The organism is Streptomyces sp. NPDC020983 (assembly GCF_044333485.1).
Classification (GTDB): Bacteria; Actinomycetota; Actinomycetes; order Streptomycetales; family Streptomycetaceae; genus Actinacidiphila.
In genome coordinates this window covers 552803-609475 of sequence record NZ_JBIRRA010000005.1, presented here as the reverse complement: position 1 = coordinate 609475, position 56673 = coordinate 552803, and the positions used below count along the sequence as shown (strand labels likewise).

General features: G+C 75.0%; 50 protein-coding genes and 1 riboswitch (2 of these 51 only partly in view). Of the genes, 26 read left to right on the top strand and 24 right to left on the bottom strand.

The annotated features are described in order from the left end of the window. The 6 genes from ACH4SE_RS14310 to ACH4SE_RS14285 form a co-directional block, all read left to right on the top strand. A protein-coding gene (locus ACH4SE_RS14310; protein ID WP_398543658.1) for an NAD(P)-dependent oxidoreductase crosses the window boundary here: on the top strand, positions 1-40 show its end. It extends 599 nt beyond the left edge of the window; 40 of the gene's 639 nt are visible here — the last part of the coding sequence; its start codon lies beyond the left edge, outside the window; its stop codon occupies positions 38-40. 105 nt (positions 41-145) lie between these two features. Continuing rightward, the gene (locus ACH4SE_RS14305) at positions 146-811 is read left to right on the top strand and encodes an epimerase (RefSeq protein ID WP_398543657.1); all 666 of its coding nucleotides are present in this window, start codon (positions 146-148) and stop codon (positions 809-811) included. A gap of 100 nt (positions 812-911) precedes the next feature. After that, entirely contained in the window at positions 912-1655 is a 744-nt protein-coding gene (locus tag ACH4SE_RS14300; protein WP_398543656.1) for an HAD family hydrolase, read from the top strand. Further along, positions 1652-4015, top strand: a complete 2364-nt coding sequence (locus tag ACH4SE_RS14295; protein ID WP_398543655.1) for a glycoside hydrolase family 65 protein — start codon at positions 1652-1654, stop codon at positions 4013-4015. Before ACH4SE_RS14300 ends, ACH4SE_RS14295 begins: the two co-directional genes overlap by 4 nt. A gap of 58 nt (positions 4016-4073) precedes the next feature. Then, on the top strand, positions 4074-5477 hold the full coding sequence (gene sthA, locus ACH4SE_RS14290; protein WP_398543654.1) for a Si-specific NAD(P)(+) transhydrogenase: 1404 nt from the start codon (positions 4074-4076) through the stop codon (positions 5475-5477). Between the two features lie 148 nt (positions 5478-5625). Beyond that, on the top strand, positions 5626-7716 hold the full coding sequence (locus ACH4SE_RS14285; protein WP_398543653.1) for a cellulose binding domain-containing protein: 2091 nt from the start codon (positions 5626-5628) through the stop codon (positions 7714-7716). A gap of 90 nt (positions 7717-7806) precedes the next feature. Here the strand turns inward: ACH4SE_RS14285 and ACH4SE_RS14280 are convergent, their stop codons facing one another. The 4 genes from ACH4SE_RS14280 to ACH4SE_RS14265 all read right to left on the bottom strand — a co-directional run bounded on the left by ACH4SE_RS14280 (position 7807) and on the right by ACH4SE_RS14265 (position 11355). Continuing rightward, positions 7807-8856, bottom strand: coding sequence for a PHP domain-containing protein (locus ACH4SE_RS14280; RefSeq protein ID WP_398543652.1), 1050 nt, complete (start codon positions 8854-8856; stop codon positions 7807-7809). Between the two features lie 89 nt (positions 8857-8945). Beyond that, positions 8946-9779, bottom strand: coding sequence for a GH25 family lysozyme (locus ACH4SE_RS14275; protein ID WP_398543651.1), 834 nt, complete (start codon positions 9777-9779; stop codon positions 8946-8948). 107 nt (positions 9780-9886) lie between these two features. Then, positions 9887-10591: a DUF4232 domain-containing protein gene (locus tag ACH4SE_RS14270; RefSeq protein ID WP_398543650.1), complete on the bottom strand. Its 705-nt coding sequence runs from the start codon at positions 10589-10591 to the stop codon at positions 9887-9889. Positions 10592-10746: 155 nt separating this feature from the next. Beyond that, complete coding sequence (locus ACH4SE_RS14265; protein WP_398543649.1) at positions 10747-11355, bottom strand: DedA family protein; 609 nt, start codon at positions 11353-11355, stop codon at positions 10747-10749. Positions 11356-11621: 266 nt separating this feature from the next. On the opposite strand from ACH4SE_RS14265, the gene ACH4SE_RS14260 reads away from it, so the two are divergent. After that, positions 11622-12719: a hypothetical protein gene (locus tag ACH4SE_RS14260; RefSeq protein WP_398543648.1), complete on the top strand. Its 1098-nt coding sequence runs from the start codon at positions 11622-11624 to the stop codon at positions 12717-12719. Positions 12720-12758: 39 nt separating this feature from the next. Here the strand turns inward: ACH4SE_RS14260 and ACH4SE_RS14255 are convergent, their stop codons facing one another. The 3 genes from ACH4SE_RS14255 to ACH4SE_RS14245 form a co-directional block, all read right to left on the bottom strand. Then, positions 12759-13847, bottom strand: coding sequence for a P1 family peptidase (locus tag ACH4SE_RS14255; protein ID WP_398543647.1), 1089 nt, complete (start codon positions 13845-13847; stop codon positions 12759-12761). 29 nt (positions 13848-13876) lie between these two features. Next, positions 13877-14239 carry a hypothetical protein gene (locus tag ACH4SE_RS14250; protein ID WP_398543646.1) on the bottom strand — a complete coding sequence of 121 codons (363 nt, stop codon included), beginning with the start codon at positions 14237-14239 and terminating at the stop codon, positions 13877-13879. A 70-nt stretch (positions 14240-14309) separates the two neighbouring features. Continuing rightward, positions 14310-14630 (bottom strand): DMT family transporter, encoded by a 321-nt coding sequence (locus ACH4SE_RS14245; protein ID WP_398543645.1) that lies wholly within the window; start codon positions 14628-14630, stop codon positions 14310-14312. Positions 14631-14660: 30 nt separating this feature from the next. After that, positions 14661-14726, bottom strand: a riboswitch (guanidine-III (ykkC-III) riboswitch). Between the two features lie 162 nt (positions 14727-14888). Here ACH4SE_RS14245 and ACH4SE_RS14240 point away from each other — a divergent pair. The 4 genes from ACH4SE_RS14240 to ACH4SE_RS14225 all read left to right on the top strand — a co-directional run bounded on the left by ACH4SE_RS14240 (position 14889) and on the right by ACH4SE_RS14225 (position 21410). Further along, positions 14889-16334, top strand: coding sequence for an MFS transporter (locus tag ACH4SE_RS14240; protein WP_398543644.1), 1446 nt, complete (start codon positions 14889-14891; stop codon positions 16332-16334). A gap of 134 nt (positions 16335-16468) precedes the next feature. Next, the gene (locus ACH4SE_RS14235) at positions 16469-18514 is read left to right on the top strand and encodes a DNRLRE domain-containing protein (RefSeq protein WP_398543643.1); all 2046 of its coding nucleotides are present in this window, start codon (positions 16469-16471) and stop codon (positions 18512-18514) included. Positions 18515-18666: 152 nt separating this feature from the next. Beyond that, positions 18667-19689 carry a LacI family DNA-binding transcriptional regulator gene (locus ACH4SE_RS14230; RefSeq protein ID WP_398543642.1) on the top strand — a complete coding sequence of 341 codons (1023 nt, stop codon included), beginning with the start codon at positions 18667-18669 and terminating at the stop codon, positions 19687-19689. 167 nt (positions 19690-19856) lie between these two features. Further along, positions 19857-21410: a DHA2 family efflux MFS transporter permease subunit gene (locus tag ACH4SE_RS14225; RefSeq protein WP_398543641.1), complete on the top strand. Its 1554-nt coding sequence runs from the start codon at positions 19857-19859 to the stop codon at positions 21408-21410. Positions 21411-21483: 73 nt separating this feature from the next. Here ACH4SE_RS14225 and ACH4SE_RS14220 read toward each other — a convergent pair whose 3' ends face one another. The 8 genes from ACH4SE_RS14220 to ACH4SE_RS14185 form a co-directional block, all read right to left on the bottom strand. After that, a complete protein-coding gene (locus ACH4SE_RS14220) occupies positions 21484-22104 on the bottom strand; it encodes a TIGR03086 family metal-binding protein (RefSeq protein ID WP_398543640.1) in 621 nt (206 codons plus the stop codon). Further along, positions 22092-23123 carry an RNA polymerase subunit sigma-70 gene (locus ACH4SE_RS14215; protein WP_398543639.1) on the bottom strand — a complete coding sequence of 344 codons (1032 nt, stop codon included), beginning with the start codon at positions 23121-23123 and terminating at the stop codon, positions 22092-22094. Before ACH4SE_RS14215 ends, ACH4SE_RS14220 begins: the two co-directional genes overlap by 13 nt. A 112-nt stretch (positions 23124-23235) precedes the next feature. Next, on the bottom strand, positions 23236-23991 hold the full coding sequence (locus ACH4SE_RS14210; RefSeq protein WP_398543638.1) for an SDR family oxidoreductase: 756 nt from the start codon (positions 23989-23991) through the stop codon (positions 23236-23238). 105 nt (positions 23992-24096) lie between these two features. After that, complete coding sequence (locus ACH4SE_RS14205; protein WP_398543637.1) at positions 24097-24495, bottom strand: DUF427 domain-containing protein; 399 nt, start codon at positions 24493-24495, stop codon at positions 24097-24099. A 31-nt stretch (positions 24496-24526) separates the two neighbouring features. After that, complete coding sequence (locus tag ACH4SE_RS14200; protein WP_398543636.1) at positions 24527-26569, bottom strand: GTP-binding protein; 2043 nt, start codon at positions 26567-26569, stop codon at positions 24527-24529. A gap of 193 nt (positions 26570-26762) precedes the next feature. After that, positions 26763-27512: a succinate dehydrogenase/fumarate reductase iron-sulfur subunit gene (locus tag ACH4SE_RS14195; RefSeq protein ID WP_398543635.1), complete on the bottom strand. Its 750-nt coding sequence runs from the start codon at positions 27510-27512 to the stop codon at positions 26763-26765. After that, positions 27509-29467 (bottom strand): fumarate reductase/succinate dehydrogenase flavoprotein subunit, encoded by a 1959-nt coding sequence (locus ACH4SE_RS14190; RefSeq protein WP_398543634.1) that lies wholly within the window; start codon positions 29465-29467, stop codon positions 27509-27511. The genes ACH4SE_RS14195 and ACH4SE_RS14190 overlap by 4 nt, the downstream gene beginning before the upstream one ends. Positions 29468-29477: 10 nt before the next feature. After that, on the bottom strand, positions 29478-30182 hold the full coding sequence (locus ACH4SE_RS14185; RefSeq protein ID WP_398543633.1) for a succinate dehydrogenase cytochrome b subunit: 705 nt from the start codon (positions 30180-30182) through the stop codon (positions 29478-29480). A gap of 93 nt (positions 30183-30275) precedes the next feature. Here ACH4SE_RS14185 and ACH4SE_RS14180 point away from each other — a divergent pair, with 93 nt between their 5' ends. Beyond that, positions 30276-31223: a LysR family transcriptional regulator gene (locus ACH4SE_RS14180; protein WP_398543681.1), complete on the top strand. Its 948-nt coding sequence runs from the start codon at positions 30276-30278 to the stop codon at positions 31221-31223. Here ACH4SE_RS14180 and ACH4SE_RS14175 read toward each other — a convergent pair. Beyond that, positions 31220-32671, bottom strand: a complete 1452-nt coding sequence (locus ACH4SE_RS14175; protein ID WP_398543632.1) for an MFS transporter — start codon at positions 32669-32671, stop codon at positions 31220-31222. The two genes, ACH4SE_RS14180 and ACH4SE_RS14175, sit on opposite strands and share 4 nt — an antisense overlap. Before the next feature lie 121 nt (positions 32672-32792). Between ACH4SE_RS14175 and ACH4SE_RS14170 the strand changes: the two genes are divergently transcribed. Then, complete coding sequence (locus tag ACH4SE_RS14170) at positions 32793-33203, top strand: winged helix-turn-helix transcriptional regulator (protein WP_398543680.1); 411 nt, start codon at positions 32793-32795, stop codon at positions 33201-33203. Positions 33204-33233: 30 nt separating this feature from the next. Here the strand turns inward: ACH4SE_RS14170 and ACH4SE_RS14165 are convergent, their stop codons facing one another. Both ACH4SE_RS14165 and ACH4SE_RS14160 read right to left on the bottom strand, forming a co-directional pair. Next, the gene (locus tag ACH4SE_RS14165) at positions 33234-33857 is read right to left on the bottom strand and encodes an RraA family protein (protein ID WP_398543631.1); all 624 of its coding nucleotides are present in this window, start codon (positions 33855-33857) and stop codon (positions 33234-33236) included. 62 nt (positions 33858-33919) lie between these two features. Then, on the bottom strand, positions 33920-35980 hold the full coding sequence (locus ACH4SE_RS14160; RefSeq protein WP_398543630.1) for a phosphocholine-specific phospholipase C: 2061 nt from the start codon (positions 35978-35980) through the stop codon (positions 33920-33922). Positions 35981-36309: 329 nt separating this feature from the next. On the opposite strand from ACH4SE_RS14160, the gene ACH4SE_RS14155 reads away from it, so the two are divergent. From ACH4SE_RS14155 to ACH4SE_RS14145, 3 genes are all read left to right on the top strand, one after another. Continuing rightward, positions 36310-37917: a purple acid phosphatase family protein gene (locus ACH4SE_RS14155; RefSeq protein ID WP_398543629.1), complete on the top strand. Its 1608-nt coding sequence runs from the start codon at positions 36310-36312 to the stop codon at positions 37915-37917. A 171-nt stretch (positions 37918-38088) separates the two neighbouring features. After that, the gene (locus ACH4SE_RS14150; protein ID WP_398543628.1) at positions 38089-38757 is read left to right on the top strand and encodes a pyridoxamine 5'-phosphate oxidase family protein; all 669 of its coding nucleotides are present in this window, start codon (positions 38089-38091) and stop codon (positions 38755-38757) included. 95 nt (positions 38758-38852) lie between these two features. Continuing rightward, a complete protein-coding gene (locus ACH4SE_RS14145) occupies positions 38853-41237 on the top strand; it encodes a glycoside hydrolase family 65 protein (RefSeq protein WP_398543627.1) in 2385 nt (794 codons plus the stop codon). A gap of 12 nt (positions 41238-41249) precedes the next feature. Here ACH4SE_RS14145 and ACH4SE_RS14140 read toward each other — a convergent pair whose 3' ends face one another. From ACH4SE_RS14140 to uppS, 3 genes are all read right to left on the bottom strand, one after another. Next, positions 41250-42314 carry an alcohol dehydrogenase catalytic domain-containing protein gene (locus ACH4SE_RS14140; protein WP_398543679.1) on the bottom strand — a complete coding sequence of 355 codons (1065 nt, stop codon included), beginning with the start codon at positions 42312-42314 and terminating at the stop codon, positions 41250-41252. A gap of 138 nt (positions 42315-42452) precedes the next feature. After that, on the bottom strand, positions 42453-43178 hold the full coding sequence (locus ACH4SE_RS14135) for a class I SAM-dependent methyltransferase (protein WP_398543626.1): 726 nt from the start codon (positions 43176-43178) through the stop codon (positions 42453-42455). A gap of 52 nt (positions 43179-43230) precedes the next feature. Beyond that, positions 43231-44004, bottom strand: a complete 774-nt coding sequence (uppS, locus tag ACH4SE_RS14130; protein ID WP_398543625.1) for a polyprenyl diphosphate synthase — start codon at positions 44002-44004, stop codon at positions 43231-43233. A gap of 253 nt (positions 44005-44257) precedes the next feature. Between uppS and ACH4SE_RS14125 the strand changes: the two genes are divergently transcribed. From ACH4SE_RS14125 to ACH4SE_RS14110, 4 genes are all read left to right on the top strand, one after another. Continuing rightward, positions 44258-44386, top strand: coding sequence for a hypothetical protein (locus ACH4SE_RS14125; protein WP_398543624.1), 129 nt, complete (start codon positions 44258-44260; stop codon positions 44384-44386). 135 nt (positions 44387-44521) lie between these two features. Continuing rightward, positions 44522-44899, top strand: a complete 378-nt coding sequence (locus ACH4SE_RS14120; protein ID WP_398543678.1) for an STAS domain-containing protein — start codon at positions 44522-44524, stop codon at positions 44897-44899. A gap of 100 nt (positions 44900-44999) precedes the next feature. Beyond that, entirely contained in the window at positions 45000-45815 is an 816-nt protein-coding gene (locus tag ACH4SE_RS14115; RefSeq protein WP_398543623.1) for an MEDS domain-containing protein, read from the top strand. Continuing rightward, positions 45812-46774 (top strand): anti-sigma factor RsbA family regulatory protein, encoded by a 963-nt coding sequence (locus tag ACH4SE_RS14110; protein WP_398543622.1) that lies wholly within the window; start codon positions 45812-45814, stop codon positions 46772-46774. The genes ACH4SE_RS14115 and ACH4SE_RS14110 overlap by 4 nt, the downstream gene beginning before the upstream one ends. Before the next feature lie 12 nt (positions 46775-46786). On the opposite strand, the gene ACH4SE_RS14105 is transcribed toward ACH4SE_RS14110, so the two are convergent. Both ACH4SE_RS14105 and ACH4SE_RS14100 read right to left on the bottom strand, forming a co-directional pair. Next, positions 46787-47122 (bottom strand): STAS domain-containing protein, encoded by a 336-nt coding sequence (locus tag ACH4SE_RS14105; RefSeq protein WP_398543621.1) that lies wholly within the window; start codon positions 47120-47122, stop codon positions 46787-46789. Continuing rightward, positions 47119-51120 carry a SpoIIE family protein phosphatase gene (locus tag ACH4SE_RS14100; protein WP_398543677.1) on the bottom strand — a complete coding sequence of 1334 codons (4002 nt, stop codon included), beginning with the start codon at positions 51118-51120 and terminating at the stop codon, positions 47119-47121. The genes ACH4SE_RS14105 and ACH4SE_RS14100 overlap by 4 nt, the downstream gene beginning before the upstream one ends. Before the next feature lie 309 nt (positions 51121-51429). Between ACH4SE_RS14100 and ACH4SE_RS14095 the strand changes: the two genes are divergently transcribed. Next, positions 51430-51789 (top strand): STAS domain-containing protein, encoded by a 360-nt coding sequence (locus ACH4SE_RS14095; protein ID WP_398543620.1) that lies wholly within the window; start codon positions 51430-51432, stop codon positions 51787-51789. A gap of 34 nt (positions 51790-51823) precedes the next feature. Here the strand turns inward: ACH4SE_RS14095 and ACH4SE_RS14090 are convergent, their stop codons facing one another. Continuing rightward, complete coding sequence (locus ACH4SE_RS14090; RefSeq protein ID WP_398543619.1) at positions 51824-52231, bottom strand: ATP-binding protein; 408 nt, start codon at positions 52229-52231, stop codon at positions 51824-51826. Between the two features lie 200 nt (positions 52232-52431). On the opposite strand from ACH4SE_RS14090, the gene ACH4SE_RS14085 reads away from it, so the two are divergent. The 5 genes in view from ACH4SE_RS14085 to ACH4SE_RS14065 are tightly spaced (at most 47 nt apart) and all read left to right on the top strand, a layout consistent with a single transcriptional unit that may run on beyond the window. Then, positions 52432-53277, top strand: coding sequence for an STAS domain-containing protein (locus tag ACH4SE_RS14085; protein ID WP_398543618.1), 846 nt, complete (start codon positions 52432-52434; stop codon positions 53275-53277). Further along, positions 53274-53651, top strand: coding sequence for an STAS domain-containing protein (locus ACH4SE_RS14080; protein ID WP_398543617.1), 378 nt, complete (start codon positions 53274-53276; stop codon positions 53649-53651). The genes ACH4SE_RS14085 and ACH4SE_RS14080 overlap by 4 nt, the downstream gene beginning before the upstream one ends. Positions 53652-53698: 47 nt before the next feature. Next, positions 53699-54076 carry an anti-sigma regulatory factor gene (locus tag ACH4SE_RS14075; protein ID WP_398543676.1) on the top strand — a complete coding sequence of 126 codons (378 nt, stop codon included), beginning with the start codon at positions 53699-53701 and terminating at the stop codon, positions 54074-54076. Beyond that, a complete protein-coding gene (locus tag ACH4SE_RS14070) occupies positions 54064-55116 on the top strand; it encodes an ATP-binding protein (RefSeq protein ID WP_398543616.1) in 1053 nt (350 codons plus the stop codon). Before ACH4SE_RS14075 ends, ACH4SE_RS14070 begins: the two co-directional genes overlap by 13 nt. Next, on the top strand, positions 55113-56673 hold the 5' portion of the coding sequence (locus tag ACH4SE_RS14065; protein WP_398543615.1) for a hybrid sensor histidine kinase/response regulator. It continues 239 nt past the right edge of the window; 1561 of the gene's 1800 nt are visible here — the first part of the coding sequence; it begins with the start codon at positions 55113-55115; its stop codon lies beyond the right edge, outside the window. Before ACH4SE_RS14070 ends, ACH4SE_RS14065 begins: the two co-directional genes overlap by 4 nt.

Below are 56673 nucleotides of genomic sequence, written 5' to 3'. Positions count from 1 at the left end.
CGGCGACTACCTCCACAAGATCGCGGTCGTCGCCGACTGAGCCGTGAACCGGCCCGCCCGCCGGGGGGGTTACCATCGTCCCCCCGCGGGTGCCGCCGGCGCCCGGACAGCGGCGGCGGATCCGGGAAGGCGGCGGCGGCCCGCGATGAAGGTGGTTGTCTTCGGTGCCTCGGGCACGGCCGGGCACGGGGCGCTGCGCGCCGCGCTGCAGGACGGCGGGGTGACCGAGGTGGTCTCGGTGGGGCGCGGCCCGCTGGGCACCGGTCACCCCAAGCTGCGCGAGGTCGCGCACTCCGACTTCACCGACCTGGCCCCGGTCGCCGCCGAGCTGGACGGCGCCGACGCCTGCTTCTACTGCCTGGGGGTCTCCACCACCGGGCACAGCGCCGAGGTCTACCGCCGGGTCAGCTTCGACTTCCCGCTCGCCGCCGCCCGGCTGCTGTCCGCCGGCAACCCGGCCCTGACGTTCACCTACGTCTCGGGCGCCGGCGCGGACAGGACCGAGCAGGGCCGGGTGGCGTGGGCTCGCGTCAAGGGCCGCACCGAGAACGCGCTGCTGGCGATGGACATGCGGGCGTACATGTTCCGCCCCGGCCGGATCCGCCCGGGGGACGGCACCGTCTCCGGCACCCCGCTCCACCGCGCGGTCCACCGGCTGACCTCCCGGCTGCACCCGCCGGCGCACCGGCTGGTGCCGGACCGGGTGACCACCGCCGGGCTGCTGGGCCGTTCGATGCTGGCCGTCGTGCGGCTGGAGGGCGCGGGCCCCCACATCCTCTCCACCCGGGACATCAACCGGCTCGGCGCCTGAGCACCGCGCCCGCACCGGCGGCGGGCGGCCGTTCGGCGAGTCGGGCGGTCTTCGCAGGCGGCGGACATACCCCGCCCGGTCAGCGGGCACAAGCAGCGTCATGACCGAGATCGGCCTTCCCGACGGCATCCGTGCCTGCCTCTTCGACCTCGACGGTGTCCTCACCCCGACGGCGCTGGTGCACGCCGCCGCCTGGAAGGACACCTTCGACGCGGTGCTGCGCACCATCGAGGGCCCGGACTTCCAGCCCTTCGACGCCACCGCCGACTACGACACCTACGTCGACGGCCGGCCGCGCGCGGACGGCGTGCGCAGCTTCCTGTCCTCGCGCGGCATCGAACTGCCCGAGGGCGAGGAGGACGACCCGCCCGAGCTGAACACCGTGCACGGCGTCGGCAACCGCAAGAACGTCCTGGTGCTGGAGAAGATCCGGGAGGAGGGCGTCGCGCCCTACCCCGGTTCGGTGCGCTACCTGGAGGCGGTGCGCGCCGCCGGCCTGCGCACCGCGGTGGTCTCCTCCTCCGCCAACTGCCGGGACGTGCTGGTGGCCGCCGGGATCGAGCAGCTGCTCGACGTGCGGATCGACGGCAACGTCGCCCGCGAGCGGGGCCTGCGCGGCAAGCCCAAGCCCGACACGTACCTGGAGGCGGCGAGCGACCTGGGCTTCGGCCCCGGCGAGTCGGCGGTGTTCGAGGACGCGCTGGTCGGCATGGACGCCGGGCGCGCCGGGCGGTTCGGCCGCGTGGTGGGCGTGGACCGCACCGGGCAGGCCGAGGAGCTGCGCCGGCACGGCGCCGACACGGTCGTCACCGATCTCGCCGAGCTGCTGGGGCACGGCAGGTGATCACCGACCCGGCCTACGAGGTCTCGCCGTGGAGCCTGCGCGAGCTGGAGCTCAACCTCGACCTGCTGCCGCAGAGCGAGTCGGTGTTCGCGCTGTCCAACGGGCACATCGGATGGCGCGGCAACCTCGACGAGGGCGAGCCCAACGGCCTGCCCGGCTCGTACCTCAACGGGCTGCACGAGCTGCACCCGCTGCCGTACGCGGAGGCCGGCTACGGCTACCCCGAGTCGGGGCAGACGGTCATCAACGTCACCAACGGCAAGCTGATCCGGCTGCTGGTCGACGACGAGCCGTTCGACCTGCGCTACGGCACGGTCCGCTCGCACGTGCGGGAACTGGACCTGCGGGCCGGGGTGCTGCGCCGCGAGTGCGAGTGGGTCTCGCCCGCCGGGCGCGCGGTGCGGGTGCGCTCGACGCGGATGGTGTCCTTCCAGCAGCGCGCGGTCGCCGCCATCGCCTACGAGGTCGAGCCGCTGGACGGCGAGGTGCGGCTGGTGGTGCAGTCGGAGCTGGCGGCCAACGAGGAGGTGCCGCACTCCTCCGGCGACCCGCGGGTGTCGGCCGCGCTGTCCTCGCCGCTGCGCAGCGAGGAGCACGGCGCGTCGGGCACCCGGCTGCGGCTGGTGCACTCCACCACCCGCAGCGGCCTGCGGCTCGCGGTGGCCGCCGACCACCGGGTGGAGGGCCCGGCGGGCACCACGCAGGTGTCGGCGGACTCCGCCGAGGACGTGAGCCGGCTGACCGTCACCTCGGTGGTGGGCACGGGCCAGACCCTGCGGCTGGAGAAGTTCGTCGCCTACGGGTGGTCGGCCACGCGCTCGCTGCCGGCGCTGCGCGACCAGGCGGACGCGGCGCTGGTGGGCGCCCGGGACACCGGCTGGAAGGGCCTGCTCGACCAGCAGCGGGCGTATCTGGACGACTTCTGGGAGCGCGCCGACGTCGAGGTGGACGGCGACACCGAGATCCAGCAGGCGGTGCGGTTCGCGCTCTTCCACGTCCTCCAGGTCGGCGCGCGGGCCGAGGAGCGGGCGCTGCCGGCCAAGGGCCTGACCGGCTCGGGCTACGACGGCCACACCTTCTGGGACGCCGAGACGTTCGTGCTGCACCTGCTGTGCCTCACCTCGCCGCGGGCCGCGGCCGAGGTGCTGCGCTGGCGGTACAACACGCTGCCGGCCGCGAAGGAACGGGCCCGGCAGCTCGGCTTCGAGGGGGCCGCTTTCCCATGGCGGACCATCAACGGCGAGGAGGCGTCGGGCTACTGGCCGGCCGGAACGGCGGCCTTCCACGTCAACGCCGACATCGCCGACGCCGTCGTCCGCTACGTCGCCGCCACCGGCGACGAGGCGTTCGAGCGGGACACCGGCCTGGAACTCCTCGTGGAGACGGCCCGGTTGTGGCGCTCGCTCGGCCACCACGACCACGCCGGGGCCTTCCACATCGACGGCGTGACGGGGCCGGACGAGTACAGCGCGATCAGCGACGACAACGTCTACACCAACCTCATGGCGCAGGCGAACCTGGACGCCGCCGCCGACGCCGCCGAACGCCACCCGCGGCACGCCGCGGCGCTGGGCGTGACCGACGAGGAGACGGCGGCCTGGCGGGACGCCGCGGCGGCGATGGCGCTGCCCTACAACGACGACCTCGGCGTGCACGAGCAGTCGATGGGCTACACCCGGCACCAGGTGTGGGACTTCGGCGCCACCGACCCCGAGAACTACCCGCTGATGCTGCACTACCCGTACTTCGACCTGTACCGCAAGCAGGTCGTCAAGCAGGCGGATCTGGTCCTGGGGATGTACCTGCGCGGTGACGCCTTCACCCCGGAGCAGAAGGCGCGCAACTTCGCCTACTACGAGCCGCTGACCGTACGCGACTCGTCGCTGTCGGCCTTCGGGCAGGCGGTGATCGCCGCCGAGGTGGGGCACCTGCAGCTGGCGTACGACTACATCGGCGAGTCGGCGCTGATCGACCTGGAGGACCTGGAGAACAACGCCCGCGACGGCCTGCACATCGCCGCGCTGGCCGGGACCTGGACGGCGCTGGTGGCCGGGTTCGGCGGGATGCGCATGGTGGACGGCGGGCGGTGCATCGGCTTCGCGCCCAAACTCCCCGAGGCGCTCAGCCGGATGGCCTTCCGGCTGCTCTACCGCGGCCGGCGGCTGCGCGTGGAGGTGGGCAGGACGAAGGCGACGTACACGATGTCGTGCGGGGAGCCGCTGGAGGTCCGGCACTACGACACGCGCTTCACGCTCACCGCGGGCGAGCCCGTCGAGCACGGGCTGCCGGAGGTCAACCACCGCCCGCCGCCCCAGCAGCCCCCCGGCCGGGCGCCGTTGCGGCGCCACCACGCGACGTAGGACGCCGGCCCGGGGCGATGCCCTGACGCGCGCGCGGCCCGGCTGACAGACTGGCCGGGTGCGCGACTACGACATACTGGTGATCGGTTCGGGCCCTGGCGGGCAGAAGGCGGCCATCGCGGCCGCGAAACTCGGCAGGCGGGCGGCCCTGGTGGACCGCTCCGACCGGCTGGGCGGGGTGTCCCTGCACACCGGCACGATCCCGTCCAAGACGCTGCGCGAGGCGGTGCTCTACCTCACCGGCCTCAACCAGCGGGATCTGTACGGGCAGAGCTACCGGCTCAAGGAGGACATCACCGTCGCCGACCTGACGGCCAGGACGCAGCACGTCGTCGGCCGGGAGGTGGACGTGGTGCGCAGCCAGCTGTCCCGCAACCGCGTCACGGTGCTGGACGGCACCGGGCACTTCCTGGACGAGCACACCGTGGCCGTGACCGGCCGGGGCGGCCAGGAGCAGGTGGTGACCGCCGACCGGATCGTCATCGCCACGGGGACCCGGCCCGCCCGCCCGGCGAGCGTGGAGTTCGACGACCGCACGGTGATGGACTCCGACAGCGTGCTGCGCATGGAGCGGGTGCCGAGCTCGATGGTGATCGTCGGCGCCGGTGTGATCGGCATGGAGTACGCGTCGATGTTCGCCGCGCTCGGCAGCCGGATCACGGTGGTCGAGCAGCGCGAGGGCATGCTGGAGTTCTGCGACGCGGAGATCGTCGAGGCGCTCCGCTACCACCTGCGCGACCTCGGGGTGACCTTCCGCTTCGGGGAGACCGTCGCGGCCGTGGAGCGGCACGAGAACGGCACGCTCACGGTGCTGGAGAGCGGCAAGAAGATCGCGGCCGACGCCGTCATGTACTCCGCGGGCCGGCAGGGCCTCACCGACGGGCTCGGGCTGGAGCGGGCGGGCCTGGCGGCGGACGGGCGGGGCCGGCTCGCCGTGGACGAGCACTACCGCACGGCGGTGCCGCACATCTACGCCGTCGGCGACGTCATAGGCTTCCCGGCGCTCGCCGCCACCTCGATGGAGCAGGGCCGCTGCGCCGCCTACCACGCCTTCGGCGAGCCGGCGCACGCGCTCGCGGACCTCCAGCCGATCGGCATCTACACGATCCCGGAGATCAGCTTCGTCGGGCGCACCGAGGACGAGCTCACCGACGCCTCGGTGCCCTTCGAGGTCGGCGTCTCGCGCTACCGCGAGCTGGCCCGAGGCCAGATCATCGGCGACGCCCACGGCATGCTGAAGCTGCTGGTGTCACCGCAGGACCGGCGGCTGCTGGGCGTGCACTGCTTCGGCACCGGCGCGACGGAGCTGATCCACATCGGGCACGCCGTGATGGGCTGCGGCGGCACGGTGGACTACCTGGTCGACGCGGTGTTCAACTACCCGACCCTCGCGGAGTCGTACAAGGTCGCGGCGCTCGACGTCACCAACCGCATGCGGCAGGTCGACCGGCTCGGCGACTGACGCCGGGGGCCGCCCCCACGGGCGCCCACCGGGACAACTCCCGGTGGGCGCCCGGGCATTGACAACGACGGTCGCCGTGTCAACTATGGGAGCGCTCCCACGCACTGCGCACACCCCCCACGTCACACCTCGCGAAGGTGAGAGACCGTTGCGTCCAGGCATTGCGAAAAGCTCGGCACATCCCCGCAGACGGCTCGCCGCCTGCGCCTCCGCGCTGGCGCTCGGCGCCGCGCTGCTGGCCGGCGGCGGTACGGCGCTGGCCGACGACCCGGGCGCCCCGGCCCCCCAGCCCGTCGGCGTCACCGTGAACGCGGCCGAGGGCCAGGGGACCATCCCCGACACCGCCTACGGGCTCAACAGCGCGGTGTGGGACGCCCAGATGAACGTCCCCCAGGTGCAGAACCTGCTGTCGGCCGCGAACATCGGCATGATGCGCTACCCCGGCGGCTCCTACGGCGACATCTACCACTGGGTCGACAACACCGCCCCCGGCGGCTACGTCGCGCCCGGCACCGACTTCGACGCCTTCATGGGCACCGTCAAGAAGATCGGCGCCCAGCCCATCCTCATCGCCAACTACGGCTCCGGCACCCCGCAGGAGGCCGCGGACTGGGTGCGCTACGCCAACGTCACCAAGGGCTACGGCGCGAAGTTCTGGGAGGTCGGCAACGAGCTGTACGGCAACGGCCACTACGGCAGCGGCTGGGAGACCGACAACCACGCCGACACCTCGCCGGCGGCCTACGCGCACAACGTGGTGGACTACGTCACCGCGATGAAGGCCGTCGACCCGACGGTCAAGGTCGGCGCGGTGCTGACGCTGCCCGGCAACTGGCCGGACGGCGTGATGGCGTCCGGCGAGACATCGGACTGGAACCACACGGTGATCCCGCTCGTCGCCGGCAAGGCCGATTTCGTCATCGTGCACTGGTACCCGGGCGGTTCGGACGCGGCGGGGATGCTGAACACCCCCTCCCAGCTGTCGGGGGAGCTGGCCCAGCTGCACGACCAGCTCGCCGAGGCCGGCGCGCCCGACATGCCGGTCGCGCTGACCGAGCTGAACTCCAACGTCTTCGAGGACACCCAGCCCAACGCGCTGTTCGGCGCCGACGCGTACCTGACGGCGCTGCAGAACGGCGTCTTCACCGTCGACTGGTGGGACACCCACAACGGGCCCGGCGCGATCAGCACCGCCCCGGACGGCGCGACGGACTTCAACGACTACGGCATCCTGTCCAGCGGCACCTGCGTCGGCGACGTGTGCGAGCCGCCGCTCAACACGCCCTTCGCGCCCTACCACGCCATCTCGATGCTCAGCCACCTCGGCAGGCCCGGCGACCAGCTGATCGGCGCGGCCAGCGGCAGCCCGCTGGTGGCGGCGCACGCCGTGCACCGCAAGAACGGCGACCTGAGCGTCATGCTCATCAACAAGGACCCGGCCAAGGCGCAGACGGTCGCGCTGAACTACGCGAACTTCCTCCCGGACGGCTCGGCGGCCACCGTCGACACCTTCCGCGACCAGGCCTCGTCCATCGACAGCGCCACCGCGCCGAACACCGGCACCTGGACGCTGCCGCCGTACTCGATCACCACCGTGACCGTGCACCCCAGGGCCGGCAGCGGCTCGGCCCTCAGCGCGCCGGGCGCGCCGAAGGTCACCGCCGCGGGCGCCACCACCGCCACCGTCAGCTGGACGCCCTCGACCGGCGGCAAGGTCGACCGCTACGAGGTCTACCGGCAGATCGGCGCCAACAGCGAGCTCGTGGCGACCTCCACCGGCACCTCCGCGACCGTCCACAACCTGGTGCCCGGCAGCACCGGCACCTGGAACATCCTGGCCAGGGACTCCAACGGCCACCTGTCGCGGCCCTCGGACCCGCTCACCGTCCGCACCGGCACCCCGCAGGACTCCACCTGCAAGGTGTCGTACGACCTGACGGCGGGCTGGGGCAACGGCTTCAACGCCAACGTGACGGTCACCAACACCGGGCCGGCGACCATCACCGGCTGGACGCTCGCCTTCACCTTCCCCAGCAGCGGCGAGTCGGTCAGCGGCTTCTGGAACGCCAACCTGAAGTCCGACGGCGGCACCGTGACGGCGACCCCGGTGGACTGGAACGCCACGCTCGCCCCGAACGGCGGCAACTCGGCGACCTTCGGCTTCACCGGTGCCAACAACGGCGCCTACCAGCCGCCGACGGTCTTCACCCTCAACGGGACGGTCTGCACCACCGTGTGACGTCCTCCCCCTCCGGACCGCCCTGCCGCGTCCGGCGCCCGCCGAGGGCGCCGGACGCGGCAGGCGCTCCTCCCGGCGCCCGCCGCGCTCCTACGGCTGCCCGCCCGCCGGCGGGCGCCGGGTCGCGGTCCAGGCCAGCAGGTCGTCCGCCGTCCAGGTCGTCACCACGCGGCGGGCGGGAACGCCGGCCTCGGCCGCGCGGGCGCAGCCGTGCACCTGCCAGCCGAGCTGGCCGGGCGCGTGGGCGTCGCTGTCGATCGCGAAGAGCACCCCGGCGTCCCTGGCCAGGGCCAGCAGCCGGCGCGGCGGGTCGAGCCGCTGCGGGCTGCTGTTGATCTCCACCGCCGTGCCGGCCGCGGCGCACGCGGCGAACACCGCTTCGGCGTCGAAGGAGGACTCCGGGCGGGTGCGGCGCCCGCCGACGAGCCGTCCGGTGCAGTGGCCGAGCACGTCCACCAGCGGGTTGCCGACCGCGGCGAGCAGCCGGCGGGTGAAGGCGGGCGCGGCCATCCGCAGCTCGGAGTGCACCGAGGCGACCACGACGTCCAGCCGGGCGAGCAGCTCGTCCTCCTGGTCGAGCGAGCCGTCCGGGAGGATGTCGCACTCGATACCGGTCAGCAGCCGGAAGGGCACGGGGTCCCGTGCGAACTGCTCGTTCAGCTCGGCGACGGTGTCGAGCTGGCGGCGCAGCCGGTCCGCGGTCAGCCCGCGGGCGATGCGCAGCCGCGGCGAGTGGTCGGTGAGCACCGCCCACTCGTGCCCGGCGGTGCGGGCGGCGCGCGCCATCACGGAGATCGGGCTGTTGCCGTCGGACCAGTCGGAGTGCAGGTGGCAGTCGCCGCGCAGCGCGGCGAGCAGGGCCGCGCCGCCGGAGACGGGCGCACCGCCGTGCTCGCGTTCGAGGTCGGCGAGGTAGGCGGGGGTGCGCCCGGCGGCGGCCTCGGCGAGCACCGTGCCGGTGGTGCTGCCGATGCCCTTGAGATCGGTGAAGCGGCGGGCCGCCGTGCGCCGCTCCAGCTCGCCGGGCGGCAGTCCGGCGAGCACGGCGGCGGCGTTGCGGAACGCGCGGATGCGGTAGACGGGCGCGTCGGCGCGTTCCAGCAGGAAGGCGATCCGCTCCAGTGCCTCGATCGGCTCCATGGACACCCGCCTTCCCGGCCCGGCCCCGCGGCTAACGGCGGGGCGCACCAGGTCACACGTTCGCGGCCCGCGGCCGGTGTGCCGGGTGGTCAGACGAGGGGCACGCCGAGGGCGTCCCAGCTCTCGCGGCCGGGCGGCCATTTCAGCGCGTCGCCGGTCCAGCCCTTGTGGTGCTCGGCGCTGTACTTGCGCTGCCACGCCTCGTAGGAGGCGATGTCGCCGGAGCCGATGACGTCCTTGTTCGCGGTGCTGCGGTAGTGGTCGCAGCCGACGGCGACCAGCCGGTCGTGCATGGCCGCCACGACCGGCGAGCGGCGGCCGGTGGTGAACCACTCGGCGCCCGGGAAGGGCTCCTGGCGCGGCGCGGCGGCACTCCTGCCCGCCCAGGCGTGCAGGGCGGCGCGGTCCTTGAAGTTGCCGACGTTGCGGTCGAGGCCGCCGGCCTCGCTGTACTGGTGGAAGAGCCAGGGGTGCTCGACCCGCGGGTGGCCCCTGGGCGCCGAGGGGTCGGCGATCCACAGGCCGTCCGCGCAGTAGGAGGTGTGGTCGCGGTGCAGCCAGAAGTCGCGGTTGCAGTACAGGACCACGCGGTGCTCGGGCGCCTTGGCCCTGACGTGCCGCAGCCAGGCGTCCTTGTGGGCGCCGGACACGCCGGAGTCCTCCCAGTCGAAGGCCAGGAAGTCCCCGGCCTTCGCCCCGGCGTGCGCCAGGAAGTAGTCCGCCTGGCCGCTCGCGGATCCGGGCCGGGCGAAGTGGTAGTGGCCGACCACCAGTCCGTGCGCGCGGGCGTGCGCGACCTGCCCGGCGTGCCGGGGATTGGTGTAGCTCGACCCCTCGGTGGCCTTGACGACGACGAAGTCCAGGCCGCTGGTGCTGTAGTCGCTGCTCTGGTACGAGGCGACATCGATGCCGTTGACCGTCACGGCGGTCCCTTTCGGTGCTCGTGCGCCGGTGGCGCGGTGGTGCGGTGGTGCGGTGGTGCTGGGCTCGAAGAGGTTGCCGGGCTGGGGGGTTCGCGGTGCGGGCGCGGTCAGTGCACGGGGCCGACGTCGAAGGTGTCGCCGCAGACCACCGGGTTCGCCGTGGCCAGCGTCATGGACTGGGTCGATCCGGGCGGGTAGACCATGATCAGCGTCGGCGTGCGCCAGCAGCCGCCGTCCCTGACGCCCTGGTTGAGGGTGTGCAGGTCCGCCTCGACCGTCTGCCCCGGCGCGATCCGCACCGCGGCCGCCTTGACCGCCTGGCGGGTGGCGGGCTTGCCGATGACGCTGCCGTCGCCGCGCAGCAGGGACACACCCGGGAAGCCGTCGAGGGTGCAGCTGTGCCGGGTGGTGTTGGTGAAGACCAGCGGGTAGTAGACGTTGCCCGCTCCCGGGTCGCCGCGCCCCAGGGTCATCGTGAGGTCGGTGACGGTGCAGCGGGCGGTGGCCTGCTGCGACGTACCGCCCGAGGAGCCGGACGATCCGGAGGACGCCGGGGGCGCGGTGGTGCCGGACGGCGGCGCCGGGGTGCCGGTGGCCGGGCCGGTGGGCGCCGCGGTGCCGGACGTGGTGGCCGGGGCGGAGGCCGGGGTGTCGTTGCCGTCGGTGGCCGGCGACGCGGACGAGCCGTCGCCGCTGTTGCACCCGGCGGCCGCGGCGGACAGCAGCGCCACCGCCGCGGCGGTGAGAACGGCCGGACGGCGCCGCGACCGCGACCGGTCCGCCGCCCCGGGGTGAGAGGACGAAGTAGCCATACTGGTCGGTTTCTCACGCCGGGCCCGCTTCGAACCCCGCCGGGGCCGATTGTTGCCGTTTCCGCACATTGTCACCGCCCGGAACACCGGAAACGGCACACGCGTACGACGCGGGCGCGTACGTACGAACCGTCGCCCCGCCGGCCCCGCCGGCGTCAGTCGCGCTCGCGGCGGCGCTTGCGGATCTGCCACACCACCAGCGCCACCACCACGACCACCGCGACCACGACCGCCACGGCGGTGCCCGCCGTCTTCTCCACGCGCTTGTAGGCGCTGCCGGCGAAGTAGCCCAGCAGGGTGAAGCCGACGCCCCACACCAGCCCGCCCAGCGCGTTGAAGAGCAGGAACGTCGGGTACCGCATCCGCGAGATACCGGCGAGGGCGGGCATCATGGCGCGGAAGAAGGCGATGAAGCGCCCGAGGAAGACCGCGGCGGGGCCGCGCCTGCGGATGAAGTCCCGCGCCTGGTCGATCCGCTCGCGGTGCCCCCGCAGCGTCCTGACCTCCAGGATGCGCGGCCCGTAGCGGCGGCCGACCTCGTAGCCGACCGAGTCCCCGGCCACCGCCGCCAGGACGACCACGGCGGCCAGCCAGTACACCGAGACCCGCCCCTCGTTGGCGATCACCCCGCCCAGCACCACGGCGGTCTCGCCGGGCAGCACGAAGCCGAAGAAGAGCGCGTCCTCGCAGAAGACGAGGGCCCCCACGACGGCGTAGACGGCGGGGCCTGACAAGCGCGAGAGCCAGTCGGTGATGGAGTGCATGGAGGAAGCCTTCCCCCGCACGGCCGCATCCCCGCACGCGCCGCGCGTCCGACCGGGATACCGGGCCGCCGCGCGGCGGGCGGCGTGTTCCGGCCCCGCGCGGGCAGGCGGTCCACGGGCGGGTGTTCGGGGGTGACATTCGGGGGGTGAAAGAGGCGTTGGGCGCGCATTCACACACTCCTCACCGGAAATTACCTTCCTCGGCCGCAACGGGACGGGCCGCCGGCTCGTCCCATGAGTACGGGCACACGGCAGGAGGCGGGACCATGGCGGGGGTGGGGACGGCGGCGGTACGGCGGACCGGGGCGGCGGTGGCGGCGGGGGCGGCCCTGCTGGTGTGGCTGCCGGGGACGGCGCAGGCGGCGCCGGGCGACCCGGGCGGCGGCTGGACGCTGTCCGGCTTCACCGCGCAGCCCGCCACGACGGACTACGCCGACCGCACGGTGACGCTGGAGGGGCGGCTGGAGCGGAGCGGCCGGGAGGACGCCGGCCCGCGGGAGCCCGCGGCGGGCGCGACGGTGGACCTCGTCGCCGGCGACCCGTCCGGCGCCGGGCAGCTGCTCGGCACCGTCCTGACCGGTCCGGGCGGCGCCTTCCGGCTGCCCGGCGCGCGGATCGGGCTGCGCCCGGCGGGCGCGGGCGCCGGGCCCTGGACCGTGCCGGTGCACGCGCTGCACCGCGCGCCCGGCCCCGGAGGCGGCACGTACGGCGACTGGGACGCCGACGCCGAGGCCGACGTCACGGCGGTGCCCAGCGCCGTACGGCTGACGGCCGCCTACGCGCTGGGCGCCCCGGGCCCCGCGGGCCGCCCCGTCACCGCCGCGGGCCTCGTCGAGCGGGCGGCGGACGGCGGCTGGCTGCCGGTCGCCGGCGTGCCGGTGCGGATCGGCTACCGGCCCGGCGACGGTTCCGCGCCGGTGACCCGTACGGTGCGGACCGGGGCCGACGGACGCTTCCGCGCGGACGTCACCGCGGCAGTGGACGGGACGGCGACCACCGCGCTGGACGCCGCGGACGACCCTTACCTCGACACGAGCGGCGCCGCGCCGCACACCCTCCGGGTCGTCGTCGCGCCCCCGGCCCCGGCGCCCGCCACGACCGCGGCCACCACCGCGCCGCAGCGCGCCGCCCCGGCGGTCCGGCACCGCAGCGCCGCGCCCGCCACGACGGCCGCCCGCAGGCCCGGCGCCACGCCGTCCCCCACGCCGACCGCCGCGGGCGCCGTCCCGCAGTCCGGCAGCCTCGCGCTGACCGGCTCCGGCGGCTTCACCCGCGCGGCCTTCCTGACCGGCGGCAGCACCCTGATCGCGGCGGGCCTGCTGCTCGCGGTGGCCCGCCGCCGCATGACCCGGGCGGCGGGCTGAGGCGTACAGGACCCGGCGGACAGCGGGCGGCCCGCGGGCTCAGCCGCCGTAGAGCTGCCGGTAGGAGGGGAAGTCGCCGCCCGGGCCCGTGACGGGCTCGGCCGCCAGCACGGCGTTGCGCACCGCGCGGGCCAGGGTGTCGGCACCCGCGGCGAGGACGGCGTTGAGGGCGCCCGCCGCGAGGTGGACGCCGAACGCGGGGTCTGCGGGGGCGCCGTCCGCGGCCGGGACCAGCGGGCGGCGGCCGGTGGCCATGGCGAAGACGGTGTCGCCGTCGGAGAGCAGGTGCACGGGCCGGACGGCGCGGGCCAGCCCGTCGTGGGCGGTGCCCGCGAGCTTGTGGGCCTGGGAACGGGAGAGGTCCGCGTCGGTGGCGACGACCGCGAGGGTGGTGTTCAGCGGCCGCGCCGCCTGCTCTGCGCCCCGCGCGGCCGCGGCGGCCAGGCGCTCGCGGGCCCGCTCCCGTACGTCCTGCGGTACGGGCGTGCAGCCGGGGGGCGCGGCCCAGAGCAGGCCGGTGGCGGGGTCGACGGGCGAGCCCGCCGCGTTGACGACCGCGAGGGCGGCCACGGTGACGCCCGAGGGCAGTACGGTGCTCGCGGTGCCGGTGCCGCCCTTGAGGCCGCCGGCGACCGCGCCCGTCCCGGCCCCGGTACCGCCCTGCGGCACGGGCGCGCCCTCCGGGGAGGCGGCCGCCGCCTCGGCCGCCGCACGGCCCATCGCGGCGTCCGGGCGGGCGTGCCAGTCACCGCCGCGCCCGAGGTCGAAGAGGGCGGCGGCGGGCACCACCGGCACGACGCGCCCGGGGCCGCCGACCGGGAAGCCGCGGCCCTGCTCCTCCAGCCAGGCCGCGACGCCCGAGGCCGCGTCCAGGCCGAAGGCACTGCCGCCGGCCAGCACGACGGCCTCGATCCGGGGGACGAGGTTGCGCGGGTCGAGCGCGTCGGTCTCCCGGGTGCCGGGGCCGCCCCCGCGGACGTCGACGGCGGTCACCGCGCCGCCGGGCGGGGCGAGGACGACGGTGACGCCGGTGAGCCAGCCGTCACCGGTGCGCTGGGCGTGCCCGACCCGCAGTCCGGCCACGTCGGTCAGCGCGTCGGCCGCGCCGGGAACCGTACCGTGCTCCATGAGGCCTCCTCCTGGCGTCCGGGCGGGTGTCAGGCCGCGCCGTGCCGGCCTGTGCCGCCGGCGGGGCGGGCGCCGGGGACGCCGTGCGCGTCCAGGACCGCGAGGAAGGCGGCGACGTCCGCGGGCGTGACGAGCGCGCGCACCCGCCGGCCGACGTCCAGCAGCACGCCCTCGCTCTTGCGCATCCGGCCCGGGTCGAGGCTCGCCCACACCGTCCAGTTGGCGGTGCCCCACACCCGGAACTGCCCGGTCATCGGGCCGAGCCGGACGCGCTTGGCGGCCGCGAGCGAACCGTAGGGGATCTTCCTGGTGCCCCAGGGGAAGTAGTAGCCGCGGATGCGTACCGCGTCGTCGGTGCAGCGGATCCAGGTGTCCCGGTAGGTCGCGGTCATGCGTCCAGTGTCCTCCGGCGCGCGGGCCCGCAGGGGCCCGGCTCACGGAAGGCCCCTCCCCCGGCGCCGGTCAGTGGCCCGCGGTGGCCTTGAGGCCGACGACGGCGACGATCAGCAGGGCCACGAAGAAGATCCGCGCGGCGGTCGCGGGCTCGCCCAGGAGCACCATTCCGGCGACGGCCGCACCGGCCGCGCCGATCCCGACCCACACGCCGTACGCCGTGCCGATGGGCAGCGTGCGGGCGGCCCGGGAAAGCAGCACCATGCTGGCGGCGATGCCCGCGCCGGTGGCCACGCTGGGCCACAGCCGGGTGAAGCCGTCGGTGTACTTCATACCGACCGACCAGACGACCTCGAGCAGACCTGCGACGACAAGAAGGACCCATGCCATGACGGCACCTCCGTGATCGGGATGTACGGGGGTGCGCCGTCTTTGCAGGGTCCCGGTACGACGCGCTCGTCGGGTCCGCCCCAGGCTAGCAAATACCCCCATTGCGGTCATACGCGCGGGGCCGCGCCCGCGCTCCGCGACCGGCGGCGGCGCCCGGGCCTCGCCCCCGACCGTTTTCCGCCGCCCGCCGTGTCTGCACGGGCAGGACAGCTCCGCACGCCGCGGCGGGCGGAGGGAGCGGGAAGCAGAGGGAGAACGGTGGCTACCGAGAAAGTACGGATGACGTCGGCGCAGGTCTGGATCCTGGGCCTGGCCTCGGCGGCGTCGTTCATGATGTCGCTGGACAGCGTGGTCGTCACGACGATCCTGGGCACGATCCGGGAGGACCTGACGGCGTCGACCGCCGCGCTGGAGTGGGTCGTCAACGCCTACAACCTGACCTTCGCGGCGCTGCTGCTGACCGGATCGGCGCTCGGCGACCGGTTCGGGCGGCGGCGCGTCTTCACCGCCGGGCTCGCGCTCTTCACCGTCGCGTCGGTGGCGTGCGCGCTGTCGCCGGACGTGGGCGCGCTGATCGCCTTCCGGGCGCTGCAGGGCGCGGGCGCCGCCATGGTGCTGCCGCTGTCGCTCACCATGGTCGGCGCGGCCTTCCCGCCGCAGCAGCGCGGCAAGGCGATGGGCCTGTACCTGGGGGTCACGGGCCTGGCGACCTTCAGCGGGCCCTTCGTCGGCGGGGTCATCGCCGAGGGGCTGGCCTGGCAGTGGGTGTTCTGGCTGAACCTGCCGGTGGGCCTGGTGACCATGGCGCTCACCGCGCGCCGCATCGCCGAGAGCTCGGGCCCCGGTGCCCGGTTCGACCTGCCGGGCGTGCTGCTGGTCACGGGCGGCGCCTTCGGCCTGGTCTGGGGCCTGGTGCGGGGCAACACCGCGGGCTGGGGCAGCGCGGAGGTGCTGGCCGCCTGGGCGGCCGGGGCGGTGCTGCTGGTGGCGTTCGTCCGCTGGGAGCAGCGCACGCCCGCACCGATGCTGCCGATGCGCTTCTTCCGGCTGCGCGCCTTCGCAACCGCCAACCCGGCGAACTTCCTGGTCTTCGCCTCGCTGTACGGCACGCTCTTCTTCCTGGCGCAGTACTTCCAGACGGTGCGCGGCCAGGGGCCGCTGGGCGCGGGCCTGCGGCTCATGCCGTGGACGGCGACGCTGATGGTGTGCGCGCCGATCGCGGGGCGGCTCACCGACCGCTTCGGGGAGCGGGCGTTCGTCGCGGGCGGGCTGCTGCTCCAGGCCGCGGGCATGACGTGGATCGCGGCGGTCGCGGACACCGGCACCGCGTACCCGCGGCTGCTGCCGGGACTGATCGTCAGCGGCGTCGGGCTGACGATGGCGATGCCGGCGGCCCAGCGCGCCGTGGTCGGCGCGGTGCGGCCGCAGGAGATCGGCCAGGCGTCGGGCGCGTTCATGATGCTGCGGATCTTCGGCGGGGTCTTCGGCACCGCGGTGACCGTGGCCGTCTTCGCCGGGCGCGGCGGCTACGCCTCCGGCGCCGACTTCGGCCGCGGCTTCACCGCGGCGATGGCGGCGGTCGCGGGCTACGCGTTCCTGGGCATGCTCGTCGCCCTGGGCATTCCGGCCCGCCGCCCCGCCCCCGCACCGGCCGCCCCCGCGCAGCCGCGCGACGCGGACCCCGCGCCGGCCGCCCGGCCCTGAGCAGCCGCCCGCGCGGGGGGCCGCTCCCCCGCGCGGGCGGGTAGCGCGGAAGCGGGCACCTGCGGGCGCCGGGAAGGCTAGCCTGTCCCCGAACGCCTGATCTGCGACGGCCGGTGACGGGTGGGGAGCGGTTCATGAGGAGATACGGCGCGGTCCTGGCGGCGCTGGGACTGGCGGCGGCGTCCCTGACCGGCCTCGCCGCGGGGGGCCCGGCGAGCGCGCTGACACCGCCCGTGGCGATGACCGCGGACGACCTGCCGACCTGGCAGACCAACGGCGTGGTCTGGGCGCTGGCCCAGGCGAACGGCGTGGTCTTCGCCGGGGGCACCTTCTCCTCGGTGCGTCCGCCCGGCGCGGCGGCCGGCACCGGCGAGCAGCAGGCGCTCAACTTCCAGGCGTTCGACGCCGCGACCGGCGCCCCGACCTCCTGCCGGCTCTCCTTCACCGTCGGCAGCGGCACCGCCACCGTGCGGGCGCTCGCGGTGTCGCCGGACGGGAGGACGCTGTACGTCGGCGGCACCTTCGGCACCGCGGGCGGCGTCGCGGCCAGCAACCTGGCGGCGGTCGACATCGCGAGCTGCACCGTGCGCACCGACTTCAAGGTCGCGGTCTCCTCGCAGGTGCGCACCCTCCTGGCGACGGACGACACCGTCTACCTCGGCGGCGGCTTCACCTCGGTCGGCGGCCAGGCGCGGCAGCACTTCGCGGCGGTGAGCACCGCCGGCGCGCTGCGCCCCTTCGCGCCCGCGGCCGACAAGACGGGCAAGGCGCTGCTGCTCACCCCGGACGGCTCCCGGGTGGTCCTCGGCGGCGACTTCGACACCGTCAACGGGGCCGCCTCGCACGCGCTGGCGGTGGTGGACGCCACCACCGGTGCGAACGTCCGGACGTACCCGGGCTTCATCGGCGCGACCTCGACCGTGCAGGACCTCGCGTCCGACGCCACCGGCTTCTACACCGCCAACGAGGGCACGGGCGGCTTCGACGGCCGTATCGCCGTCAACTGGGCGACGCTGAACGAGCGGTGGCGCGACACGTGCCTCGGCGCGACCCAGGCGGTGCAGGTCTACCACGGCGTGCTCTACAGCGCCTCGCACGCCCACGACTGCTCCAGCATGGGCCAGTTCCCGCAGATGGACGACCGGCAGCACCTGCTGGCCGAGTCGGTCGGCAACCCCCGCCCGCTGCTGGGCTGGTTCCCGGACACCGACGACGGCCCGGCCGGCACCGAGCAGATCGGCCCGCGGGCCATGACGACCGCGAGCGCGAACGGCACCGACTACCTGTGGGTGGGCGGGGAGTTCACCCGCATCGCCAGCAACGGCAACCGGCTCCAGCAGGGCCTGGTCCGCTTCCCCAGCACCCCCGACACCCGCACCCCCAGCGTGCCGCAGCAGCCGACCGCCGTCACCGCCCCCAACGGGGTGCGCCTGACCTGGCAGGCCTCGCTCGACCTCGACGACACCGCGCTGACCTACACCGTCTACCGCAACGGGACCCGGATCGCCGTCCTCGGCGCCTCCTCCACCTTCTGGAACCCGGGGCGGGCGGCCTTCGCCGACACCACCGCGCAGCCGGGCACCACGTACAGCTACCAGGTCACGGCGGCGGACGCGGCGGGCAACACCAGCGCGAAGTCGCCGGCGGCGACCGTGACCACCTCCGGCACCCCGGCCACCACCACCGTGACCGTCCCGGCGGACGCCGACAGCTACACCAACGCCGCCGCGGCGAGCGCGAACTACGGCGGCGACCAGCAACTGGCGGTGCGCGGCAGCTCCGCCTACCGCACGTACCTGCACTTCACGCTGCCCGCGGCGCCCGCCGGCATGACGCTCAAGAGCGCGTCGCTCTCGGTGCGCACCAGCTCCGACGCCCTCGCCGCCTCCGCCGACACGCTCAGCGTGCAGCATGTCGCGGGCAGCTGGACGGAGACGGGCGTGACCTGGGCGAACCAGCCCGCCCCGGACGCCGGCGCGCTCGGCACCCTGCCCGCGCCGACCGCGCTGCAGACCGACTACACCGCCCCCCTCACCGCCTCGGCGCTGAGTCCCGCGCTCGGCGGCGGCTACGGCCTGGCGCTGACGTCCACGGGTACGGACTCGGCGTGGTTCTGGTCCCGCGAGGCGGCCGGGACGGCGGGCCACCCGCAGCTGACGCTGACCTTCGCCGCGTCCTGAGCCGCCCGCGGGGCGGTGCGGCCGTGGAACACGATGTAACGCGGACGCGCCCCCGCCGGGCCGCCCTTCCGTACACCGTCGTGCTCGCACCCCTGTCAGCGGGCCCACGGGCGCCGCTAGTCTGCTGCGCATGGAACAGTGCGGTGTAACGCGTGGCTAGGCAGCCGGGCCCCCGGGCGACGGTCCGGGCCATCGCGGCCGAGGCGGGCGTGTCGATCGCGACCGTCTCGCGGGTGATGAACGGCCACGCCTCCGTCACGCCCGGGACCCGCGAGGCGGTGCGCCGCGCGGCGGCCCGGCTGGGCGCCCGGTCCCCCGCCCGGCACGGCGCCGCGGACGGCGCGATCTACGTACGCTGCCCGTACGTCCTCAGCGACTACTTCGGGGTGATCGTCTCCTCGATCGCCGAGACGCTGGACCTGCACGGGCGGCGCCTGGTGCTCAGCGCGGGCGACGCGGCCCGCGACCGCGAGGTGCTGGGCGGCCTGCCCGGGGACCCGGCCCTCGCCGGCGCCGTGCTCGTCGTGCCGCCCGAGCCGGAACGGGACCTCGCGGCGCTGCGCGCGGCCGACTTCCCCTTCGTCGTCGTCGACCCGCGCACCCCGCTGCCGCAGGACATCGCCTCCGTCTCGGCCGCCAACCTCACCGCGGCGCGCGACGTCACCGCCCACCTGGTGCAGCTGGGCCACCGGCGGATCGGGGTGATCGGCGGCCCCGGCGACTGGCTCGCGAGCCGCTCCCGGCTCGCCGGGCACACCTCCGCGCTCGCCGACGCGGGAGTGCTGCCCTCCCCCGAACTGCTGCGCAGCATCGAGCCGACGGCGGACCGGGGGTACACCGCGGCCTGCGAGCTGCTCGACCTGCCCGAGCGGCCCACCGCCCTGGTCGCCTTCAACGACAAGGCCGCGGTCGGCGCGCTGCGCGCCGCGTACGAGCGGAGCCTGCGGGTGCCCGGGGACCTGTCGATCACCGGCTTCGACGACATCGACCTGAGCCGCAGCACCGTGCCGCGGCTGACGACCGTCCGCCAGCCGCTGGAGGAGATGGGCCGGATGGCCGTCTCCCTGCTCGTGCGGCTGCTGGACCGGCACACCGTGGACGCGCTGCACGTCGAACTGGCCACCCAGCTGGTCCTGCGCGGCTCCACCGGCCCGGCGCCGGCCGGCCCGCGATGACTTTCCCGCACGGGCCGGGTCTGTATTCCTGAGGGCCGCGTCCGCCCCCCTTCCCCTTCCCACCGTGCCGCTCGCGACGGCACGCGTTCCGGGACGGCGGGGGCCGGCGCCGCCCGCGGGTGCCCGCGGCGCTCTGCCCGGGCCGGACTGGAGGTCTTCCCCTTCCCATGACGACGACACCGTCGACACCGTCGACACCCTCGACTCCCCCTACGCCCCCGGCTCCTTCGGCACTCCCGGCTGCGGGCGGACGGGCATCCGGCCATCCGGACCCGCCGGGCCGTCCGGCGGCAGCGGCGGGCGGCGGGAGCGCGGCGCCCGGCCGGACGGCCTGGACACTGATCCTCGCCTCGCTGGGCGCCTTCCTGACCTCGCTCGACGTGGTGGTGGTCGCCACCGCGCTGCCCACGCTGCGCGACAGCCTGCACGCGAGCCTGGCCGACCTGGAGTGGACGCTCAACGGCTACAACCTCGCCTTCGCCTGCCTGATGCTCACCGGCGCGGCGCTCGGCGACCGCTTCGGACGGCGCCGGACGTACGCCCTCGGCGTCGCCCTCTTCACCCTGGCGTCGATCGCCTGCGCCAGCGCGGGCTCGGCGTCGGCGCTCATCGCCGCCCGGGTGGTGCAGGGCGCGGGTGCCGCGGTGGTGCTGCCGCTGACGCTCACCCTGATCAGCCACGCCTTCCCGGCGGAGAAGCGGGGCGCGGCGATCGGCGTGTGGGGCGCCGTCACCGGGCTCGGGGTCGCCCTGGGACCGGTGCTCGGCGGTGTGATCATCCAGGACATCGCCTGGCAGTGGATCTTCTGGATCAACGTGCCGGTCGGCGTCACCGTCGCCGTGCTGGCGTTCCTGGTGCTGGAGGAGAGCCGCGGCAGCCGCCCGCAGCTGGACCTGCCGGGCGTGGCCCTGGTCAGCGCCGGGCTGCTGGCCCTGGTGTGGGCGCCGGTGCGGGCGCCCTCGGTGGGCTGGGGTTCGGCGGAGGTCGCGCTCGCGCTCGCGGCGGGCGTGGTGCTCCTGGCCGGTTTCGTCGCCCGGCAGCGCAGGGCGCGCTTCCCGATGCTGCCGCTCGGCTACTTCCGGGTGCGCGGCTTCTCGGTGGCGAACGGGACCGTCTTCTTCATGATGTTCTCGCTCATCGGGTCGCTGTTCATGATCAGCCAGATGTTCCAGCTGGCCCTGGGCTACGACCCCTTGCAGACGGGCCTGCGCATCCTGGTGTGGACGGCGATGCCGATGCTCGTGGCACCGGTCGCCGGCACGCTGTCCGAACGGTTCGGCAACCGGCCCTTCATGGTGGTCGGCATGATCCTCCAGGCAGCCGGCCTGCTGTGGCTCGCCCTGGCCACGGACGCGGGCACCGGGTACGGCACCGTGGTCGGCCCGCTGATCGTGGCCGGCGTCGGGATCTCGCTGGTCTTCCCCACGGTGGCCAACGCGGTGGTCGGCGCGGTGCCGATCGAGGACGCGGCCGTCGCCGCGGGCACCAACAACACCGTGCGCGAGGCGGGCGGCGTCTTCGGCGTCGCCGTCGTGGTGGCCGTCTTCGCCGCCAACGGGGGCTACGGGTCGGCGAGTTCGTTCATGTCCGGCTTCCGGGCCGCCGAGGTCGTCGCCGCCGGGGCGGCCGTCGCCGGAGCGGCCGTCGCGCTGCTGGCACCGGGCAAGCGGCAGGAGGACGCCGCGCGCACGCCGCGCCCGGAAGCCGCCGTCGGCGCCTGACGTCACGGCCGCGGGCGAAGGAGACCGCCGCGGCACCCCGGGAGGGTGCCGCGGCGGTCTCCTTCGCCGCGTGTCAGGCGCGGGCGTTTGGCGGGACGCGGTCCGGGGGGCGGCCGAGGTAGGCGACGAGGCGGTCGCCCGGGCACGCCTGCGGCGCCGCGGGCACGGGCGCCGCGAAGAGCGCGGGGCGGGTGCCGGCGTCCGCCACCTGCGGGGCGCGGCGCAGGATGGCCACCGCGAGCGGCGCCGGGATGGGCCGGGCGCACCCGCACGCCTGGGCGACGTCCCAGCCGTGCACGGCCACCTCGAGCGCCCCGACCAGCGCCACCGTCTCCCCGGGTACGGGCATCCCGCCGACGGCCACGGGCGCGCCCGCAGGGCCCGGCCGGGACGCCCAGCACCGCCAGCTGTCCAGCAGCTCGCGCGCGCCCTCGCGGACGGCGGCGACCAGGTCGCCGGGCGGCGGGTCACCGGAACCTGCGGGCAGCAGCGCGACTCCCCCGCGGTCGGGGGCCTCCCGCAGCGCCGCCATCGACTCGTGCAGGTGCCGCAGCAGCCGCTCCAGGTCCCAGCCCGCGCAGGGGGTCGGCCGCCGCAGCCGGGCGGGCGTGACGGAGTCGACGCAGCCCAGCCCGTAGGCGACGGCCTCCTCCAGCAGCAGCGCCGCCCGGCCGCGTCCGGTCAGCGCAGCCATGACACCTCCGGTGAGCTGCCGGGGGCGAGGGCTCCGGGCAGGCCGAGGAGGGGGAAGAGCGCGGGGTCGCGGAAGACGGTCGCCCGCGCGACCTGCCGCCGGCGCAGCGTCAGGACGCTGACGGCGTGCGGGTGGAAGAACCCGTCCGCGCCGCGCCAGTAGAGCGCGAGGGCGGGCTGGCCGTCGTTGACGGTCAGCCCGCGCATCCGCTGGTCGGGGAGGACGGGGAAGACCTGCTGCCGGAGGAATTCGAGGGCGACCGAACGGTCGGCGAACCACACGGGCTCGGGCGGCATCTCCAGCCGCACGTCCTCGCGCAGCAGCCGGGCGAGGGCGGCGACGTCGGCCTCCCGGAAGGCCCGGGCGAAGCTCTCGACGAGTGCGCGGCCCTCCGCGTCGAGCGCGTCGTGGACGTCGTCCTCGCGGGGCGCCGCCCGCTCCAGCCGCTCCCGGGCGCGCTGGAGGGCGCTGTTGACGGCCGCGGTGCTGGTGCCGAGCAGCTCGGCGACCTCGGCGGCGCGCCAGGACAGCACGTCCCGCAGGATGAGCACCGCACGCTGCCGGGGCGGCAGTTCCTGCAGCGCGACGATCAGCGCGAGCCGTACGCTGCCGCGCAGGGAGACGACTGCGGCGGGGTCCGGCGGCGGGTCGGCCATCGGCTGCACCCACTCCACGCCGTCGGGAGCCGGCTCCGTGGGCGCGTGGGGGTCGTCGCTCGGCGCGCCGAGCCCGGCCGGCACGACCCGGCGGCTGCGGTGCTGCAGCGCGGTCAGGCAGGCGCTGGTGGCGATGCGGTAGAGCCAGAAGCGCAGCGAGGAGCGGCCCTCGAAGCCGCGGTGGCCGCGCCAGGCGCGCAGCAGCGTCTCCTGGACCAGGTCCTCCGCGTCGTGCACCGAGCCCAGCATCCGGTAGCAGTGCGCGAGCAGTTCGGGGCGGTAGGCGGCGGCCCGCTGCAGGAAGTCGTCGCCGTCGTCGGGTTCTGCGTGCGCGGTGGTGGTCTGACCGCTCAGGGTGTTCACGTGACCTCTCGGGTGCTCGGGGACCGGCGTCCACCAGTACAGACACCGCCCGGCCCGCAAAGTCATCGCGGCGCGGGCGCCCCGCGTGCCTCGGGGCGCCCGCGCGCGGCCGTCAGCCGGCGAGAGGGGAAAGGCCCTCCGCGGACAGCGCGTAGGCGACCGCGTCCGTCCGCTGCCCGGTGGCCAGTTCGAGCACCGCGGCGCCCACCGAGGCGGGTGTCAGCAGCGGGCCCATACGGTGGACGAAGGCGTCGGTGGTGATGCCCTCGTACGCCGCGTAGGCGGCCGCCGCCTCGGCACCGTGGCCGGTGGTCGGCGTCAGGGACGGCAGGACGGCGGCGAAGCGGATCCCCAGCTCGTGGCGGCACGACTCGCCGTCCGCGTAGCCGGTGACGAAGCGGACGGCGGCCTTGGCGCCCGCGTAGCCGCCGCTGAGCGGCGACCCGCGCAGGGCGGCGCCGCTGGAGAAGGCCACCACGGTGCTGCCGGGCGCAAGCGGCCGGCGCAGCGCGGCGCGCGCCCAGCCGAAGGCCTGCCGCACGTCGGTGTCCCAGGCGGTGGAGAAGGTCTCCCAGGTGTGGTCCTGGAGCGGCAGCATGACGGGAACGGCGCCCGCGGCGAGCACCACCGTCCGCGGGGCGTACCGTTCGAGCAGTTCGGCGGCCAGGTCGGGGTCGGTGGCGTCGCCGGGGACGGGCACGAAGGAGTCGCCGAGGTCGGCGCCTGCCTTCTCCAGCGCCTCCGGGTCGCGGGCCACGCCCAGGACCCGGGCGCCGGCCCCGATGAGTGCTGCGGCGACGCCGCGGCCGAAGTCACCGCTCGCGCCGGTGACGACGGCGGTACTTCCGTTGAGTGCGCTGACGGGCATGAGTCTCCCTGGGTGCGTTGTCCTGACCCGTGCGTGGCGTGCGCACGGTCTTCACGGATAAGGACAACGGCCCCGGGGAAAACTCGTCGGCCCCGCGCGCCGGGCTCAGCCCTCCGTCAGCTCGACGTGCTGCGGGTAGAAGGCGACGTGCCCGGCGATCGGGCCGACGGCCGGGTACGGCTCGGTGTACGTCCACACCGCGTCGGGCACCGTGCCGTCCGCGGTGACGAGCGCGTAGTACGAGGCGTCGCCCTTGTACGGGCAGTACGTGCTCTTGTCCGTGGGCACCAGCGCGCCGGGCTCGACGTCCTCCAGCGGGATGTACTGGACCGGCGGGTACGTCCCCTCCCGCAGGGTCAGCGCCCGCGTGGTGTCGGCGACGACCTTCCCGGCGGCCCGGACAACGATCCGGGCCGGGTGGGGCTCGACGGTGATGGGGTGGTCGGGGCCCGGGGTCTTCACGGTGCGCTCCACGAGGTCCTCCCTGAGGTAGGAGAGCGGCACCTGCGACCGTAGGCAGATCGTCCGGGCAGGGTCAAGCACCTCCCGCGCGGGTGCGGTGCGGCACGGTGCCGGGCCGCCGCCGCACCGCGAGCAGGTACGCCCGGCGGTCCCGCGGGTCGGGGCCGGTGCGGCGGCGCACCGGGATCTCGCCGGTGACGGGGGCGTAGTGGCCGAAGGCCGTCTCCAGCACCCCCTCGCCGCGGCTCAGGGTGGGCAGCTGCCGCTCCAGGACGTGCACGGCGGCGGCCAGGATGTCGCCCTCCAGCACGTGGCGGCCGGGGCCGGCCGCCACCGGGCCGCGGGGCAGCGCCCGCAGCCTGCCGAGCACGGGCAGCACCGCGCCCAGCGCGTCGGCGGGCAGGTCGAGCCGGAAGCGGTGCACGGGCTCAAGCGCCTGCGTGCCGGCCTGCCGCAGTGCCGCCATGAGCACCAGCGGGGTGAGGCTGCGGAAGTCGCCGGAGGTGCTGGACATGCTCTTGTCGAAGACCGCGTGGGCGTGGCTCTGCCGGGCGCTGTATCCCGAGTGGGTCATCGTCACCGTGCAGTCGGCGACCTGCCACCCGTACAGCCCCTGGGTGAGCGTGGCGTGCACGGTCTCCTCCACCGCGGCGAAGAACGCGTAGGGCAGCGAGCCGAGTTCGACCTCGCGGCGGAAGGCGGTCCCGCTGCCGGGCGGCGCCGGGTCGACGCGCAGCCCGACCGTGGCGAGGAAGGGGTTGCCGTCCTTCCTGTCGAACTCCACGGCCGCCCCGCTGCCGGTGACCCGCTCGACGTGCAGCGTGGTCGTCGGCCGGAAGACCACGTCGACGCCGTAGTCGCCGGCCAGGGTGGCCTGGAGCACCTCCTTCTGCACCTCGCCGTAGAGGGACACCGCGATCTCCCCGCGGTCCTCGTCGCGCCGCAGGCCGATGAGCGGGTCCTGCTCGGCGAGCTGCACGAGCGCGGTGTGCAGGGCCGCGCGGTCGGTGTCGCGGCGGGCCGCGACGACCGTCTCCAGGGTGGGCGGCGCGAAGTGCCGGGCGGGCGCGGCCGCCGGGCCGGGGGTTCCCACGGTGTCGCCGATGCGCACCTCGCCCAGGCCCCACACCTTGGCGATGCGGCCGGCCGGCACGCACGCCGCCGCCGTGTCGGTGCCGTCGGCGAACACCCGGACGGCGGTGACCCGCCCCTCCCCCGCCACCGCTCCGTCGCGGTGCAGCGGCGGGCGGTCGCGCACGCTCAGCGTGCCCGCGCCCATCCGCACGTACGCCACACGCTCGCCCGCGGCACCGCGCTGCACGGCGAAGACCGTGCCGGACAGCGGCGCCCGCGGGTCGCCGCCCGCCCCCGGCAGCAGCCGCGCGATGCCGTCGGCCAGCGCGGCCACCCCGGCGCCCGTCACGGCGGAGCCGGCGTACACCGGGTGCACGGCGGCCCGCGCGGTCTGCTCCGCGAGCGCGGCGCGCAGCCGGCCGTACGGCAGGGCGGCGCCGCCGCCCTCGGCCCAGGCGGCGAGCAGCTCGTCGTCGTGGCCCGCGAGCAGCTCGGTGAGCCGCCCGGTGAAGGCGGCGTCGTCCGGGGTGTACGGGACCGCGGCGGCCCGCGCCGTGCCCTGCCGCCTGGCGGCGGTCATCGGCACGGTGTCCGGGGTGAGGCGGTCGCTGACGGCGGCCAGTGTGCGGTCGAGGTCGGCGCCGGAGCGGTCGAGCTTGTTGACGAAGACCAGCGTCGGGATGCGCAGCCGGCGCAGGGTGCGCATCAGCACCGTGGTCTGCGGCTGGACGCCCTCCACGGCGGAGACCACGAGGACGGCGCCGTCCAGGACGCCGAGCACCCGCTCGACCTCGGCGACGAAGTCGGGATGGCCGGGGGTGTCGATGAGGTTGACGGTGGTGCCGCCGAGCGTGAAGGAGACGACGGCGGACCTGATGGTGATGCCGCGCTGCCGTTCCAGCGCGAGGGTGTCGGTACGGGTGGTGCCGCGGTCGACGCTGCCGACGGTGTCGATGACGCCGGCCTCGTACAGCAGCCGTTCGGTGAGGCTGGTCTTACCTGCGTCGACGTGCGCGAGAATGCCGAGGTTGAGTGATGCCACGGGCTGTCATGTCCTCAGGAGGTGAAGGGATTCCTGTCGGGGCGGGCATGACGGGACCGCGCACGGGTCACTGCTCCTTCGTCGGCGTCGGGACCCGCCGACTACACCAGGGCGCCCCCGCGGGCGGCAACCGGTTATCCGGCGGCCGCGGCACGGGGGCGCGGGGGGAAGGGGCCCTCGGTTCCGGGAGACCTCAGCTGCGGGAGACCCTGCGGTTGGCGCGCAGCCACTCGCGGTTCATCGACGTGATGGAGGTCAGCGGGATGCCCTTGGGGCAGGCGGTCGCGCACTCGCCGGCCAGGGTGCAGCCGCCGAAGCCCTCGGCGTCCATCCGGGCGACCATGTCCAGCACCCGGGTCTCGCGTTCCGGGGCGCCCTGCGGCAGGACGTTGAGGTGGTTGACCTTCGCCGAGGTGAAGAGCATCGCCGAGCCGTTGGGGCAGGCGGCGACGCACGCGCCGCAGCCGATGCACTCGGCGTGCTCGAAGGCGGTGTCCGCGGCGGCCTTGGGCACCGGCGTGGCGTGCGCCTCGGGGGCGGAGCCGGTGGGGGCGGTCACGTAGCCGCCGGACTGGATGATCCGGTCGAAGGACGAGCGGTCCACGACCAGGTCGCGCACCACCGGGAAGGCGGCCGCGCGCCACGGCTCGACGTCGATGGTGTCGCCGTCCCGGAAGGCGCGCATGTGCAGCTGGCAGGTGGTGGTGCGCTCGGGGCCGTGCGCGTCGCCGTTGATGACCAGGCTGCACGCGCCGCAGATGCCCTCGCGGCAGTCGTGGTCGAAGGCGACCGGCTCCTCGCCCTCGACGGTGAGCCGCTCGTTGAGGGTGTCGAGCATCTCCAGGAAGGACATGTCGGGCGAGATGCCGTCCACCTCGTAGGTGGTCATGCCGCCGGGCGCGGCGGCGTCGTGCTGGCGCCAGATGCGCAGGGTGAGCTTCATGCGTAGCTCCGCTGGGTGGGGTGGACGTACTCGAAGACGAGGTCTTCGCGGTGCAGGACGGGGGCCTCGCCGGTGCCGGTGAACTCCCACGCGGCGGCGTAGGAGAACTCGTCGTCGCGGCGGGCGGCCTCGCCGTCCGGGGTCTGCGACTCCTCGCGGAAGTGGCCGCCGCAGGACTCGGCGCGGTGCAGCGCGTCCAGGCACATCAGCTCGGCCAGCTCCAGGTAGTCCACGACGCGGTTGGCGCGCTCCAGGGACTGGTTGAACTCGGCCTCGGTGCCGGGGACCTTGATGCGGCGCCAGAACTCCTCGCGGATCTGCGGGATGCGGTCGAGCGCCTTGCGCAGCCCCGACTCGGTGCGGGCCATGCCGCAGAACTCCCACATCAGCTCGCCGAGTTCGCGGTGGAAGGAGTCGGCGGTGCGGTCCCCGTCCGCGCTCACCAGGCGGTGCAGCCGGCCGGTGGTCTCGGCGAGCACCGCGGCGACCTCGGGGTGGTCGGCACCGGGCGTGTCGTGGCCGGGGTGCCGGGCGAGGTAGTCGTTGAGGGTGGCGGGCAGCACGAAGTAGCCGTCGGCCAGGCCCTGCATGAGCGCGGAGGCGCCGAGCCGGTTGGCGCCGTGGTCGGAGAAGTTGGCCTCCCCGATCGCGAACAGGCCGGGGACGGTGGTCTGCAGGTCGTAGTCGACCCACAGCCCGCCCATCGTGTAGTGGACGGCCGGGTAGATCCGCATGGGGACCTCGTACGGGTTCTCCGCGGTGATCCGCTCGTACATCTCGAAGAGGTTGCCGTACCTGGCCTCGACGGACTTGCGGCCCAGCCGGGCGATGGCGTCGGCGAAGTCGAGGTAGACGCCCTGGCCGCCGGGGCCGACACCGCGGCCCTCGTCGCAGACGTTCTTGGCGGCGCGCGAGGCGATGTCGCGCGGCACCAGGTTGCCGAAGGACGGGTAGATGCGCTCCAGGTAGTAGTCGCGCTCGTCCTCGGGGATCTCGGCGGGCGGGCGGGTGTCGCCCTTGGCCCTGGGCACCCAGATGCGGCCGTCGTTGCGCAGCGACTCGCTCATCAGGGTGAGCTTGGACTGGTGGTCGCCGGTGCGCGGGATGCAGGTGGGGTGGATCTGGGTGAAGCAGGGGTTGGCGAAGTACGCACCGCGGCGGTGGGCCCGCCAGATCGCGGTGGCGTTGGAGTTCATGGCGTTGGTCGACAGGTAGAAGACGTTGCCGTAGCCGCCGGAGGCGAGCACGACGGCGTCCGCGAAGTAGGGCGTGATCTCGCCGGTGACCAGGTCGCGGGCGACGATGCCGCGGGCCCGGCCGTCGACGACGAGCAGGTCCAGCATCTCGGTGCGCGGGTGCAGTTCGACGTTGCCGGCCGCGATCTGCCGGGAGAGCGCCTGGTAGGCGCCGAGCAGCAGCTGCTGGCCCGTCTGGCCGCGGGCGTAGAAGGTGCGGGAGACCTGGACGCCGCCGAAGGAACGGGTGTCGAGCAGGCCGCCGTACTCGCGGGCGAAGGGGACGCCCTGGGCGACGCACTGGTCGATGATCTCCACCGAGATCTGCGCCAGCCGGCGGACGTTGGACTCGCGGGAGCGGAAGTCGCCGCCCTTGACGGTGTCGTAGAAGAGCCGGTGGATGGAGTCGCCGTCGTTGCGGTAGTTCTTGGCCGCGTTGATACCGCCCTGCGCGGCGATGGAGTGGGCGCGGCGCGGTGAGTCCTGGTAGCAGAACTGCACGACGTGGTAGCCCTGCTCGGCGAGCGTGGCGCCGGCCGAGCCGCCGGCCAGGCCGGTGCCGACGACGATGACGGTGTGCTTGCGGCGGTTGGCCGGGTTGACCAGCTTGGCGGTGAAGCGGCGGGTGTCCCAGCGGTCCTCGATCGGGCCGTCCGGCGCCTTGGTGTCGGCGATCGGCTCGCCGACGCGGTAGTCGGCGTATGCGGTGGGGTGGGTCATGTCGGTTCCCTCAGCTCACGAGGCCGGTCATGACGCCGACCGGCACGGCGATGAAGCCTGCCGTCAGCAGCAGGGCGAGGACGTTCGCGGTGCCCTTGAGCACCCGGTCGCGGGTGGCGCTGCCCGCGCCGAGGGTCTGCGCGGCGCTCCAGAAGCCGTGCTGGATGTGCAGGCCGAGCGCGAGCATCGCCACGATGTAGATGACGTTGTTCCACCAGTCGTGGAAGGCGGCCACGACGTTGTGGTACGGGTGGCCGGGCACGAAACCGCGCTGCACGGTGCCGGTGGTGAGGTCCAGGATGTGCCAGACGATGAAGAGGGCGAGGATCACCCCGCCCCAGCGCATCGTGCGGGTCGCGTAGCTGGAGCGCGCCCTGCGGTGGACGTAGCCGACCGGGCGCGAGCGGATGTCGCGCCGGCTGAGCTGGTAGGCGCACACGCCGTGCGCGACCACGGCGGCGACGAGGCCGGCCCGGACGATCCACAGCATCCACTCGTAGTGGAGGAAGGGCTCGCCCAGGGTGCGCAGCCAGTGCGCGTAGCCGTCGAAGGTTCCGGTACCGAAGAAGATCTTGAGATTGCCGTACATGTGGACGACCAGGTAGAGCAGCATCACCAGGCCGCTCACCGCCATGACCGCCTTCTTGCCGACGGAGGAGTCCCAGACCGTGCGGACCGCCGAGGGGCGCCGGTCCGGCCGCGTTGCCAGTGCCATGCACACGACGCTACGGCCGCCGGGGACCAGTGGTCCAAGACATGATCGGGCTGGAGTCGATAGGCACCGGCTATGGAGAGCTACGCTGGCGGGGTGCAGTTCCAGCAGCTGGCGTATTTCGTGGCCGTCGCGGACACCCGGCACTTCACCCGGGCCGCGCAGGTGATGCACGTCTCCCAGCCGTCGCTGTCGCAGCAGATCAGGGCGCTGGAGAAGGAGCTGGGCGCGGCGCTCTTCAGCCGGGCCCGCGGCAACATCGCGCTCACGGACGCCGGCGAGACGCTGCTGCCGCTGGCCCGCAGGATCCTCGCCGACGCCGACACCGCGCGGCACGAGGTGCTGGAGCTCGCGCAGCTGCGCCGCGGCCGGGTGCGGCTCGGCGCGACCCCGAGCCTGGCCACCGGGCTGCTGCCCGACGTGCTGCGGGCCTTCCACGACCGGCACCCCGGTATCCGGCTGCTGGTCGAGGAGGGCGGTTCGCACGACCTGGTGCGGCACCTGGCCCGGGGGGCGCTGGACCTGGCGCTCGTGGTGCTGCCGCTGCCGAGCCCCTCGCCCGCGCTGACCACCGTCGAGCTGTTCCATGAGGACCTGGTGGTCGTCTCCTCCGCCGCGGACGCCCCGCCCGCCGCTCCGCCCGGCGCGGCGCTGCGCATCGCCGACCTGGAGGGCCGCCCGCTGGTGATGTTCCGGCACGGCTACGACCTGCGGGACCTCACCCTCGCGGCCTGCCGGGCGGCGGGCTTCGAGCCGTACCTCACCGTCGAGGGCGGCGAGATGGACGCGGTGCTGGGCTTCGTGCGGGCGGGGCTCGGCATCGGCGTCGTCCCCGCGACCGTCGCGGCCCGGGCCGGGCTGGACCTGCGCGTCACCCCGCTGGCCCCGCCGGGCCTGCGCCGGACCGTCGCCCTGGCCCACCGCAGCGACGTCGCCCCGCCGCGTGCGGCCCGGGTGCTGCAGGACGTGCTGCTGACGGCCGCCCGCCGGGCGGTGGCGTCACCGGGCCTGCACCGGGCCGCGGCCGGGCGGGCTGCGCCCTAGCCTTCGGTCCGCATCCGCGGCAGCAGGAGCAGCGCCACCAGCAGCGCGGCGAGGGCGAAGCCCGCGCCGGCGAGGAAGGCCTCGTGGAAGCCGCTCGCCCGCGCCGCCCGCAGGGCGCTCGCGGACCGGCCGGACGCCGCGTGGCCGGCACGGGTGAAGGCCAGCGAGGACACGACCGCCACGCCGACGGCGCCGCCCGCCTCCTGGCTGGTGTTGATCAGCCCGGCGGCGACGCCCGACTCGCGCTCGGCCACCCCGAAGGCCGCCGCGATCTGCAGCGGCACGAACGACATCCCCAGCCCGGCGCCGACCAGCAGGAAGGGCGGCAGCACCCGCCCGGCGTAACCGGCGTCGACGGGCAGCCGGGCGAGCAGCAGCAGGCCCGCCGTGGCGAGGGTGAGGCCGGTGGCGAGCACCGCCCTGGCCGGGATCCTGGCGGACGCCCCGGAGGCGGCGCCCGCGCCCGCCACCACGGCGACGGCCAGCGGGACGTAGGCCAGGCCAGTCCTGAGCGCGTCGTAGCCCAGCACCTGCTGCATGAACAGGCTCGCGAAGAAGAACAGCGTGCCCATCGCGCCGAGCATCAGCACGGCGCCGAGGTTGGCGGCGCGCAGGGCGCGCAGCCGCAGGATCCGCACCGGCAGCAGCGGCGCGGCCGCCCGCAGTTCGACGGCGGCGAAGCCCGCGAGCAGCAGCGCGGCGGCGGCCAGGCCGCCGACCGTGCGCGCGGCCGTCCAGCCCGCCGTGACCGCCTGGTCGAGGCTGAAGATGAGCAGCAGCAGCCCGGCCGTCAGGGTCGCGGCGCCCGCGGCGTCGAAGCGGCGCGGCCCGTCGTGCACCGCCCGGCTCTCGGGCAGCACCCGCGGCGCGAGGACGAGGGCGGCGAGGGCGACGGGCACGTTGACGAAGAAGATCCAGCGCCAGCCCGGGCCCTGGGTGAGCAGTCCGCCGAGCAGCACCCCGAGGACGGAGGCGACGCCGGCGAGCGCGCCCCAGATGCCGAGCGCCTTGTTGCGCCCGGCGCCCTCGGGGAAGGTCGTGGTGAGCGCGGACAGCGCGGCGGGCGCCGTGAGCGCGGCGCCGAGGCCCTGCACGGCACGGGCCGCGACCAGCACGCCGGGGCCGTGCGCGAGCCCGGCGGCGAGCGAGGCGGCGCCGAAGAGGGCCATGCCCGTCCGCAGCAGGCGGCGCCGCCCGAACATGTCGGCGAGCCGCCCGCCGAGCAGCAGGAAGCCGCCGAGGACGGTGCCGTAGGCGGTCACGACGAGCTGCAGGTCGCCGTCGGCCATGCCGAGGCCGCGCTGGAGGGAGGGCAGGGCGACGTTCACGATCGTGACGTCGAGGTAGACCATCGACTGCACCACGCAGAGGAAGGCCAGGACCAGGCCGGGCCGTACGGCGGCCGGGGCGTGCGGCGCGGAGCCGCGCCGGGCGGTGGTGAGAGACATGGCCGGGACGCTAGCAACGCGGATATAGTAGGTACCTAGAGGATAGTGACCACCTCCCACCGGACCGGCCGAGGCCCGGCGGGTCCACCGAGTCCCCGGAAGGTGCAGCAGCGTGCCCGAGATGATGTCCCCGCCCGCCGGAACGCGCCCCGCACGGGGGGCCGCAGCGGCGGTGCAGGCGGAGCCGTGCCCCATCGCCCCGGTCGTGGACCTGGTGTTCAGCCGCTGGACGACGCCCATCCTGTGGGCGCTCAACGAGTTCGGGCGGCAGCGCTTCGTGGAACTGGAGCGCCGGATCGGCACGATCACCCCGAAGGTGCTCACCCAGCGGCTGCGCCAGATGGAGCGGGACGGCCTGGTGGTGCGCACCTACCACCCGGAGGTGCCGCCCCGGGTGGAGTACGAGATCAGCGAGCTGGGCCTGAGCCTCGCGCCGCTCTTCCACCACCTCACCGAATGGTGGCGGGAGCACGCCGGCGACGTGGCGGCGTCCCGCACCGGCTACGACGACCGCGGCGGGCCGATGCCCTGACCTGCCCCGGCCCGTGCCCCCTCCGGCCGGTCAGTCCCGGTGGCCGCCCTCGGCGAGAGCCGCGTCGACCCGGGCGCGGTGCTGGGCCTCCCAGCCGTCGAGGTCCTGGGCGGCCTCCCCGGCGAGCTTCCTGCGGGCCGCCGCGAGCACCTCGTCCGCCCGGCCGGCCGGGACGACGGCGACACCCTCCTCGTCGGCCACCACGATGTCGCCCGCGTGCACCCGCACTCCCCCGCAGTCGACCGGCTCCCCCAGCGGCAGCACCGCGGACTTCCCTCCCGGACAGGGCACGACACCGCGGGCGAGCACCGGGAAGCCCATCTCCCGGATCTCGGCCAGGTCCCGGATGACCCCGTCGATGACGAAGCCGGCGATGCCGCGGCGCTGCGCGACGGCGCAGACGTTCCCGCCCGCGACCGCGTAGTCCGTGTCCCCGGCGGCCATCACGACCACCGAGCCGGCCGGGGCCCGGTGGATCGCGGCGTGCAGCATGAGGTTGTCGCCGGGCGGGCAGCGCACGGTGAAGGCCGGGCCCGCGATGCGCGGCGCCGGTCCCCACAGCGGGCGCAGCCCGTGGTCCATGACCTGGCCCCGCCCGAGGACGTCGGCGAGGGTCGTCGGGGAGATCTCCCGGAAGTCGTGCGTGTCGCCCATGTCCGGCCTTTCCGTGCGGGGGCGCTCCCGGCCGGGAGCGCCCCCGGCACGTTACCCGGCGGTCACGCGGTCGCGAGGGCGGGGTCGCTGACGCCCGGCCGGCCGTTCTCGACGTGGCCGGCGAGCCGGCGCAGGAAGGCCGGGTCGTGGTCGGCGGTCACCGTCAGGTCGTACCAGCGCCTGCTGCGGGCCAGGTCGACCGCGTGCGTCTCGCGGTGGCCGGGGCGCAGGGTGTACACGGCGTGCTGCCCGTCGTAGGAGTTGCGGACGGTCAGCCGGACGTCGCTGCGCCCGTTGTTGACGAGGGTCAGCTCGACCCGCCCCGTCGCGGCCTGGTGGCGGGCGGTCACCTCGGGCCCGGCCTGGGCGGCCGAGCCGCGGAAGGCGCGCAGGAAGCCCGCCGGGCCGTAGGCCGCGAGGTCGTAGGAGCCGTCCCCTTCCGCGGTGTCCCAGGTGCCGGAGACGGTCCGGCCCGCCGACGCGGTGTACGTCCGCGGGGCGTCACCGGTGCCGGCGTCGGTGACGTGGAAGCACGCGCCCGCGCCCGCACCCGCGAAGAAGGTGAGGCTCACGGTGCCCTTGCCGGGCGACACGGCGGCGTCCACCAGCGGCGCGTACGGCAGCGGGCGGGTGGGACGGCTGCCGCGCTCCTGCACGGGCAGCCGCTGGTCGGCGGGCGGCACGGGCACGTAGCCGTCGTGCCGGTCGCCGTCCTTCGGGCGGTAGCCGTCGGTGGCGGGCAGCGGTACGGGCCGCTCGCGGGCCAGGGAGAAGTCGAAGGCCGAGGTCAGGTCGCCGCACACGGCGCGCCGCCAGGGCGAGATCTGCGGCTCGTGGACCCCGAAGCGGCGCTCCATGAAGCGGATCAGCGAGGTGTGGTCGAAGACCTCGGAGCACACGTAGCCGCCGGTGCTCCACGGGGAGACGACCGTCATCGGCACCCGCTGCCCGAGCCCGTAGGGGCCCGCGGCGTAGGTGCCGTTGCCCGGGAAGAGTTCCAGCTCCGTGCTCACGGTGGAGGCGCCGCGGCCGGGCCCGGGCGGGGCGAACGGCGGCACCACGTGGTCGAAGTAGCCGTCGTTCTCGTCGTAGGTGAGGAAGAGCGCGGTCCTGCTCCACACGTCGGGGTCGGAGGTGAGCGCGTCCAGGACCTGGGAGACGTACCAGGCACCGTAGTTGGCGGGCCAGTTGGGGTGCTCCGAGAACGCCTCGGGGGCGGCGATCCAGGAGACCTGCGGCAGCCGGCCGGCGGTGACGTCGGCGCGCAGGACGTCGAAGAGGCCGTCGCCCGCGGCGGCGTTCGTGCCCGTGCGGGCCTTCTCGTAGAGCGGGTCGCCGGGCCGGGCGTTGCGGTAGTTGTCGAAGTACAGCAACGAGTTGTCGCCGTAGTTGCCGCGGTAGGCGTCCTGGATCCAGCCCCAGGAGTGCGCCGCGTCCAGGCCGTCGCCGACGTCCTGGTAGACCTTCCAGGAGATCCCGGCCCGCTCCAGCCGCTCCGGGTAGGTCGTCCACGAGTAGCCGAGCTCGGAGTTGTCGACGACCGGGCCGGCGCCCCTGCCGTCGTTGCCGGTCCAGCCGGACCACATGTAGTAGCGGTTGGGGTCGGTGCCGCCGATGAATGAGCAGTGGTAGGCGTCGCAGACGGTGAAGGCGTCGGCGAGCGCGTAGTGGAAGGGGATGTCCTCGCGCGTCAGGTAGGCCATCGTGGCCGGGGACTTGGCCGGGACCCAGCGGTCGTAGCGGCCGTCGTGGACGGCGGCGTGGCTGCCCGTCCACTCGTGGTTGAGGCCCTCGATGAACTGCATCCCCAGGTCTCCGGCGTCCGGGTGGTAGGGCAGCACCTCGCCGCCGGCGCCGTCCGGCTGATGGAAGACGGACGCGCCGCCCGGCAGCAGCACCGGACGCGGGTCGCCGAAGCCGCGCACCCCGCGCATCGTGCCGAAGTAGTGGTCGAAGGAGCGGTTCTCCTGCATCAGGACCACGATGTGCTCGACGTCCTTGATGGTGCCGGTGCGGCGGCGGGCCGGGATCGCGGCGGCGCGGGCGATGCTGCCGGACAGGGCGCTGAAGCCGGCGGTGGCGCCGGCGATCTGGAGGAAGCGCCGCCGGGTGGGTTCGGCCATGGGTGGGAACACCTCTTCGTGTCGGGAGGGTGCGGGCGTTCGGGCACGCGGGGAAGGCGGTCCCCACAGCAGCGACCCCGCGCGAACCGCCCGTGACGCCCGTGTGACGTGCCGCGGTACGCGTCGCGAACAGCCGCCGTGCGCACGGGGGGGCAGCGCGGGGCAGGCAGCGGCGCGCGGTCACGGGGCCGCCGCGCGGCCGGGGTCCGCGACCGGGCGCGGCACGACGGGCAGGCCCGCGATGCGGGGCGGACAGCCGGAGTTCACCCGGGCGTCGCCCGGGGGCGCGAGTCTGCACGCGTTCCCAGCCCATGCACCAAGGAGCAACGATGGTCGCACAGATGGACACCCCCGAGCCGTCCGCGTCCGGTGACCGCCTCAGCCGGCGGACCGCGGTCGGCCTGCTGGGCGGCGCGGGGGCGGGCGCGGTCGCCGTACCGCTGCTGAGCGCGGGCACCGCGGCGGCCGCCCCGGCCGGCGCGCCCGCCTTCCACCCCACCCCCGACGCGGGCGGCGCCTGCCCGGTGCAGGGCCTGCACCTGACGTTCGGCAGGGACCCGTCCACCCAGATGGTGGTGTCCTGGATCACCGACGGGCCGGTCGGGCGCCCGCGGGTGCTCTACGGCACGCTGGAGCACGGCCTCGGCTCCGGCGCCGCGGCGCAGACGCGTACGTACACCGACGGCAAGTCCGGGCGCACGGTGTACGTCCACCACGTGCTGCTCGGCGGGCTGCGCCCCGGCACCGACTACTACTACCTGGCCTCGCACGACGGCGGCACCCCGGACAGCGGCACCTTCCGCACCGCGCCGCGCGGCCGCCGGCCGCTCACCTTCACCAGCTTCGGCGACCAGTCCGCCCCGCAGGTGACCTGGTCGGCGGACGGCGCGGTGGCGCTGGACGCCAACTCCACGCCCGCCACGATGGACATCGTCACCGGTGTCGAGCAGGTCGCGCCGCTCTTCCACCTGCTCAACGGCGACCTGTGCTACGCGAACCTGGACGTCGACCGGGTGCGCACGTGGAACAACTTCTTCGCCAACAACTCGCGTTCGGCCCGCTTCCGGCCGTGGATGCCCGCCGCGGGCAACCACGAGATCGAGTCCGGCAACGGCCCGCTGGGCCTGGGCGCCTACCAGGCGTACTTCCAGCTGCCCTCGACCGAGACGGACGACGAGCTCGCGGGCCTGTGGTACGCCTTCACGGCCGGCTCGGTGCGGGTGATCGTGCTGCAGAACGACGACGTGGCCCTCCAGGACGGCGGCGACACCTATGTGCACGGCTACTCCGGCGGGCGCCAGCTGGCCTTCCTGGAGCGGGAGCTGAAGGCGGCCCGGCAGGACAGGGACATCGACTGGGTCGTCGTGGCCATGCACCAGGTGATGATCAGCTCCTCCGACGCCAACGGCGCGGACCTCGGGCTGCGGGCGGCGTACGGGCCGCTGTTCGACCGCTACCAGGTCGATCTGGTCGTGTGCGGCCACGAGCACAACTACGAGCGCTCCCTCGCGGTGCGCGGCGTGGTGAGCGGCAGCGAAACGCTGACCCCGAACCCCGCCTCGGCCCGCACGGACGACATCGACACGAGCCTCGGCACGGTCCACATGGTGCTGGGCGGCGGCGGTGTCTCGGGCACCACCAACCAGGCCTTCTTCAAGGACGGCACGGCCAAGGTGATCACCGCCGTGGCCTCCTCCCGCCCCTCGGGCGGCGGCAAGCGCGCCGCGACGTACGTGCGGGAGCAGGCCGTCTGGACGGGCGTGCGCGACACGGAGCACCCCTACGGCTTCGCGGCCTTCACCGTCGACCCGGGCCGCTTCCCGGGCGACACGACCCGGATGCACGTCACGTACTACAACGTGAACAAGCCGCACGGCGAGCTGTCGGTCTTCGAGCGGTTCACCCTCCACCGCAAGCGCTCGGACGGCCGCGGCTGACACCCGGCGGGCGCCCGCCGTGGGGCGGCGCGCGGGGCCGGTTCCCGCGCGCCGCCCCCGCGCCGCCCCGCGCGCCGCGCGCTCCCGCGTGGCGCAACAGGCGAAGGTGCGCGACGCTGGATGTACGGGTGTGGCGCCTTGCCCGAGGTTCGGGCGGAGGGAGGGTCCGACATGGCCGGCCAAACGCGCACCGGCGGGAACCGGACCGTACGGGATCCGATCGTGCGGCGCATCGCGGAGCGCCGTGCGCAGCTGGGGCTGAGCGAGAGCGCGCTGTCGACCCGGGCGGCGATGTCGCCCCGGTACCTGCAGCACCTGCTGGACGCAGGCCCGGACTTCGACCCGGGGGGCATGGTCCGGGTGGCCGCGGCCCTGGACCTCACCTACCGGGAGCTCACCGAGGGCCGCCGCGACCCGCCCCCCGGGCAGCCGGACGCGGCCGCGCGGCCCGTGCTCGCCCATCTCACCACCGAGGAGTGCTGGGACCGGCTGGGCACGCACGGCGTCGGCCGCATCGCGGTGCCGGTGCAGCCGGGACCCGCCGTGCTCCCGGTGAACTACCTCGTGGACGGGGGCACTGTGGTCTACCGCACGGAGCCCGGCGGACCCGCGGCGCCCGCGCCCGGCGAGGGCGTGTCCTTCCAGGTCGACCAGATCGACGACCACCTCAGCCGCGGCTGGAGCGTGCTGCTCACCGGCACCGCCGAGCACGTCGACGACGCCGCGCAGACGGAGGTGCTGGCCTCCCGGGCGCAGGATCCCTGGGCGGGCGGCGACCGCCCGCTGTGGATACGGGTGAGGCCCAAGTCGGTCACCGGCCGCCGTATCGACACGAAGTGAGCCCGCCCCGCGCCGGCCCCCGCGGCCCGCGTGGAAGACCGGGCCCCCCGAGAGCCGGCGGTTCCTGCGCCGGGTGAGCCGAAAGGACCCGCGGCATGGAGGACGGCTGGGCCTGGCGCTACGCGGGCTACGACCCGGCCCGCGAGCAGCTGCGCGAAGCGCTGTGCACGCTGGGCAACGGCTACTTCGCCACCCGCGGCGCGGCCGCCGAGTCCCCCGCGGGCGGTCCGCACTACCCGGGCACCTACGCGGCCGGCTGCTACAACCGGCTGACCTCGCAGGTGGCGGGACGCGAGGTGGACAACGAGGACATGGTCAACCTGCCGAACTGGCTGCCGCTGCGGGTGCGCCCGGCGGGCGGCTCCTGGTTCGGCCCGGACGACTGCGACGTGCTGGACTACGAGGTCGTCCTCGACCTGCGGCGCGGCACCATGGAGCGGCGCATGCGGCTGCGGGACGGCGCCGGCCGGATCGTCGCCACGACCGAGACCCGGCTGGTGCACATGGGCGACCCGCACCTGGCCGCGCAGCGGCTGGTGGTCACGGCGGAGGGCTGGAGCGGCGACCTGGAGATCGAGGCGGGCCTCGACGGGGACGTCTCCAACAGCGGCGTCGCCCGCTACCGCGAACTGGACGGCCACCACCTGACCGGGCACCGCGCCGGCACGCGGGACCAGGAGACCGGCTGGCTGCGCTGCCGCACCTCCAGCTCCGGCGTCGAGGTGGCGCTCGCGGCCCGGATCCGGGCGGCCGGCACGGACCTGCGCGCCCAGCCGCCCGTCCCGGGTGCGCGCGGGGTGCTGCGGCGGCTGACCGCGGCGGCGGACGGCGGACGGCCGGTCACGGTGGAGAAGGTCGTCGCGCTGCACACCTCCCGGGACCCGGCGATCCACGACCCGCTGAACGCGGCGCTGGAACGGGTGGCGCGCGCCGGGGACGTCGCGGAGCTGCTCGGCGAGCACGCCACCGCGTGGGACCGGCTGTGGGAGCGGTCCGGGATCCGGGTCCCGCACTCGGTCGGCGCCGTGCTCCGGCTGCACCTCTTCCACGTCCTCCAGACGCTGTCCCCGCACACCGCCGGACTCGACGTGGGGGTGCCGGCCCGCGGACTGCACGGCGAGGCCTACCGCGGCCACGTGTTCTGGGACGAGCTGTTCGTGCTGCCCTTCCTGAACCTGCACCTGCCCGAGGTGTCCCGGGCGCTGCTGATGTACCGGCACCGGCGGCTGGACGCGGCCTGCCGGGCGGCGCGGGCCGAGGGCCGGCAGGGCGCGATGTACCCGTGGCAGAGCGGCAGCGACGGCCACGAGGAGACCCAGCGGCTGCACCTCAACCCCCGCTCGGGCCGGTGGCTGCCGGACCACACGCACCTGCAGCACCACGTCGGCTCGGCGGTCGCGTACAACGTCTGGCAGTACTGCATGGCCAGCGGCGACACCGCCTTCCTGCACGGCGAGGGCGCCGAGATGCTGCTCCAGGTCGCCCGCTTCTGGGCGGGCAGCGCGGTGTGGGACCCGGGCCACGAACGCTACCGCATCCGCGGGGTGATGGGCCCCGACGAGTACCACACCGCCTATCCCGGGGCGGAGCGGCCGGGGCTGGACGACAACGCGTACACCAACGTCACGGCCGCCTGGGTGCTGGCCCGCGCGCTGGAGCTGACGGAGTCGATGCCCGCGCCGCGCCGGGCGGAGCTGTTCGGGCGGCTGGGGATCGGCCCGGACGAGCCGGAGCGCTGGCAGGAGGTCTCCCGCCGGCTGCGGGTGCCCTTCCACGCGGGCGTGGTCAGCCAGTTCGACGGCTACGGCGAGCTGGACGAGCTGGACTGGGACGGCTACCGCGGGCGCTACGGCGACATCCGCCGGCTCGACCGGATCCTGGAGGCGGAGGGCGACAGCGTCAACCGCTACCAGGCGTCCAAGCAGGCGGACGTGCTGATGCTCGGCTACCTCTTCCCGCCCGCGGAGCTGTCCGCGCTCTTCGCCCGCCTCGGGCACGCCCTGGACGACGAGCTGTGGGCCCGGACGGTGACCCACTACCTGGCGCGCACCAGCCACGGCTCGACGCTCAGCGGCCTGGTCCACGGCTGGGTGCTGGCACGCTCCCGGCGCGAGGGCGCCTGGACGCACGTGCGCGAGGCGCTGCTCGGCGACGTCGCCGACCTCCAGGGCGGCACCACCGGTGAGGGCATCCACCTGGGCGCCATGGCCGGGACGCTGGACCTGGTGCAGCGCGGGCTGACCGGCCTCCAGCCGCAGGGCGACTGCCTGCGGCTGGACCCGGTGCCGCTGCCGCAGCTGTCCCGTTTCTGCCTGTCGCTGCGCTACCGGACGCACTGGGGCGTCGACCTGGCGCTGCACGGCGGCCGGCTGCGCGTCGGGGTGCCCGACTCCGGCCAGGAGCCGATCGCCGTCGCGGTCGGCGGGCGCGCCTACGAGGTGGCGCCCGGCCGCGAGGTCACGGTGGAGCTGCCGCGCTGAGCGCGCCGCCGGTCATGCGCGCAGCGTCAGCTCCTCGTGGCGGGGCTCGCCGAGCACGACCTTGAGGGCGCCGGTGTCCGCGGCGCCGGCGAAGACCTCGTAGGCCTGCTCCATCTGCCCGAGCGGGAAGGTGTGGCTGACCAGGACGGACGCCGGGAGCCTGCCGTCGACGAGCATGCGCAGCAGGTCGGGGGTGGAGTAGGTGTCGACCAGGCCGGTGGTCAGGGTGAGGTTCCTGATCCACAGGTCCTCCAGGTGCAGGGTCACCGGCGTGCCGTGCACCCCGACGTTCGCCAGGTGGCCGCCGGGGCGGACCATGCGGGCGCACAGCTCGAAGCTGTCCGGGCGGCCGACCGCCTCGACGACGACGTCCGCGCCGAGCCCGCCGGTCAGGTCGGCGACCAGCTGCTCGCTCTCGGCGACACCGGCGATCGCGTCGGCGCCGACCCGCTTGGCGGCGTCGAGCCGGCCCGGTGCCAGGTCGACGGCGATGGTGCGGGCGGGCGAGAAGAGCTGCGCGGTGGCGACGGCCGCGAGGCCCACCGGCCCGGCGCCGACGACCACGACCGTGTCGCCGGGCCGCACCCGGCCGTTGAGCACGCCCACCTCGTAGCCGGTGGGGAAGATGTCGGCGAGCAGCACGGCCTGCGCGGCGTCCACCGCGGCGGGCAGCGGGTGCAGCCCGAAGTCCGCGAAAGGCACCCGCACGTACTCGGCCTGCGTGCCGTCGACGAGGTGGCCGAGGATCCAGCCGCCCCCGCCGAGGCACTGTCCGTACGCGCCCTGCCGGCAGTACCGGCAGCGCCCGCAGCCGGTGACGCACGACACCAGCACCCGGTCGCCGGGGCGGACCCCGCGGACCGCGGCGCCGGTCTCGACGACCTCGCCGACCGCCTCGTGGCCCAGCACCGTGCCCGGCCGCACGTCCGGCACGTCACCGCCCAGGATGTGCAGGTCGGTGCCGCAGATCGTGGTGGCCTCGACACGGACGATGGCGTCGCCCGCGTCCTGGAGCGTGGGGTCCGGCACGTCCTGCCAGGCGGACTGGCCGGGACCGTGGAAGACCATGGCCTTCATGGGGATCATCTCCTCGCAACCGCGACTGTGGCTCGGCCGGCGGGCCGCCCGCGCCACCGGCGGCGCGCGGACGCCCCCTCGCTCCATGGTGGCCGCAGCCGCCCGGTCCCGCACGCGGCGGCGCCGCCCGCCGCCGGGTCAGCGCCGCCGGGCCAGCACCAGGCGCGCCCGGGGGCTGCCGTCGGGGCGGCGGCCGAACGCGGCCAGGGGGGAGAGGGCGACGTCGAAGCCGGCCGCAGCGAGGTCGGCGCGGACGGCGGACAGCGGGAAGGTGCGGTAGTACATGACGAACGGCGGCCGGCGCAGGGCGTTGCGCACGCGCATGGCCGCGTCGAAGCCCGCGAAGGCCCAGTACCAGGGCGACCGCACCGGCGGCGGGGCGCCCACGGGGAAGGCGAACAGGCCGCCGGGCCGCAGCGCCCGGTGGACCTGCGCGAAGAGGCCGGGCCGCTCGGCGGGCAGGAAGTGGCCGAAGGCGCCGAAGCTCACGGCCAGGTCGAAGGCCCCGGCGAAGGGCAGGGCCCGCGCGTCGGCCCGTACCCACGCCGGCCGCGGCCCCCGCGCGGGCACCGCGGCGGCGCGGGCCCGGGCGAGCATCCCGGCGCTGAAGTCGGCGCCCGTGACCTGCGTGCGGCACAGCGGCGCGAGCACCCGCACTCCCGCGCCCGTACCGCAGCACAGGTCGAGCCCGGCGTCGAAGGGGCCGAGCGGGGCGAGCGCGGCGGCGGTCGCGTCCAGGATGCGGTCGGGGGTGCGGAAGGGGGTGGCGTCGAAGGCCGGGGCGAGCAGGTCGTAGCCGTGCTCGACGGACGACAGCGCCTGGACCGCGAGCTCGCGCAGGGTGGGCCCCTGGGGTGAGAACACCCGTCCAAGGATAGGCGGGCGGCGGCCGCCGCCCGTGCCCCGCGCGGGGCGCTCACCTGCCCCGGCGGCGCTCCCGGGCGGCGTGACTGCGCAGCGCCCGCAGGAAGTCGACCTCGCGGAAGGCCGGCCGGTGCGCCTCGCAGAAGTACAGCTCGGCGTGAGCGGCCTGCCACAGCGGGAAGTCGGACGTCCGCTGCTCGCCGCTGGTGCTGGTCACCAGGCCGGGATCGGGGTGCCCGGCGGTCCCCAGGTGCCGGGCGATGTCGCCGGGCCCGACGGCCGCCGCGGCCTCGGCGAGCGAGCGGCCCGACTCGGCGTGCTCGCTGAGCAGCCCGCGCAGCGCGCCGACGATCTCCTGGCGGCCCCCGTGGCCGATCGCGAGGGTCACATGGTGTTCGGCGCGGGCCCGGCCCGCGCCGACGGCCTCCCGGAGCGCGTGCGCGGTGCGGTCGGGCAGCACGGACAGGTCACCGGCGACATGCAGCCGCCAGCGGCCGCCGGGGCGGGCGGGCCGCCCGGTGACGACCTGGGCGACCAGGTCCGTGAGGAAGGCGGCCTCGGCCTCACTGCGGCGGGCCGGGTTCTCGGTGGAGCAGACGAAGACGGTGACGTGGCGGATACCGAGTGACGCGCACCAGCCCAGGACGTCGTCCACGTGCCCGGCGCCGGCCCGGTGGCCGGGGCCGGGGGCGGCCGGTCCCGCCCTGCGGGCCCGGCGGCGGTCGCCGTCCATGACCAGTCCGACGTGCCGCGGCAGCACGCCGCCGCGGAGCCCGCGGCGCAGCCTGCGGGCGTAGAGGGCGTACACCGGTGTCGTGAGCCGCACGGCGGTCTCCCCTTCCCTGGCCCCGCGGTCTCCCGCGGCGCTTCCTGGGTGCTCCCCTTGCTTCCTGCCGGACCGAAGACAAGAACGAGCGGACCGTGCGCAGGATGTGCCCGCCGCGGGCGGCACCGCGGCACGGACGGGTGCCGGGCGCCTGGGAACGCGGCCAGGGGGTAGACGGCCCGTGAGGGCGGGGTCCGCCCCGCCACCTGCCGCGGGCGCGTGCCCGCTCCCCGAAGACGTGATGAGGCCCGAGGTGAACTACCCAATGGAGATGGCCGCCCAGGGGCCGGCCACCGGAAGTCCGCTGTGGGATTTCGCGACCGTTCTGGTGATCGCTTTCTCGCTCGCCACCATCGTCAGGCTGCTGCGCAACAAGCAGTGAGCGACGGCGCCGTCACGGACACGGCCGCCGCGGGAACCGGAGTGGCGGATCCGGGGCCCGACCTGGCACGCTCTGCTGAACGACCGCGGCGAGACAGGCCGCGGCCGGGACGGAGAGGAGGTGGCGTCCGTGGCGATGGAGGACGAAGGCGTGGAGGCGGGCGTCTACTACTCCGAGCAGTTCGGCCGGGTGTGGATGATCGCCCTGCAGGGTGACTTCGACCTGGACCGGCTGGGCATCGTGCAGAAGGTCACCGAGCAGGCGCTCGCCGCCTTCGACGGCCCGATCGTGTTCGACCTGGCACTGGTGTCCTTCTGCGACTCGGCGCTCCTCAACCACCTGGTGCGCACCGCGGCCAGGCGGCCGACGGCCCTGGTCCACCTCAGCACCGCGGTGGCGCGCCTGCTCGAACTCACCGGGGCCGGAGCCGTGTTCGCCGCCTACGAGGACGTGATCGCCCGGGCTTCCGACCCCGACCCGGACCCCGACCCCGACGCCGGCTCCGGGGCGTAACCGGCCGTCCGCCTCCCCGGGGTGCCGGTGTGACGCCGACCGCGCGGGGTGACAGACTGGTCGCGAGGGATCACCGGAGGACCGCGCCAGGAGGGCTGTAGTGAGGATCGCTCGCAGTGTGGCGAGCCTCGGCCCGGTCGACGTCGGCGACCACGTCTGCTGGGTGGTGCCGCAGCCCGGTGACTTCCAGCGCGCCGCCAGCGGCTACCTGTCCGACGGCACGGACCTGGGCGACAAGATCATGGTCGTGGGGGCGTCGGCGCCGGCGTGGCTGGAGTTCCGTCCCCCTTACGGACTCCTGGTGGACCCCGCCGCGGTGCACGGCGGCGTACGCTGGGACACCGACGCACTGGTGGCGCTGGTGCGGCAAGAAGCCGAAACGGCGGATCGGCAGGGTTTCAGGGCCCTGCGGGTGCTGGCGCAGATGGACCGCATATGGCCTGCCGGCATCACCGCCGAGCAGGTGGCCGACCAGGAGCTGCGGCTGGACGCACTCACCGGCGGGGCCGCGGCCATCGTGGTCTGCGCCTACGCGGGTCCGCGTTTCGCACCGGAGGTCCTGGAACAGGCGGCGAGCGTGCATCCTCATTTCGCGGGAATCCCCGCGCAGGCGCCCTCGTTCCACATGTTCAACGAGGCGGCGGACTGCTGGAGCCTGAGCGGTGTGGTCGACGCCGACGGCGCGGGGGCCTTCCGCGTCGCCGTGACCGGTCTGCTGCGGACTCTCGCGACACTGCGGCTGCGCTGCGACCGCCTGCAGCTCATGGACGCCGTGGGCATGCAGACCCTCGCCGAGGCGGCGGCCGCGCTGCCCGGCCGCAAGATCGTGCTCGAACGCGCCAATCCCACCGTGCGAAGGTGCTGGGAATTGCTCGGCTACGACGATCCCGCCGTCCCCGCGGAGCTGGTGCCGTGAACGCACCCCGTGCAGCCGGGCCGGGCGGCGCCGCGACGCCCGCTTTCCGCCACGAGCTCTACGCGTACAAGGGCGACTCCGCCTTCCTGCAGGGGGCGGTGTCCTTCATCGAGGACGCCCTGGCCGCCGACGAGACGGTGCTCGTCGCGGTGGGCGACGACAAGCGGCGCATGCTGCGCGAGGCGCTCGACGGGGACCGCGCGGGGAGGCAGGTGTCCTTCGTGGACACCGGCGCTCTGGGCCGCAATCCCGGACGGCTCATCCCCGCCTGGCACGACTGGATCGCCAAGAGCGTCAGCGACGGCCTGCCCGTACGGGGGATCAGCGAATCGCCCTGGGGGACGGCCACCCCCGCCGAGCGGGGCGAGCTGCGCTACCACGAGTGGCTGCTGAACCTGACCTTCGCGGCCTCACCGGCGTGGTGGCTGCTGTGCCCCTACGACGTGACCACCGTCGAGGCGGCCGTCCTGGACTCCGCGCGCCAGTGCCACCCCTTCCAGCTCGCGGACGGCGCGCACGGGCACAACCCCGCCTTCTCCGACGAGCCATTCCGCTTCGACGACCTCGCCCCGGCCTGCGGCCCGGCCCGGAGCGTGCGCTACGCCGCCGGGGAGCTCGCGAAGGTCCGCGAGGCGGTGGCGGAGTGCGCCGCCCGCTGCGGGCTGCGGGGCACCCGGCTCCAGGAGCTGCTGGTGGCGGCCACGGAGGTGGCCGCGAACAGCATCCGGCACGGCGGCGGGTCCGGCACCCTGCGCACGTGGGGCGACGGCGACCTGCTCGTGTGCGAGTTCCGGGACGCCGGGCACATCACCGACCCGCTCGTGGGCCGCCTGCGCCCGGCCCCCGGCCAGGGCGGCGGCCGGGGCCTGTGGCTGGTCCACCAGCTCTGCGACCTGGTGCAGATCCGGTCGACCCCGCAGGACGGCACCACCGTACGGCTGACGACGGCACTGCGCTGAGCCGCGGAGCCCTCACGGCCGGGCGCCGTCCAGACCGTCCCGCGGCGGTTCCAGGCCGTGGACCGTGGTCAGCTCGGTGAGTCCGCAGATGGTCAGTACGGGGCCGAGCAGGGCGGGGGCGACGATCTCGATGCGGTTGGCCCGGACGAGCAGCTCGTTGAGCCCCGCGCTGTCGAGGTACTCCACGGCGCTCAGGTCGACGACCAGCGGACCGGGTCCCAGGCCGAGGGCCCGGTCCGCGGCGGCGGCGAGTTCGGCGCAGTTGCTCATGTCGACCTCGCCGGCGGCGGACAGCACCACGGCGCCGTCCGGGCGGGTTCTGAAGCTGAGGCTGATGGGCGTGGTCATCGGCTGATCCTCGTGTGCATCGCGACGGTGGTGCCGCCGGCGTCCGACGTGACGGTGACTTCCTGCATCAGCGCCCGCATGAGGAGGAAGCCGCGGCCGCGCTGCGGGTTGGCCTCCGGGCTGGGGGTCCGCCAGCCCCCGGTGTCGGACACCGTCAGGTGCATGGCGTCGAACCCCGCCTCCGCCCGCAGGCGGACGGTGTCGCCCGGTGTGTCGCGGTGGCCGTGCTCCACGGCGTTGGCACACGCCTCGCCGACGGCCACCAGAACGTTCTGCACCGTCTGCGGCGGGAGCGCGCACTGGTGCAGCCAGTTGCGCAGCGCCCGCCGCACCGGGGCGAGCTGCGCCGCGTCGGCGGGAAAGGCCACGTTCAGCGGTGCCGGGTGCCGGTAGAGCAGCAGCGCGACGTCGTCGTCGTAGCCGCCCGGCGGGGCCATGCGGTCCATGATGCGCGCCGCCAAGTCCTCGACGCCGATGTGCCGCCCCTCGCGCACCGCGGAGCCCGCCCGGTCGATGCCCTCGGTCAGCGGCCTGCGGCGGCGCTCGACGAGGCCGTCGGTGTACAGCAGCAGCGTCGCGTGCGGCGGCACCTGGGCCTCCGCGCACGGGCGGGAGGCGGCGGGGTGAACCGCCAGGGGGGTGGAGCGCCCCTCGTCCAGCAGCCGGACGCCCCCGTCGGGGTCGACCAGCACCCCCGGCGGGTGGCCCGCGCTGGAGTACGCCAGCCGGCCGCTGGCGGGGTCCAGGACCCCGCAGAAGACGGTGGTGCACATCGCCCCCGGCAGGCCGGCGGCGAAGCGGTCGAGCGCGAGGAGCACCCGGTCGGGGCGCGGGTCCTGGAGCAGCAGCGCGCGGCAGGCGCTGCGCAGCTGGCCCATGACCGCCGCGGCCTGCAGGCCGCGGCCGACGCAGTCGCCGACCACGATGCCGATGCACCCGTCGGCGAGCACCACCGTGTCGTACCAGTCGCCGCCGACCTCCAGCGGGCGGGCCGCGGGCTCGTAGCGCACGGCGAAGCCCTCCGGCAGCTCGGAGGGGCCGAGGATCGCGCGCTGGAGCGCGAGGGCCGTCTCCCGCTGCTGGTCGATCTGGTGGGCACGGGACAGGCCCTGCGCCACGTGCCCGGCCAGCAGGGACAGCAGGTGGTGGTCCTGGTCGGTGAACGGCCGGTGCCGGCCGAGGTCGAGCCACAGCACCAGCGGCCCCCTCGGGTGCTCCAGGCGGACCGCCACACCGCCGCCGTCGTGCGCCCGGAGCACCCGGGGGCTCAGCGAGGGGCCGTCGCGCAGCGCCGCCAGGGCGTCGCGGTGCCCGGGCTCCAGGGCGTCCCAGTCCGCAGTCGTGCCGAGCGCGGTCGGCTCGGGCCGGCCGCCGGCGGGGAAGAGCACCGCCAGGCCGCGGCGGGCCCGCCACAGGCCGGCCAGCTCCCCGAGTGCGGCGTCGACCGACTCGGCGGTGCTGTCGGCGCGGGCCAGCCGTACGGTCAGTGCCGCCACCGCGGTCTCGCGCTGGATGGCGTAGCGCTCGGCGGTGACGTCGCGGAAGGTGCCGACCGTCATCCGGCCGCCGCTGACCGGGTCCTGGACGCGGGCGAGGCTGGCCGACACCCACAGCCGCCGCCCGTCGCGGTGGTACAGGGGCAGCACGTGGCTGCTGCCGCCGGCCCGGGCGGCCGCGCCGGTGAAGGCCTCGGCCACCAGCCGGTGGCCGTCCGGGTCCGCGGTCGCGTCCGGCCACCAGGGCTGGTCCGGGGCGTACGGCAGTTCCTCGGGCCCGAAGCCGAGCAGGTCGGCGAAGGCGGCGTTGACCTCGACCACGGCGCCGTCCTCGTCGCACACGAAGAACGCGTCCTGCATCGAGTCCGTCAGCGCGGTGCGCCACCGGGCGTGCTGGGTGCGCAGCCGCGCGAGGTCGACGTTCGCCCGGACCCGGGCCAGGAACTCGGCAGCGGAGAAGGGCTTGACGAGGTAGTCGTCCGCACCGGCCTCCAGGCCCTCGACGGACGCCTCCTGCCCGGCGCGCGCGGAGAGCAGCAGGACCGGAACGCTGGAGGTGCGCGGCGACGAGCGCAGCGTCGCCACCATCCGCAGCCCGTCCATCACCGGCATCATCACGTCGGCGACGAGCAGGTCGGGGGCGCGCGAGTGCACCTCCTCCAGCGCCGCCCGGCCGTCCCCGACCGTGCGGACCCGGTGGCCGGCGCCCCGCAGCAGCCGGGAGAGGTACTCGCGCATGTCGGCGTTGTCGTCGGCCACCACGACGTCGACGGGGTCGCCGCGCCCGGTGCCGCCGGCCGGGCCGGGCGGGTCGACGGGCGCCTCCGGCCCGCCCGGCGCCTGCGGGTCCGGCAGCCAGCGCAGGGCCTCCTGCACGTAGGGCTCGGCCACGGAGGGCACCGCGTGGCCGCCGTCGCCCTCGGCCACCGCGTCCTCGGGCAGGTGCGCGTGCCCGTAGGGCAGCCGGACGGTGAAGGAGGTGCCCTCGCCCTCCCGGCTGGTGGCGCCGATCGTGCCGCCGTGCAGGGCGACGAGCTCGCGCACCAGCGCCAGTCCGATGCCGCTGCCCTCGTGGGAGCGCGCGCGGGCCTTCTCCATCCGGTGGAAGCGCTCGAACAGCCGGGGGATCTCGTGCTCGGGCAGCCCGATGCCCGTGTCGGCGACGGTCACGACCGCCTCGCCGTCCCCGTCCCGGACGGTGAGCCGGATGCCGCCGTCGAACGTGAACTTCAGCGCGTTGCTGAGCAGGTTGAGGACCACCTTCTCCCACATGGTGCGGTCGAGGAAGACCGGTTCCGGCAGCGGGTGGCAGTCCACCTCGAAGGACAGCCCCGCCCGCTCGACGGCCGAGCGGAAGACACTGGCCAGCTCCGCGGTGAGCGCCGCCAGGTCGGCGCCCTCGTAACGGGCCTGGAGCCGTCCGGCCTCGATGCGGGAGAAGTCCAGCAGGGTGTTGACGAGCTTGCCCAGGCGCATCCCGTTGCGGCGGATCACCTCGACCTCCTCGCGCACCCGGGGGTCGGCGCCGGCCAGCCGGGCCTGGAGTTCCTCGGCCGGCCCCATGATGAGTGCCAGCGGGGTGCGGAACTCGTGGCTGACGTTGGAGAAGAAGGTGGTCTTGGCGCGGTCCAGCTCGGCCAGCTCCTCGGCCCGCCGCGCCTGCGCCCGGTAGCTGCGGGCGCTTCCGATGCCGGCCGCCAGGTGGGAGGCGACCAGCTCGACGAAGCCGCGGGTGGCCTCGTCCGGCCGCCGGTAGCGGTTCAGCCCGGCGACCAGGAAGCCATAGGGCGTGCCGCCCTGCTGGAGCAGCGGGACGACCAGTGCCTGGGCGGGCGGGCGCGGCCAGGGGCCGGCCGGCAGGTCCGCGAAGGCCGGCCCGTCCAGGGCCACCACCGCGGTACGGGAGGCCGCCGCCTCGCCGACCGGCCACACCGCCTCGGGGTCCGCGGCGGCCCCGGCCGGCAGCCGGGCGGGCGCCGCCGGGTGTCCCGCGGCCAGGCCCGTCGCGCCCGCCAGTTCGGCGCCGCCGTCCTCGCCGAAGAGGTAGGTCAGGGTGAAGGGCAGGTCGCGGTCGTTGCGCGCCAGCTGCCGGGTGGTGAAGGCGAGGGTCTGCTCCTCGGTGCGCGCCACGCTGGGGTCGGACCCGAGGTCCCGCAGCGTGGCCATCCGGCGCTCGCCGATGACGCGGTCGGTGTCCTCCCGCACCACGCACAGCATGCCGACGACGGCGTCCGCGTCGTCCCGCAGCGGGCTGTAGGAGAAGGTGTGGTAGGTCTCCTCGGGGTATCCGGAGCGCTCCAGCACCAGCAGCAGCGCCTCGTCCCAGGTCGCCTTCCCGGTGCTGAGGACGCCGGAGATGCGGTGACCGATGTCGTCCCAGATCTCCGCCCACACCTCGTTCGCCGGACGGCCCAGGGCCCAGGGGTACTTGCGGCCCAGGGTGTCGCGGCGGTAGGCGGCGTTGCAGAAGAAGGTGAGGTCCGGGCCCCAGGCCATCCACATCGGGAAGCGCGAGGACAGCAGGATGCCGACGGCGGTGCGCAGGCTCTGCGCCCAGGTCCGCGGCGGTCCCAGCGGTGTCGACGCCCAGTCGACGGCCGCGAGGTCCCGGTGGATCTCGTCGTCCCCGGCGAACACCCCGTCGCCGTCCTCCGGCAGGCCCTCCCCGAACCGCTGATCCGCCACGCCCGCCCCTTTCCGTCCTGCCGTCGCCTACGATGACTGTCTGCCCGCTGATCGCGACCCAAACTGACCGGCCCCCGAAGGCGTGAACGGCGCGACGCGGGACAGCAGTGACCAGGAGGAGGAACCGTGAGCGATCCCGATCCTGATCCCGTGCTGACCGTCACCTCAGGTCCCCATCCGGCAGGCCCGACCCTCATCACGGTCGCCGGTGAACTGGACTTCTCCACCGCGGCCGACCTGCGCGACGTCATCCACGAGACGCACTTCACCCCGGTGGGCGTGGTGATCGACCTCACCGGCGTCGAGTACTGCGACTCCACGGGCATCACGGTCCTCGTCACGGCCTCCCAGCAGGCCGCGAAGGCGGGCTCGCCGCTCGCTCTCGCGGGGCTCAGCGACAGCCTCCAGCGGGTCTTCGGCATCGCCGGGCTCTACGAGGTCTTCTCCTCCTACCCCACCGTCGACCAGGCCGTCGGAGCCCTCTGACCCGCGCACCGCTCCCCCGCGGGCCGCAGGGGCCTCAGACCACCGGCAGCACCACCTCGATCCGCTTGCCGCCGGGCACCTCCTCCACCAGGACCGAGGTGGCCAGGCGCAGCACGATGGGCCAGCCGAACCCGCCCGCCCGGGAGGTGTCCTCGCCCAGCTCCCTGCGGGCCTCCGGCAGGTCGCTGCTGGTGTCCTCGACCTCCAGCCACAGGCCGGACCCGTCCCGTGTGACACCGACCCGCAGCGCGACCAGGCCGCCGCCGTGCCGCAGCGCGTTGCTCACCAGCTCGGAGACGACCAGCTGGGCGTCGGTCCTGGCGCGCTCCGTGTGGCCGGCGACACCCTCCAGCACCCGGTCCACGGTCCGGCGCGCGACCGCGGCGGGGTGCTCGTCGGCGCTGACCCGGGTCTCGGTCAGGAGGAACGGATGGGCGGTCATACACGGGCCCCGATCAGGTCGGTACGGCAACTGGTGGACGGATCGGCTCGGATCGTACGGCCCCCTGCCGTGAAGGGCCACGACTGGTCGACTTCCCTGTACTGCGGCTCATTACGCGTGGCCGGCCCCAAGGCACCGCCGGACGGCGGCAGGTCATGCCGTAGTCTCCTTCGGACCGGGCGAATCGAAAGGGGTGCGCCATGGCGCAGGACACGTCGGACCGGCTGCTGAACCTCCTGACGGGTGGGCAGGCCGACTTCGTGGAGCAGTGGATACGCACTGTCACGTCGTCGCTCGCAGGCCGGCTCACGCCGGCCGAGGTCCAGCAGGACCTCACCGAGCTGTACCAGGCGCTGCTGGTCGCCGTACGGCGCGGCGGCACGGCGACCAGGGGCGAGGAGTACGGGGAGGTCCGGAGCCTGCTGAGCGAGCTGTCGCGCAACCGCGCCCGCCAGGGCTTCACCCCGACCGAGACGGCGATCAGCCTCTTCGCCCTCAAGGAGGTGCTGGAGCCGGCTCTGGCCGAGAAGGCCGACCTCGCGGCGTTCCTGGAGTTCTCGCGGGTGCTCGACGACCTCGGCCTCTACACCGTCGAGGTGCACGCCAAGGCCCGCGAGGAGATCATCGCCGCCCAGGCCGAGCAGCTGCTGGAGCTCTCCACGCCGGTGGTCAAGCTGTGGGACGGCATCGTGGGCGTCCCGCTGGTCGGGACGCTGGACTCGGCGCGGACGCAGGTGGTGATGGAGAAGCTGCTCCAGTCGCTGCTCGACCAGAACGCCACCCACGCGATCGTCGACATCACCGGTGTCCCCTCGGTGGACACCCAGGTGGCGCAGCACCTGCTCAAGACCGTCGTCGCCGCCCGCATGATGGGCGCGGAGTGCATCGTCTCGGGCATCAGGCCGCAGATCGCCCAGACCATCGTCGCGCTGGGCATCGAGTTCGGCGACATCACCACCAAGGCGACGCTCGCCGACGCGCTGCGGCACGCGCTGCAGCGCATCGACACGGCCCCGGCCGCGGCCCTGACCGGCGGCCGGGCATGACCGACCGGGTACCCATACTCAAGATCGGCGACGTCCTGCTGGTCTCCATCCAGGTCGACCTGGAGGACCAGATGGTCCTGGACCTCCAGGAGGACCTGTCGCAGCGCATCGTCGACACGGGTGCGCACGGCGTCGTGATCGACATCTCGGCGCTGGAGATCGTGGACTCCTTCGTCGGCCGGATGCTGGCCACCGTCGCGGCCATCTCCCGGGTCCTGGGGGCCGAGACGGTCGTCGTGGGCATGCGGCCCGCCGTTGCCATGACGCTGGTGGAGCTCGGGCTGTCCCTGGGCGGGGTGCGCACCGCGCTGAACCTCGAGCAGGGGATCGGTGCGCTGCGCCGGGCCCGGGAGCAGGGCTCGGTAGGCCGGTGACGTCCGGCGTCGAGCCGGTCGAGGAATCGGCGGCAGAAGAGTCCCCCATCGTCGCCAACGCCGACGTGGTCAGGGCGCGGCAGACGGTCCGCGCCCTCGCGCAGCAGGCCCGGCTCTCGCTGGTCGACCAGACGAAGCTGGTCACCGCGGCGAGCGAGCTGGCGCGCAACACCCTGACCTACGGCGGCGGCGGGAGCATGCGGGTGAGCATCGTCACCAGGGGCTTCAGGAGCGGGGTGAAGGTGACCTTCCGCGACGAGGGACCGGGCATCGCGGACCTGGAACTGGCCCTGACCGACGGCTGGTCGTCGGGCAAGGGCATGGGGCTGGGCCTGAGCGGGGCGCGGCGGCTGGCGGACGAGTTCGAGCTGGTGTCGGAACCGGGCCGGGGAACGTGCGTGGTGGTCGTCAAGTGGGCGCGGTGAACGCCGCCTCGCCGGCGGAGGCGGGCGAAGTGCTGTGGCTGCGGGTCGACGAGGGGCTGGCCTCCGCCGGACGGCGCGAGGCCGCCGGCCTCGCCCGCCGGGTGGGGCTCACCGAGGGCCGCGCGGCCGATCTCGCGCTCGCGGTCACCGAAGCGGCCACCAACCTGCAAAAGCACGCCGACGACGGCGCGCTGGCGCTGCGGATCACCACCTTCGGCGGCCGCGCGGCCGTCGAACTGCTGGCGCTGGACAGCGGGCCCGGCATCGCCGACATCAGCGCGGCGCTGCGCGACGGCTCGTCGACCACCGGGACGCTCGGCGTCGGGCTCGGCGCCATCCGCCGGCTCGCGGACCGATTCGCCCTCCACACCCTGCAGGGACGCGGGACCTGCCTGTACGCCCGCTTCACCGCGCCGGATGCCGGCGGGGCGCAGCCGCGCCCGTCCGCGCGCTTCAGCGGGCTCACCCGCCCCATCAGCGGCGAGACGCAGTGCGGCGACACCTGGGCCGTACGGGAGGAGCGGGACGCCGAGGGCGTGCCGCACCTGCTCGTCATGATGTGCGACGGACTGGGGCACGGCCCGCTCGCGGCACGCGCGGCAGGGGAGGCGCGGACGGCGTTCCGGAACAGCCGGGCGGCGGATCCGGCCGAGGTCCTCGCCGACGTCCACGCCGGTCTGCGCGGCACACGCGGTGCCGCGGTCGCGGTGGCGCGGGTGGACCCGGAGGTCCGCAGGGTGTCGCTGTGCGGGGTCGGGAACATCGCCGCCTGCGTGCTGGGAGCCGAGACCCGGCAGCCGCTGACGTCGCTTCCGGGTATCGTCGGGCACAACTTCCCCCGGCTGCAGACCTTCGGCGCCGCCCTGCCCCCCGGCCACGTCCTGGTACTGCACTCCGACGGGCTGAACAGCCGCTGGCAGCCGGCGCAGTTCCCGGGGCTGACGGCGCAGTCGCCGGCCGTCGTCGCGGCCCAGTTGCTGTGGCAGGCGGGCACCCGGCGCGACGACGCGGGCGTCGTCGTCGTCGAGGTGCCCACATGACCCCGGCGGCGGACGGCGAGGACCCCCTCGTCGTGCTCTCGGCGGCCGTGACCAGCGACCGGAAGATGCTGGCCATGCGCAGGGACGTCCACGAGGCCTGCCGCCTGCTGGGCCTGTCGGAGGCCGAGACCGTCCGGCTGGCCACCGTGGTGGGCGAGGTGGGCCGCAGCCTGCTGGGGGCCCGGGGGCTGACGGGCCGGCTCGCCCTGGTCGAGGCCGAGCAGCCGCTGGTCACCGCCGTGTTCGGCTGGTCGGACGCCGTACGGCCCCCGCACGGCGCGCTCGACGCCGCGCGACGGCTGCTGCACAGCTGCGAATGGCGCGAGACCCCGTTTCCCCGGCTGATTCTCGGGCAGCCGCTGGAGGTGACGACTCAGCCGCTCGCCGAGCGAGCTGCCGAACTGCGCAGGGAGCTGATGGGGCTGGGCGGTGTCGACGTGGCGGAGGAACTGCGGAGCCAGAACCACGACCTGCTCGCGGCGCTGCAGCAGGCCCGGGCCCACCAGGAGGAGCTCCAGCGGCTCAACCAGGAGCTGGAGGAGACCAACAGCGGCGTCATGGCGCTGTACGCGGAGCTGTCCAGCGAACTGGAGGCCACCAACAGCGGCGTGGTGGCCCTGTACGCCGAACTGGAGGAGAAGACCCGGGAGCTGAGCCTGCTCAACGAGGCGAAGACCCGTTTCTGGGCGAACGTCAGCCACGAGCTGCGCTCCCCGGTCAACGGCGTCCTCGGCCTCACCCGCCTGCTGCTCGCGACGGGCGCCGACCCGCTCACCGACGAGCAGGTCCAGCAGGTCCAGATGATCGCCTCGGCGGGCAGCACGATGCTGGCCCTGGTCGAGGAGCTGCTCGACGTCGCCAAGGCGGAGTCGGGACGGCTGGAGCCCGAACTGGTGCCCGTGGACCTGCGGATGCTGCTCCACCAGATGCGCGGCACGCTGCGCGGGACCGCCGCCCCGGGGGTGTCCCTGGTCTTCCCCGAGGACACGCCGCAGGAGCCGGTCCTCACCGACGAGGTGATGGTCACCCGGATCCTGCGCAACGTGCTGTCCAACAGCCTGAAGTTCACCGTGCGCGGCGAGGTCGCCCTCGGGGTCGAACGGGTGGAGCGGGAGGGCCGCCCGTGGTGCGTGCTGACCGTCACCGACACCGGTATCGGCATTCCGGCGGAGGAGCAGGTGCGGGTGTTCGAGGACTTCTACCAGGTCCGCGGCCCGCACCAGCGCGCCCACTCCGGCACCGGGCTCGGCCTGCCGTACGCCCGCCGGCTCAGCGAACTCCTCGGCGGCCGGATGATGCTCGACAGCACCCCCGGCGAGGGGACCCGGGTGGTGGTCGAGATCCCCGCGGGTCCGGGCTCGGCGGCCTCGTCCGGTGCTCCCGTGGCGGCTCCCTTCCGGCTGGACCTCCTCGTCGTCGTCGACGACGACCCCGCCTTCCGCGCGAGCGTCCGGCCGGTCCTGTCCGAGCTGTCCCGCGAGGTCGTCGAGGTCGGCGACAGCTCCCAGGCCGTCGCGGTGATACGGCGCCGGCGGCCCGACGCGGTCCTGCTCGACC

Bases quoted from the DNA above. Each gene is read 5' to 3' on its own strand.
- ACH4SE_RS14165 (WP_398543631.1), bottom strand. From the start codon at position 33,857: ATGGGCGACACGCACGACTTCCGGGAGATCTCCCCGACGACCCTCGCC.
- ACH4SE_RS14080 (WP_398543617.1), top strand. From the start codon at position 53,274: ATGACCGACCGGGTACCCATACTCAAGATCGGCGACGTCCTGCTGGTC.
- ACH4SE_RS14235 (WP_398543643.1), top strand. From the start codon at position 16,469: ATGAGGAGATACGGCGCGGTCCTGGCGGCGCTGGGACTGGCGGCGGCG.
- ACH4SE_RS14260 (WP_398543648.1), top strand. From the start codon at position 11,622: ATGGCGGGGGTGGGGACGGCGGCGGTACGGCGGACCGGGGCGGCGGTG.
- ACH4SE_RS14250 (WP_398543646.1), bottom strand. From the start codon at position 14,239: ATGACCGCGACCTACCGGGACACCTGGATCCGCTGCACCGACGACGCG.
- ACH4SE_RS14280 (WP_398543652.1), bottom strand. From the start codon at position 8,856: ATGGAGCCGATCGAGGCACTGGAGCGGATCGCCTTCCTGCTGGAACGC.
- ACH4SE_RS14090 (WP_398543619.1), bottom strand. From the start codon at position 52,231: ATGACCGCCCATCCGTTCCTCCTGACCGAGACCCGGGTCAGCGCCGAC.
- ACH4SE_RS14145 (WP_398543627.1), top strand. From the start codon at position 38,853: ATGGAGGACGGCTGGGCCTGGCGCTACGCGGGCTACGACCCGGCCCGC.
- ACH4SE_RS14220 (WP_398543640.1), bottom strand. From the start codon at position 22,104: ATGGCTGCGCTGACCGGACGCGGCCGGGCGGCGCTGCTGCTGGAGGAG.
- ACH4SE_RS14085 (WP_398543618.1), top strand. From the start codon at position 52,432: ATGGCGCAGGACACGTCGGACCGGCTGCTGAACCTCCTGACGGGTGGG.
- ACH4SE_RS14160 (WP_398543630.1), bottom strand. From the start codon at position 35,980: ATGGCCGAACCCACCCGGCGGCGCTTCCTCCAGATCGCCGGCGCCACC.
- ACH4SE_RS14270 (WP_398543650.1), bottom strand. From the start codon at position 10,591: ATGGCTACTTCGTCCTCTCACCCCGGGGCGGCGGACCGGTCGCGGTCG.
- ACH4SE_RS14210 (WP_398543638.1), bottom strand. From the start codon at position 23,991: ATGCCCGTCAGCGCACTCAACGGAAGTACCGCCGTCGTCACCGGCGCG.
- ACH4SE_RS14170 (WP_398543680.1), top strand. From the start codon at position 32,793: ATGATGTCCCCGCCCGCCGGAACGCGCCCCGCACGGGGGGCCGCAGCG.
- ACH4SE_RS14185 (WP_398543633.1), bottom strand. From the start codon at position 30,182: ATGGCACTGGCAACGCGGCCGGACCGGCGCCCCTCGGCGGTCCGCACG.
- ACH4SE_RS14225 (WP_398543641.1), top strand. From the start codon at position 19,857: ATGACGACGACACCGTCGACACCGTCGACACCCTCGACTCCCCCTACG.
- ACH4SE_RS14190 (WP_398543634.1), bottom strand. From the start codon at position 29,467: ATGACCCACCCCACCGCATACGCCGACTACCGCGTCGGCGAGCCGATC.
- ACH4SE_RS14155 (WP_398543629.1), top strand. From the start codon at position 36,310: ATGGTCGCACAGATGGACACCCCCGAGCCGTCCGCGTCCGGTGACCGC.
- ACH4SE_RS14265 (WP_398543649.1), bottom strand. From the start codon at position 11,355: ATGCACTCCATCACCGACTGGCTCTCGCGCTTGTCAGGCCCCGCCGTC.
- ACH4SE_RS14255 (WP_398543647.1), bottom strand. From the start codon at position 13,847: ATGGAGCACGGTACGGTTCCCGGCGCGGCCGACGCGCTGACCGACGTG.
- ACH4SE_RS14100 (WP_398543677.1), bottom strand. From the start codon at position 51,120: ATGTGGATGGCCTGGGGCCCGGACCTCACCTTCTTCTGCAACGCCGCC.
- ACH4SE_RS14195 (WP_398543635.1), bottom strand. From the start codon at position 27,512: ATGAAGCTCACCCTGCGCATCTGGCGCCAGCACGACGCCGCCGCGCCC.
- ACH4SE_RS14175 (WP_398543632.1), bottom strand. From the start codon at position 32,671: ATGTCTCTCACCACCGCCCGGCGCGGCTCCGCGCCGCACGCCCCGGCC.
- ACH4SE_RS14150 (WP_398543628.1), top strand. From the start codon at position 38,089: ATGGCCGGCCAAACGCGCACCGGCGGGAACCGGACCGTACGGGATCCG.
- ACH4SE_RS14305 (WP_398543657.1), top strand. From the start codon at position 146: ATGAAGGTGGTTGTCTTCGGTGCCTCGGGCACGGCCGGGCACGGGGCG.
- ACH4SE_RS14105 (WP_398543621.1), bottom strand. From the start codon at position 47,122: ATGACCACGCCCATCAGCCTCAGCTTCAGAACCCGCCCGGACGGCGCC.
- ACH4SE_RS14120 (WP_398543678.1), top strand. From the start codon at position 44,522: ATGGAGGACGAAGGCGTGGAGGCGGGCGTCTACTACTCCGAGCAGTTC.
- ACH4SE_RS14300 (WP_398543656.1), top strand. From the start codon at position 912: ATGACCGAGATCGGCCTTCCCGACGGCATCCGTGCCTGCCTCTTCGAC.
- ACH4SE_RS14245 (WP_398543645.1), bottom strand. From the start codon at position 14,630: ATGGCATGGGTCCTTCTTGTCGTCGCAGGTCTGCTCGAGGTCGTCTGG.
- ACH4SE_RS14140 (WP_398543679.1), bottom strand. From the start codon at position 42,314: ATGAAGGCCATGGTCTTCCACGGTCCCGGCCAGTCCGCCTGGCAGGAC.